At 59.6% G+C, this 44,483-nt stretch carries 46 protein-coding genes, 1 rRNA gene, 1 pseudogene and 1 riboswitch; of the genes and pseudogenes, 7 read left to right on the top strand and 41 right to left on the bottom strand.

Features of this window, described 5'->3' with window-relative positions:
* The 9 genes and pseudogenes from ureC to urtA all read right to left on the bottom strand — a co-directional run.
* Positions 1–432, bottom strand: a pseudogene (ureC, locus tag KVT38_RS27870) (urease subunit alpha); the annotation flags it as partial.
* Positions 425–793 (bottom strand): urease subunit beta, encoded by a 369-nt coding sequence (locus KVT38_RS27875; RefSeq protein WP_217597024.1) that lies wholly within the window; start codon positions 791–793, stop codon positions 425–427. The pseudogene ureC and the gene KVT38_RS27875, both read right to left, overlap by 8 nt.
* A gap of 102 nt (positions 794–895) precedes the next feature.
* A complete protein-coding gene (locus tag KVT38_RS27880) occupies positions 896–1,198 on the bottom strand; it encodes an urease subunit gamma (RefSeq protein ID WP_217597025.1) in 303 nt (100 codons plus the stop codon).
* Positions 1,179–2,159, bottom strand: coding sequence for a HoxN/HupN/NixA family nickel/cobalt transporter (locus tag KVT38_RS27885; RefSeq protein ID WP_217597026.1), 981 nt, complete (start codon positions 2,157–2,159; stop codon positions 1,179–1,181). Before KVT38_RS27885 ends, KVT38_RS27880 begins: the two co-directional genes overlap by 20 nt.
* Positions 2,160–2,176: 17 nt before the next feature.
* Complete coding sequence (gene urtE / locus KVT38_RS27890; RefSeq protein ID WP_217597027.1) at positions 2,177–2,884, bottom strand: urea ABC transporter ATP-binding subunit UrtE; 708 nt, start codon at positions 2,882–2,884, stop codon at positions 2,177–2,179.
* Positions 2,871–3,647: an urea ABC transporter ATP-binding protein UrtD gene (gene urtD / locus KVT38_RS27895; protein WP_217597028.1), complete on the bottom strand. Its 777-nt coding sequence runs from the start codon at positions 3,645–3,647 to the stop codon at positions 2,871–2,873. Before urtD ends, urtE begins: the two co-directional genes overlap by 14 nt.
* Positions 3,598–4,713 carry an urea ABC transporter permease subunit UrtC gene (urtC, locus tag KVT38_RS27900; protein WP_217597029.1) on the bottom strand — a complete coding sequence of 372 codons (1,116 nt, stop codon included), beginning with the start codon at positions 4,711–4,713 and terminating at the stop codon, positions 3,598–3,600. Before urtC ends, urtD begins: the two co-directional genes overlap by 50 nt.
* A gap of 51 nt (positions 4,714–4,764) precedes the next feature.
* The gene (gene urtB / locus KVT38_RS27905) at positions 4,765–5,670 is read right to left on the bottom strand and encodes an urea ABC transporter permease subunit UrtB (RefSeq protein WP_217597030.1); all 906 of its coding nucleotides are present in this window, start codon (positions 5,668–5,670) and stop codon (positions 4,765–4,767) included.
* 110 nt (positions 5,671–5,780) lie between these two features.
* Positions 5,781–7,049: an urea ABC transporter substrate-binding protein gene (gene urtA, locus KVT38_RS27910; protein WP_217597031.1), complete on the bottom strand. Its 1,269-nt coding sequence runs from the start codon at positions 7,047–7,049 to the stop codon at positions 5,781–5,783.
* 423 nt (positions 7,050–7,472) lie between these two features.
* Here urtA and KVT38_RS27915 point away from each other — a divergent pair, with 423 nt between their 5' ends.
* The 4 genes from KVT38_RS27915 (at position 7,473) to KVT38_RS27930 (ending at position 11,470) form a co-directional block, all read left to right on the top strand.
* On the top strand, positions 7,473–9,104 hold the full coding sequence (locus tag KVT38_RS27915) for a plastocyanin/azurin family copper-binding protein (protein WP_217597032.1): 1,632 nt from the start codon (positions 7,473–7,475) through the stop codon (positions 9,102–9,104).
* A 13-nt stretch (positions 9,105–9,117) separates the two neighbouring features.
* A complete protein-coding gene (locus tag KVT38_RS27920) occupies positions 9,118–9,966 on the top strand; it encodes a plastocyanin/azurin family copper-binding protein (RefSeq protein ID WP_217597033.1) in 849 nt (282 codons plus the stop codon).
* A 140-nt stretch (positions 9,967–10,106) separates the two neighbouring features.
* Entirely contained in the window at positions 10,107–10,682 is a 576-nt protein-coding gene (locus tag KVT38_RS27925; protein WP_254639621.1) for an RNA polymerase sigma factor, read from the top strand.
* A 2-nt stretch (positions 10,683–10,684) separates the two neighbouring features.
* Positions 10,685–11,470, top strand: a complete 786-nt coding sequence (locus KVT38_RS27930; protein WP_217597034.1) for an anti-sigma factor — start codon at positions 10,685–10,687, stop codon at positions 11,468–11,470.
* A gap of 613 nt (positions 11,471–12,083) precedes the next feature.
* Here the strand turns inward: KVT38_RS27930 and KVT38_RS27935 are convergent.
* From KVT38_RS27935 to pth, 4 genes are all read right to left on the bottom strand, one after another.
* Positions 12,084–13,256 carry a peptidylprolyl isomerase gene (locus tag KVT38_RS27935; RefSeq protein ID WP_217597035.1) on the bottom strand — a complete coding sequence of 391 codons (1,173 nt, stop codon included), beginning with the start codon at positions 13,254–13,256 and terminating at the stop codon, positions 12,084–12,086.
* The gene (mfd, locus tag KVT38_RS27940) at positions 13,243–16,767 is read right to left on the bottom strand and encodes a transcription-repair coupling factor (protein WP_217597036.1); all 3,525 of its coding nucleotides are present in this window, start codon (positions 16,765–16,767) and stop codon (positions 13,243–13,245) included. Before mfd ends, KVT38_RS27935 begins: the two co-directional genes overlap by 14 nt.
* A 110-nt stretch (positions 16,768–16,877) precedes the next feature.
* Positions 16,878–17,108 carry an anti-sigma-F factor Fin family protein gene (locus KVT38_RS27945; protein ID WP_217597037.1) on the bottom strand — a complete coding sequence of 77 codons (231 nt, stop codon included), beginning with the start codon at positions 17,106–17,108 and terminating at the stop codon, positions 16,878–16,880.
* A gap of 168 nt (positions 17,109–17,276) precedes the next feature.
* Positions 17,277–17,843, bottom strand: coding sequence for an aminoacyl-tRNA hydrolase (gene pth / locus KVT38_RS27950; protein ID WP_217597038.1), 567 nt, complete (start codon positions 17,841–17,843; stop codon positions 17,277–17,279).
* A 110-nt stretch (positions 17,844–17,953) separates the two neighbouring features.
* Here pth and KVT38_RS27955 point away from each other — a divergent pair, with 110 nt between their 5' ends.
* A complete protein-coding gene (locus tag KVT38_RS27955; protein ID WP_306795368.1) occupies positions 17,954–18,157 on the top strand; it encodes a hypothetical protein in 204 nt (67 codons plus the stop codon).
* Between the two features lie 206 nt (positions 18,158–18,363).
* Here KVT38_RS27955 and KVT38_RS27960 read toward each other — a convergent pair whose 3' ends face one another.
* The 16 genes from KVT38_RS27960 to KVT38_RS28035 all read right to left on the bottom strand — a co-directional run bounded on the left by KVT38_RS27960 (position 18,364) and on the right by KVT38_RS28035 (position 33,280).
* On the bottom strand, positions 18,364–19,011 hold the full coding sequence (locus KVT38_RS27960; protein ID WP_217597039.1) for a 50S ribosomal protein L25: 648 nt from the start codon (positions 19,009–19,011) through the stop codon (positions 18,364–18,366).
* Between the two features lie 168 nt (positions 19,012–19,179).
* Positions 19,180–20,136: a ribose-phosphate diphosphokinase gene (locus tag KVT38_RS27965; protein ID WP_217597040.1), complete on the bottom strand. Its 957-nt coding sequence runs from the start codon at positions 20,134–20,136 to the stop codon at positions 19,180–19,182.
* A 106-nt stretch (positions 20,137–20,242) separates the two neighbouring features.
* Entirely contained in the window at positions 20,243–21,655 is a 1,413-nt protein-coding gene (gene glmU / locus KVT38_RS27970) for a bifunctional UDP-N-acetylglucosamine diphosphorylase/glucosamine-1-phosphate N-acetyltransferase GlmU (protein WP_217597041.1), read from the bottom strand.
* A gap of 160 nt (positions 21,656–21,815) precedes the next feature.
* Positions 21,816–22,103 carry a septation regulator SpoVG gene (gene spoVG, locus KVT38_RS27975; protein WP_067781204.1) on the bottom strand — a complete coding sequence of 96 codons (288 nt, stop codon included), beginning with the start codon at positions 22,101–22,103 and terminating at the stop codon, positions 21,816–21,818.
* Positions 22,104–22,318: 215 nt separating this feature from the next.
* Positions 22,319–22,501: a hypothetical protein gene (locus tag KVT38_RS27980; protein WP_217597042.1), complete on the bottom strand. Its 183-nt coding sequence runs from the start codon at positions 22,499–22,501 to the stop codon at positions 22,319–22,321.
* Positions 22,502–22,565: 64 nt separating this feature from the next.
* A complete protein-coding gene (locus KVT38_RS27985) occupies positions 22,566–23,477 on the bottom strand; it encodes a helix-turn-helix transcriptional regulator (protein WP_217597043.1) in 912 nt (303 codons plus the stop codon).
* Positions 23,478–23,667: 190 nt separating this feature from the next.
* Positions 23,668–24,507: a pur operon repressor gene (gene purR / locus KVT38_RS27990; protein WP_217597044.1), complete on the bottom strand. Its 840-nt coding sequence runs from the start codon at positions 24,505–24,507 to the stop codon at positions 23,668–23,670.
* Between the two features lie 125 nt (positions 24,508–24,632).
* Positions 24,633–25,490: a 4-(cytidine 5'-diphospho)-2-C-methyl-D-erythritol kinase gene (gene ispE / locus KVT38_RS27995; protein WP_217597045.1), complete on the bottom strand. Its 858-nt coding sequence runs from the start codon at positions 25,488–25,490 to the stop codon at positions 24,633–24,635.
* 188 nt (positions 25,491–25,678) lie between these two features.
* Positions 25,679–25,864, bottom strand: a complete 186-nt coding sequence (locus KVT38_RS28000) for a small, acid-soluble spore protein, alpha/beta type (RefSeq protein ID WP_217597046.1) — start codon at positions 25,862–25,864, stop codon at positions 25,679–25,681.
* 147 nt (positions 25,865–26,011) lie between these two features.
* On the bottom strand, positions 26,012–26,284 hold the full coding sequence (gene veg, locus KVT38_RS28005) for a biofilm formation stimulator Veg (protein WP_217597047.1): 273 nt from the start codon (positions 26,282–26,284) through the stop codon (positions 26,012–26,014).
* A 152-nt stretch (positions 26,285–26,436) separates the two neighbouring features.
* Positions 26,437–27,321, bottom strand: coding sequence for a sporulation peptidase YabG (gene yabG / locus KVT38_RS28010; RefSeq protein ID WP_217597048.1), 885 nt, complete (start codon positions 27,319–27,321; stop codon positions 26,437–26,439).
* Between the two features lie 127 nt (positions 27,322–27,448).
* Complete coding sequence (rsmA, locus tag KVT38_RS28015) at positions 27,449–28,357, bottom strand: 16S rRNA (adenine(1518)-N(6)/adenine(1519)-N(6))-dimethyltransferase RsmA (RefSeq protein WP_254639623.1); 909 nt, start codon at positions 28,355–28,357, stop codon at positions 27,449–27,451.
* A complete protein-coding gene (locus KVT38_RS28020; protein ID WP_217597064.1) occupies positions 28,354–28,962 on the bottom strand; it encodes a ribonuclease M5 in 609 nt (202 codons plus the stop codon). Before KVT38_RS28020 ends, rsmA begins: the two co-directional genes overlap by 4 nt.
* 327 nt (positions 28,963–29,289) lie before the next feature.
* Positions 29,290–30,441, bottom strand: a complete 1,152-nt coding sequence (locus tag KVT38_RS28025; RefSeq protein ID WP_217597049.1) for a resuscitation-promoting factor — start codon at positions 30,439–30,441, stop codon at positions 29,290–29,292.
* Between the two features lie 313 nt (positions 30,442–30,754).
* Positions 30,755–30,967, bottom strand: a riboswitch (cyclic di-AMP (ydaO/yuaA leader).
* A gap of 153 nt (positions 30,968–31,120) precedes the next feature.
* Positions 31,121–31,918 carry a TatD family hydrolase gene (locus tag KVT38_RS28030; RefSeq protein ID WP_217597050.1) on the bottom strand — a complete coding sequence of 266 codons (798 nt, stop codon included), beginning with the start codon at positions 31,916–31,918 and terminating at the stop codon, positions 31,121–31,123.
* 69 nt (positions 31,919–31,987) lie between these two features.
* Positions 31,988–33,280 (bottom strand): HD domain-containing protein, encoded by a 1,293-nt coding sequence (locus KVT38_RS28035; RefSeq protein WP_217597051.1) that lies wholly within the window; start codon positions 33,278–33,280, stop codon positions 31,988–31,990.
* Positions 33,281–33,598: 318 nt separating this feature from the next.
* Here KVT38_RS28035 and KVT38_RS28040 point away from each other — a divergent pair, with 318 nt between their 5' ends.
* The gene (locus KVT38_RS28040) at positions 33,599–33,847 is read left to right on the top strand and encodes an AbrB/MazE/SpoVT family DNA-binding domain-containing protein (protein ID WP_067781230.1); all 249 of its coding nucleotides are present in this window, start codon (positions 33,599–33,601) and stop codon (positions 33,845–33,847) included.
* Between the two features lie 90 nt (positions 33,848–33,937).
* Here the strand turns inward: KVT38_RS28040 and rsmI are convergent, their stop codons facing one another.
* The 11 genes from rsmI to KVT38_RS28095 all read right to left on the bottom strand — a co-directional run bounded on the left by rsmI (position 33,938) and on the right by KVT38_RS28095 (position 43,318).
* A complete protein-coding gene (rsmI, locus tag KVT38_RS28045) occupies positions 33,938–34,909 on the bottom strand; it encodes a 16S rRNA (cytidine(1402)-2'-O)-methyltransferase (RefSeq protein ID WP_217597052.1) in 972 nt (323 codons plus the stop codon).
* Positions 34,910–34,912: 3 nt separating this feature from the next.
* Positions 34,913–35,725: a tRNA1(Val) (adenine(37)-N6)-methyltransferase gene (locus KVT38_RS28050; protein ID WP_254639624.1), complete on the bottom strand. Its 813-nt coding sequence runs from the start codon at positions 35,723–35,725 to the stop codon at positions 34,913–34,915.
* 221 nt (positions 35,726–35,946) lie between these two features.
* A complete protein-coding gene (locus KVT38_RS28055) occupies positions 35,947–36,330 on the bottom strand; it encodes an initiation-control protein YabA (RefSeq protein WP_483298197.1) in 384 nt (127 codons plus the stop codon).
* 55 nt (positions 36,331–36,385) lie between these two features.
* A complete protein-coding gene (locus tag KVT38_RS28060; RefSeq protein ID WP_217597054.1) occupies positions 36,386–37,186 on the bottom strand; it encodes a PSP1 domain-containing protein in 801 nt (266 codons plus the stop codon).
* Positions 37,187–37,228: 42 nt separating this feature from the next.
* Positions 37,229–38,212 carry a DNA polymerase III subunit delta' gene (gene holB, locus KVT38_RS28065; protein WP_217597055.1) on the bottom strand — a complete coding sequence of 328 codons (984 nt, stop codon included), beginning with the start codon at positions 38,210–38,212 and terminating at the stop codon, positions 37,229–37,231.
* A 56-nt stretch (positions 38,213–38,268) separates the two neighbouring features.
* Complete coding sequence (locus KVT38_RS28070; protein WP_217597056.1) at positions 38,269–38,712, bottom strand: YaaR family protein; 444 nt, start codon at positions 38,710–38,712, stop codon at positions 38,269–38,271.
* A gap of 33 nt (positions 38,713–38,745) precedes the next feature.
* Positions 38,746–39,075 carry a cyclic-di-AMP receptor gene (locus tag KVT38_RS28075; RefSeq protein WP_067781248.1) on the bottom strand — a complete coding sequence of 110 codons (330 nt, stop codon included), beginning with the start codon at positions 39,073–39,075 and terminating at the stop codon, positions 38,746–38,748.
* Between the two features lie 143 nt (positions 39,076–39,218).
* On the bottom strand, positions 39,219–39,857 hold the full coding sequence (gene tmk / locus KVT38_RS28080; protein ID WP_217597057.1) for a dTMP kinase: 639 nt from the start codon (positions 39,855–39,857) through the stop codon (positions 39,219–39,221).
* A 46-nt stretch (positions 39,858–39,903) separates the two neighbouring features.
* Positions 39,904–41,508 (bottom strand): glycan biosynthesis hexose transferase WsfD, encoded by a 1,605-nt coding sequence (wsfD, locus tag KVT38_RS28085; RefSeq protein ID WP_217597058.1) that lies wholly within the window; start codon positions 41,506–41,508, stop codon positions 39,904–39,906.
* Positions 41,505–42,992, bottom strand: a complete 1,488-nt coding sequence (locus KVT38_RS28090; protein WP_254639625.1) for an aminotransferase class I/II-fold pyridoxal phosphate-dependent enzyme — start codon at positions 42,990–42,992, stop codon at positions 41,505–41,507. The genes wsfD and KVT38_RS28090 overlap by 4 nt, the downstream gene beginning before the upstream one ends.
* A gap of 140 nt (positions 42,993–43,132) precedes the next feature.
* Complete coding sequence (locus KVT38_RS28095) at positions 43,133–43,318, bottom strand: sigma factor G inhibitor Gin (protein ID WP_217597059.1); 186 nt, start codon at positions 43,316–43,318, stop codon at positions 43,133–43,135.
* A 157-nt stretch (positions 43,319–43,475) separates the two neighbouring features.
* Between KVT38_RS28095 and KVT38_RS28100 the strand changes: the two genes are divergently transcribed.
* Entirely contained in the window at positions 43,476–44,003 is a 528-nt protein-coding gene (locus tag KVT38_RS28100; RefSeq protein ID WP_217597060.1) for a transposase, read from the top strand.
* 113 nt (positions 44,004–44,116) lie between these two features.
* Here KVT38_RS28100 and rrf read toward each other — a convergent pair.
* Positions 44,117–44,233: ribosomal RNA gene (gene rrf, locus KVT38_RS28105) — 5S ribosomal RNA — on the bottom strand.
* Between the last annotated feature and the right edge of the window lie 250 nt (positions 44,234–44,483).

The raw sequence follows: 44,483 nt of genomic DNA on the forward strand, positions 1-44,483 counted from the left end.
CGGGCAAATAAAATGGACGTGCGCGTCGATGTCGCCCGCCGTCACGATCCTGCCTTCTCCGGCGATGACCTCGGTGCTCGCGCCGACGATCATATCCGGCCGGACGCCGTCCATGATGTCGGGATTGCCGCCCTTGCCGATGCCGACGATCAGCCCGTCCTTGATGCCGATGTCCGCCTTCACGTTGCCCCAGTGATCGATGATGACGGCATTCGTGATGATCGTGTCCAGCACGCCGTCGGCCCGTACGGCATGGGCAGACTGCCCCATCCCGTCCCGGATCACCTTGCCGCCGCCGAACTTGCATTCGTCTCCGTAGACGGTGTAGTCCCGTTCGATCTCCGCCCACAGCTCCGTGTCCGCGAGCCGAACCGCATCGCCGGTCGTCGGCCCGAACATGCCGGCATACGCCTCGCGCGTCATCCTAGCCATTCGCCTTCCCCCACTCCGCAAGCCGCCGGGCCGTCTCCTCGGGCAGCGGTCCATCCGCCGCGAGTCCCTCGGTCAAGCCGTTCAGCCCGTATACAAGCCTTGCGCCGCCCAGCGCGACCAGCTTGACCGGCTTCTCCTCGCCCGGCTCGAAACGCGCCGCGGTGCCCGCGGGAATGTCCAGTCGCATGCCGAACGCCTGCGCCCGATCGAAGCGAAGCTCCCTGTTGACCTCAAAAAAAGGATAGTGCGAGCCGATCTGAACAGGACGGTCGCCCAGGTTGGCTACCAGCAGCTCGACCTGTCTGCGTCCTTCGTTCAGCTCGATGTCTCCTGCGCGTATGCGATATTCGCCCGGTATCATCCCGTCTTCACCTCGTTTGAAATGCCAGAATCCGATTCGACCGCCATCCGGTCGGCCAACCCGCCGACCCGTCTACCCTCCTACCCACCAACCGCCAAGCCGTCAGCCGATCGGCTGATGCACGGTGACTAGCTTCGTCCCGTCCGGGAAGGTCGCTTCGACCTGAACCTCATGGATCATCTGCGGAATGCCCTCCATGACCTGTTCGGCGGTCAGAATCTGTCGCCCATAAGCCATGAGCTCGGCTACGCTCCGCCCGTCGCGCGCGCCCTCCATAATCTCCGACGTGATCAAGGCGACGCTCTCCGGGTAGTTGAGCTTCACGCCCCGCTTCATGCGGTCTCTCGCCAGATTGGCCGCCACCGTGATCAACAGCTTTTCTTTTTCACGCTCCGTCCACTGCATGGGTGCTTCTCATTCCTCTCCTGGCGATTGCGAAGCCGATCCACGTCGCTGCGAAAAGGCCGACCAAGCCGTACCCGAGATAAACGAAGTCGATCCGGTCGGTCCAGGACAGCCATGCCTGCGGCAGCCGGCCTTCAAGCAAATGCGACAGCTGCAGGCAGCCGACGAACAAGGCGGACACGACCGAGATGCCCGTCACGACAAGGTTGTAGGCGAAGCGCTTGCCCGGCGTGACGGACGACCAGCGATAGGCGCGGCTCATCAGCACGCCGTCGAGCGTGTCCAGCAGCGTCATGCCCGAGGCAAAGAGCAGCGGCAGCGACAGAATGCCGATCAGCGAAGCCGATTGGCCGGCGGCGCCCGCGGACAGCGCCAGCAGGCCGGTCTCGGTGGCGGTGTCGAACCCGAGCCCGAACAAAAAGCCCAGCGGGTACATATGCCAGCTGCGGCTGACGAGCCGCAGCACCGGGCGCAGCAGCGCGGCGAGCGGTCCAGACGGACGCGGCGCAGAGTCGGCTGCGCGCCACCCGGACCGGCGGGCGGCAGACAGCGCCTTGAGCAGGACGACGAGATTGATCGCGCCGATCGCGACCAGGAACACGCCGGAGACGGACGTCCCGATCAGCGCGCCGAGCTCGCGCAGCGCGGCATTTTCAAAAATGTAAGTATCCGCCGCGAGGCCGATGGCGAGCACCATCAGCAGGACGACGGAGGAATGTCCGAGCGAAAAATACAAGCCGACGCCGTTCGAATCCGAGCGCGTCGATACGAGCTTGCGGACGGCGTTGTCGATCGCGGCGATATGGTCCGCGTCGAACGCGTGCCGCAGGCCGAAGGAATACGCCAGCAGGCCGAGCCCCCAGAAGACGGGTTCCCGAAGCGACGCATAGATCAGGCCGAAGAGACCAAGCACGTGAAGCAGTATTACGATTCGCCAATAGATGGGGCCGCGCGGCTTCATTCGTCCGCCTCCTCTCTCTAGATCGTCAGGTACCGCATGACGGCCGGATCGTCCAGCTCCTCCTTGCCGCCGGACCAGACGATCGTTCCTTTTTCCATAATGTAAAATACGTCGCCGACGCTGCGCACGAAGTCCAGGCTCTGCTCGATGAGCAGGATCGACGTCCGGCCTTCGTCCGCAATGCCGCGGATGACATCCTGGATCGCCTGAACGATGGAGGGCTGGATGCCCTCCGCCGGCTCGTCGAGCACGAGCAGCTCGGGCTCCGCTGCGAGCGCGCGGGCAAAGGCAAGCTGCTGCTGCTGACCGCCGCTCAGATCGCCGCCGCGGCGTCCGTACATCGACGGCAGCACGGGGAACTTCGCGATGGCCGCCGGGGGAATCTCCTTGGCTCTGCGCCGCTTCGGATCGCGGCTGGCCTCCAGCCCGATGCGCAGATTGTCCAGCACGCTCAGCTGACCGAAAATCTCGCGTCCCTGCGGGACGTAGCCGATGCCCGATCTCGCTCGCTCGCCCGAAGCGGCACGCGTGATGTTCCTGCCTTTAAAGGAGATGTTCCCCCTTCTTGCTCTCAGGACGCCCATAATGCTCTTGGCGAGCGTCGACTTGCCCACGCCGTTGCGGCCCATCAGGCACACCACCTGACCGGGCTCCACCTTCAGGCTCACGTCGCGCAGGATGACGCTCTCTCCGTAGCCCGCCTCAAGCGCCTCAACCGACAGCATGCGCATCCCGCCCTTTGCCCAGATAAACTTCGGCCACCCGGTCGTCGCGCTGAATCTCGTCCATCGTGCCGTCTTTAAGCAGCCGGCCTTCATGCATCACCGTCACCTTGCTCGCGAAGTTGCGCACGAACTCCATGTCGTGCTCCACGACGACGACGGTCCGACGCTTGACGATCTCCTGCAGCAGCTCGCCCGTCTTGTCGGTCTCCCGGTCGGTCATGCCGGCCACTGGCTCGTCGAGCAGCAGAATCTCGGGCTCCTGCATCAGCATCATGCCGATCTCGAGCCATTGCTTCTGGCCGTGGGACAGCAGCCCCGCCCGCGTATGGCGGTGGTCAGCAAGACCGATCAGCGCCAGTTCCTCCTCGATTCGCTCGCGCTCCCGCGCCGTGAGGGAAGCGCGCAGCGTCGCCCATACGCTCCGGTTTTGCGACATCGCGATCTCCAGATTTTCCGTGACCGAGAGGCCGGCGAAAATCGAAGGCGTCTGGAACTTGCGACCGATGCCGAGCTCCGCGATCTTATGCTCTTTGCGCTTCGTAATATCGACCACGCCCGACCGGCTGTGAAACGAGACGGAGCCCGACACCGGCTTCACCTTGCCGCAGATGACGTCGAGCATCGTCGTCTTGCCGGCGCCGTTGGGACCGATCAAGAAACGCAGCTCTCCGGGGTCGAGCGACAAGCTCATCCCTTGCACCGCCTTGAAGCCGTCAAACGCTACGGTTACTTCCTCGCAGGACAGGATGGACGTCCGGCTCATGATGCGCATTCCCCCTCCCCGTTTTTTTACGAACGCTTCCGGCTCCCTTGCGGATCAAACCAACGATGCCTCCCGGCAGGAAGACCGTCACGACGATGAAGAGCGCGCCCAGGAAAATCGTCCAGATCTCCGGGTACGCCTCCGACAGCCCGCTCTTGGCATAGTTCAACGCGAGCGTGCCGATCAAGGCGCCGACCAGCGTGCCGCGTCCCCCGATCGCGACCCACAGGATCATCTCGATGGACGGCACGATCCCCATCATCGACGGAGAGATGATGCCGACGTGGAGCACGAACAGCATGCCTGCAAGCCCCGCCAACGCGCCGGACACGGCGAACGTCGCCATCTGGTACGTCGCCGGATCGTAGCCGAGGAAGCGCACGCGGTTCTCTCCGTCCCGGATTGCGCGCAGCACCTTGCCCATGCGGCTCGTCGTCAGATAGCGGCAGAGCGCATAAGCGGCGATGAGCGCTATGACCGTGGCGAGATACAGGGCGCTTTTCATGCCGTCCGACCGCAGCGGGCTGCCCAGCAGCTCCGTGAACCCGGTCAGCCCGTTTGTCCCGCCGGTGTAGGCCTGCTGGCCGACGAACAGCGTCGTCACGATGATGACCAGCGCCTGCGTCAGAATCGTGAAGTAGACGCCCTTGATCCGATTGCGGAACGTGAAGAAGCCGAGAAACAATGCGAGCAGCGACGGGATGAGAATGCCGAGCAGCACCGCTGCGGGGAAGGACTTGAACGGCTGCCAGAACCATGGCAGACTGGTCAATCCGCTCCAATCCATGAAGTCCGGCAGCCTGCCGCCGCTCGCGGCGAGCTTCAGATGCATGCCCATCGCATAGGCGCCGAGACCGAAGAAGACGCCGTGCCCGAGACTCAGTACGCCCGTATAGCCCCACAGCAGGTCCAGGCCGAGCGCTACGATCGCGAAGGCCAAAAACTTGGCAAGCAGATTCAAGCGAAAATCGCTTAAATAAAGCGGTGCGGCAAACAACGCCGCCGATGCCGCGGCATAGCCGAGCAGCAGCCATAGACGCTTGCGATCCGACCATAACCCTCTCATATCGGCCTCACCTTCTTTGCGTGGAAAGTGGATGTCGCGTTACTCTGTCTGTCAATCCAACTGGCGCGTGCGAACGGCGAACAGTCCCTTCGGCTTCCACTGGAGGAAGGCGACGATGCACAGGAAGACGAATACCTTGCCGAGCGACGCGGTCGACCACCATTCGAACATCGTGTTGAAAACCCCAATGCCGAGCGCGCCGAGCACCGTGCCGATCAGCTTGCCCACGCCGCCGAGCACGACGACCATGAAGGCGTCGACGATATAGTACGTGCCGATATTCGGTCCGATCGGTCCGATCAGCGTCAGCGCGCAGCCGGCGATGCCGGCGATGCCCGAGCCGATCGCGAACGTCATCCCGTCGACGCGGCGCGTCGAGATGCCGAGACAAGCGGCCATCTCCCGGTTTTGCATCACCGCCCGCATGCGCCTGCCCGAATGGCTGCGATTGATGTACACGTACATCGCCGCCAGACAGACCGCCACCAGCGCGAGGATGAACAGCCGCTTGTAAGGCAGGTCAACGCCCTCCATTACATGCAGTCCGCCGTTCAGCCAGGAAGGGCTGTTCACCGCGACGTTGGGCGCCCCGAAGATGGAACGGGCGATCTGCTGGAGGACGAGCCCGACGCCCCATGTCGCCAGGAGACTGTCCAGCGGGCGGCCGTACAGATGACGGATCAGCAGCAGCTCGAGCAAATAGCCGATCGCGAAGGCGACGAGGAAGCTGGCGGCGGGCGCGACGGGGAAGTACGCGTCGGACATGCGCTCTGGCAGCTGCGCCTTGGAGGCGTTCTGCGTCAAATACGCCGCGTAGCTGCCGATCATGGTGAACTCGCCGTGCGCCATATTGATGACGCCCATCAACCCGAAGGTAACGGAGAGCCCGAGCGCGATCAGCAAGAGTATGGAGCTCACGCTTAACCCGTTGAACAGCTGGGTGATCCACATCTCCAAGAAAAATCGCCCCCTCCTTGTATTGAAGGCAGCGGGCGGTCACCCGGAATAGACGTTCGTCTCCGGGTGCCGCTCCGTCGCGCTAATCGCCTCCGATGCGGAAGTTGCTGTTACGAACCGGCGCTCAGATCTTTGGCCCAATCATAGCCCTTGAGATACGGATCTGGCTTCACCGGACTGCCGGAGTTCCACAGCTCCTTGATCATGCCGTCGGGCTGGATCTCGCCGATGCGCACCGTTTTGTAAATATGCTGATTGTCGCCGTCGATGGTCACCTTGCCTTCGGGCGCGTTCCATTCGATGCCCTTCGCAGCCGCCTTGACCTTGTCGACGTCGAAGGAGCCTGCCTTCTCTACCGCCGCAGCCCACAGGTAGACGGCTGTGTAACCCGCCTCCATCGGATCGCTCGTCACGCTGTCCGCGCCGTACTTCGCCTTGAAGTTCTCAACGAACGTCTTGTTCTCCGGCGTGTCGGTCGTCTGATAGTAGTTCCAGGCGACGAGATGGCCGGCCAGGAAGTCCGGACCGATGCCCTTGACCTCTTCTTCCGCGATGCTGACGGACAGCGTCGTCAGATCGGCTGCGGCGATGTTGGCGTCCTTCAACTGCTTGAAGAAGGCGACGTTGCTGTCTCCGTTTAGCGTGTTGTACACGACGTCCGGCTTGGCTTCCTTTATTTTGGCGATGATCGTCGTATAATCCGTGTGTCCGAGGGGCGTGTATTCTTCCGCTACGGTCTCTCCGCCCTTGGCGGCGAGCTGCGCTTTGATGATCTTGTTGGCCGTGCGGGGGAAAACGTAGTCCGAACCGAGGAGGAAAAACTTCTTTTTGCCCTGCTCCAGCAAGTAATCGACCGAAGGCACGATCTGCTGGTTCGTCGTCGCGCCCGTATAGAAGATGTTGGGCGACGATTCAAGTCCTTCGTACTGAACGGGGTACCACAGCAGGCCGTTCAGCTCTTCGAATACGGGCAGCATCGCCTTGCGGCTCGCCGACGTCCACCCGCCGAAGACGGTCGCGACCTTGTCCTCGGACAGCAGCTTGCGCGCTTTTTCCGCGAATGTCGGCCAATCCGACGCGCCGTCTTCCACGATCGGCTCGATTTTTTTGCCTAATACGCCACCTTTTGCGTTAATCTCGTCGATCGCCATCGATTCCGAGTTTTTGACCGTCACCTCGCTGATTGACATCGTCCCGCTGAGAGAGTGCAGAATGCCCACCTTGATGGTGTCTCCGCCGCTCGCGGCTGGAGAGGAGGCCGCGCTCGACGAAGCCGGCGGCGAGGAAGCGCCGTCCTTGTCGTTGTTGCCGCACCCGGCCAGCGCAACGCTTAAGGATACCGCGAGACCTGCGCTTTTTAACCATGTCATTCTTTTCATGAACCCACTCCCTTTTCATGTATATATTTAAAAACCGAACGTTCGGTAATCATTTTCAATTACCGTTCGCGATTCATATTATAGATTCGCATCGAATTTTGTGTCAATATAATTTACATAAAATAAAATTTTCTGGTAAATGTGATTCATATGTAATATATTTAATAAAATTTACTTTGATTAATGGCATATTGTATGACATTAATGAGGGCCATAGTACTCGAATTGAGTATCGTGAAGACAAAATGGAAAAACAAATGATTTTGTCGTTTAATGACGAATGTTCGTATTTAATTTTCTTGAAGAAAATAATAACGTCCGCAAGTCAAGAGGCTTTAACTTGTTTTGCATTTTGTTCAAACCGTCTTCGCCTTCCGTTCGTTACCTCATACAGAACCGGAACGATAAGGAGGAGATGGTTAAATGAACGGATTCGTAAAAACCATTGCAACGCTCGCCATGTGCGCGTCCCTGCTGATGCCAGCCTTGGCTTCGGCGGCAGATGCGTCGGCCCCTACAGTCCAGCCCGGAGGCGCGTCGATCAAGACGGACGGGCAGACGGCCGCGGAGCTCGGCTTGTTGATCGGCGAAGGCAGCGGCGTCACGGCCGACTACTTGGCCAAAGGCACGACGCGCATTCAAGCGGCCATCATCTCGCTGAGGCTGCAAGGGAAGCTTGAAGCGGCCAAAGCGTACACAGACACCGACAGCTTCGCGGACGCCAATCTGGCCGGCGCGAGCAACCGGCCGATCCTGGCCTTCCTGCACGGCCATCCCGAATACGGCTGGACGGGCGAAGGCGCGAACCGCTTCAACCCGCTCGCGCCCGTGAGCTCGCAGCAGCTGTACAAGGTGCTGCTCGAGGCGCTGGGCTACCGTTCAAACGCGGACTTCGCCTACAAGGATACGGAAGCGTTCGCGTCCGGCAAGGGGCTGACCTCGATCGCCGGCACGCCCGCCCTTACGAATGCGCATATGGCCGACGCGCTGGTCGAATCGTTGTCGGCGCCGACCGCGATGGGACACTCGCTCTTCGACATGCTGCAGATGGAAGGCGTGCTCCCGGCAACTGCGGAGATGCCTGCCGGCGAGCGGCTCTCGCTCCGCCGCGACGCCGCCGGCGACGCTTATCTGGCGGACGGGAAAGGTCTGACTTTGTACTTTTTCTCGAACGACGCGGAAAATCTCGACGCTTGCCAAGGTCAGTGCGTGGCCAACTGGCCGCTGCTCACCGCCGAAGAGCTGCAAATTCCGGCCGGCCTGAATCCGGCGGACTTCACGGTCGTCACGCATGCGAGCGGTGTTAAACAATGGATGTACAAAGGCTGGCCGCTCTATCGGTTCGTTAAGGACGTCAAGGCGGGAGACACGCTGGGCGAGGGCGTAGGGGGCGTATGGTTCGAGGCGAAACCCGACTATCGCGTCATGATCGGCAAAAACGCGGAGCTGGGCAGCTACCTGACCGACAGAGAGGGCCGTACGCTTTACTATTTCGACAAAGACACGCCGCAGACCAGCGCCTGTACGGATACCTGCCTGGCCAACTGGCCGGCTTACGATGCGGCTGCCGGCAAAGTACCGTCGACTCTGAATGCGACGGACTTCGGCACGATTATCCGTCCGGACGGCACCAAGCAGGCGGCTTTCAAAGGCTACGCGCTCTATTATTTCGTGAAGGATACGAAGCACGGAGACGTCACCGGCCAAAACGTGAACCAAGTCTGGTTCGTGGTGGACCCGGCCAAGTTTTCCGGCACTACCGCAGGCCAAGCGGCGCCCGCGGCGCCTGCCGAGCAGACCGGCAAGACGTATCATATCGACATCAAGGACTATTCGTTCGGTTCCGGACCGCTCACGGTCGAAGCCGGATCGACGATTATTTTCACGAATTTCGACGATATGAAGCACAACGCGGTGGCGGTGGACGGCAGCTTCGCAGGTCCGCTGCTCGCCAAAGGCGAGTCCTATTCGATTAAGCTGGATAAGCCCGGCACGTACGATTATTACTGCCAGCCGCACAAAGCGTTCATGACCGGCCAAATTATCGTAAAATGAGAGGTGCAGGCGAATGAGAAGCTTACTCGCGACGCTGCTGGTCGCGGCCATGCTGGCGCTGTCCGCTTGCGGCGCTTCATCCGATAAAGCTGCCGAGGCGGATGGCGGACATGCCGAACATTCGGCAAGCGCCGCGATGCAGACGCAGACGGCCCAAGCCTCCGCTTCGGCTGACGGCGATGAGCAGCCGACGGCTAGCGCGCAAGCGACGGCTACGGCAAAGCCGCAAACGCAGTCCGACGCCAGCACGTCTACTGCGGCGGCCGGATCTGCAACTGTGATGCCAAAGCCGACTGCAACATCAAAGTCGACTGCAACACCAAAGCCAACTGCAACGCCAAAGCCGACTGCGACGTCACAAGCGCAGCATACCGGCCGCGACGATGATGGCAGCGGACATAGCGGCGGCAGTGATGACCATGGCGGTCATGGCACGGCGTCCCACAAGCCGTCTCCATCATCGGTCCCTGCCAAGACCGCCAGTCCGCGCCCGTCTTCTGGCACGAAGGCAACCCCGTCGCCGACGCCCAAGCCGTCTCCCTCCGCCTCGGCGCAGGATGACAAGCACGGCGGCAAGGGCGGAAGAGACGACGAGAAGCAGGCCGCGAAGACGTATGTCGTCGAGATCGTCGACTTCAGCTTCGCCGTGGAAAAGCTGGAGATTCATCCGGGGGATTCGGTCACGTTCGTAAACCGCGACAAGATCAAGCATACGGCTACCGCGGACGATGGCTCCTTCGACACGGGCCTGCTCGGCCAGGACGAATCGAAAACGGTTGTTTTCAAGAAAGAAGGGGAATTCGGCTATTATTGCACGCCCCACCCGGGCATGAGGGCGACGATCGTCGTCAAAGCCGATTGAGCGCCCGCGCGCACATATCCGAGCAGGGAGACCGCCAAAGCGGTCCCCCTGCTTTTGCCGTATCGCCCGCCGCGATCGACCGATTGGAGCGCCGCATGCGCGAAGGCGTTCCTCAAGCCGACCTTGGAGGCTGCGTCCCTATGCAGATGCAACATTTGACCGATTATGAATTAATGCTGCTCGTCAAGCTCAAACGACAAGAGGCGCTGTCCGTCCTGTACGACCGCTTCGCGAGCCTGGTCTATTCGTACGCGTTCAGAGCCGTCCGGGATGAGCAAGCCGCGCGGGATATCGTGCAGTCGGTGTTCGTGCGGCTATGGACGACCGACTCCGATTACAGTGAGGAAAAAGGCAAATTCGCGAACTGGCTGATCACGATTACCCGCAACTTGACGGTCGACTGGCTGCGCAAGCAGCGCAGGGAGTCGGCAGGCATCGTCCCCTACACGTCCGAGCAATTGGCGCGAATTCCGGACGACGAAGACGCATCGCCCGAAGCCAGCGTCGAACGCGAATCGCTCAAGGGCCAAATTCGCGTCGCCTACCGGTATTTGACCGGCCCTCAGATCGAGCTGCTGGAGCACTTTTACTGGCAAGGCTTCACGCTGAGGGAGCTGGCCGCCCGGTACGGGGAACCGCTCGGCACCGTGAAGAACAGACTGCATCAGGCTTTGAAAATATTGCGCAGACATCTGGCCTTGGAAGGAGAGCGGTGACGATGCACGACAAGCAAAAGCCGCTGTGCGATCTGTGCCTGTCCGTCATGACCGGCGAATGCAGCGAAGAAGAGCGGCTCGCTTTTGAACGTCATCTTCCTCGCTGCGAAGCCTGCCGGGCCGAATGGAACGATCTGCAGCTCGCATGGGGGGCGCTGTACGCGGACATGGACCATATTGAACCGCCCGAGGATCTGAAGCGCCAAGTGATGAACGCCGCGCTGGAGGCGGACCTGGCTCTCGCCAAAGAAGACAGAAGGAGAGAAGCCGATTCGATCCAAAGCCGGCGGGACAATCGGCGGACGGGAAGAAGCCGCTGGCTCGCGGTCTCAGCCGCCGTCTTGCTGGTTCTGCTGGCAGCCAGCTCCGTCTGGAATTACAAGCTCTCACGAGACAACGAAGCAACCCCGCCGCCGATCGAACGCGCGCTATCGGTGCCCGCCTCCCAAGTGAAGCTCGCCGTGCCGCTCCAATCGCAGGCGCCGGAGGCTTCCGAGGCGTTCGGCATCGCCTGTGTCGTCGACAACGGGAAAAGCCGCCAATTCGTCGTCTACGTCTACGGCGCTTCGCCGACCAGCGGCGAGCAAGCCTACCAGGTCTGGCTGCTCAAGGACGGCGTCCGCAAGAGCGCGGGCACCTTCCGCGTAGCCAACGACGACCAGGGCCTCGGCGTGCTGGCCATGCCGATCGAAGCGGCCAACCTGGACTTCGACAAGATCGGGATCACGCTCGAGCCCGACGACCGCGGCGATCAACCGCGCGGGGAGAAGATGTTCGGCTCCGTCTAACGAGCAGCGCAATCGACACCTAAAAGACCGTCAGGGGAGGCGCCCTGACGGTCCTTTTGTGTCGAGGAGCGCGCAACACAGAGCCCTGCAGCGACACTTTCCTTGCTTACAGCGCGTCCCGGCCCCGTTGCCGTTCCTGTAACGTTGATTTTCTCGCTTACAGCGACGGCTCACTCCTGTAACCGCGCATTCCTCGCTTACAGCGTGCTCCGGCCCCGTCGCCGTTTCTGTAACGTTGCTTTTCTCGCTTACTGACGCGGCTCGTTCCTGTAACCGCGCATTCCTCGCTTACAGCGCGCTTCGGCCCCGTTGCCGTTCCTGTAACGTTGCTTTTCTCGCTTACAGCGACGGCTCGCTCCGCCAACCGCGCTTTCCTCGCTTACAGCGTGCTCCGGCCCCGTTGCCGTTCCTGTAACGTTGCTTTTCTCGCTTACAGCGACAGCTCGCTCCTGTAACCGCGCATATCTCGCTTACAGGACGCCCCAGCCTCGTCGTCGTTCCTGTAACGTTGCTTTTCTCGCTTACAGACGCGGCCCGCTCCAACAACCGCACTTTCCGATAAGCATAAAAAACCCGGCTGCTCGCAGCCGGGTGCTTCCATGCTTTTTCTCTTTTACTTGCTGGATGCGCTGGCCGATGGCGAAGCGCTGGCCGGAGGGGATGCCGGCGCGCTGGACGAAGCCGATGCGGATGCCGATGCGCTCGCCGAAGGCGACGGGGAAGGCTCGGCCGGCAGCGTCACTTTGATGTTCAGCTTATCCGTTTCTTCCTGCACGTACGTCTGCATCTTCGGATTGACGAGCGCCGAGACGATCTCGTCCTTGTCCGTCTGGGACAGCTTGTCGTAGGTCGCGACTTCGCGCGCTTCGACCTTCATTACGTGATAGCCGTATTCGGTCTTCACCGGATCGCCGATGACACCGATCGCCTGCGTATTGGCCGCGTTCTTGAACTCTTCGACCCATTCTTTGGCCTGCTTCTTCTCGTACAATCCGCCGTTGTCCTTGGAGCCGGTGTCGTCGGAGTATTCCTTCGCAAGTGCGGTCCAGTCTCCGCCGTCCTCAAGCTTCTTCTTCACTTCCTGCGCGCGCTTCAACGCATCCGCGTCGGAACGCTCCTTGTTCGTGGCCGGATCCGTGAAGGAGACGAGGATGTGGCGAACCGTATCGACGTTGTAGTCGGCCGGCGCCTTGTCGAACTCGGCCTTGATGTCGGCGTCCTTGATGGTCGCCTTGACTTCGTTTTCCTTGGCGGTGCTGATCTCGCCGCCCGTCGCCAGCGTCACCACGAGGTCGACCATCTCGTCCTCGGTGATGTTGTTGGTCTTCATCGAGTCCTTGATGGACGCGCCGTTCGTCTCGTCCTTCAGCGCCGTGTCGAGCTGCTTCTTGAACTCGTCGGCTTGCGCCTTGCCTGCTTTCTTCTGCTCGTCCGTCGCGCGTTCCGCGAACGCCTTTTGCAGGATGTATTGCTTGACGATCTCTTCCTTGTACTGCGGGATCGACAGGTACATCGCCATCTGCGGGTTGGTCACGTTCATGAACGCTTCGTACTTGCTGAATTCGGCTTGCTTCAGCTCTCCGCCGTCCCAGGTGGCGAGCACGGTGTCCGGATCTATGCTAGCGGTCGGGCTGGCCGAGGCCGAGGATGAAGCCGAAGCGGACGCCGACGCGCCGGAGTTTTCATTTTTGCCTTTGCCGCAAGCGGTTGCCGTCGCGGTCAGCAGAACGAGAGCCGCCAGCAGAAAAGCGAACCGACGGTACGTTCCGCGTTTATTGTACAGCATTTTGCAATTCCTCCTTGGATTTTGTCGCTTCTTTATATTGTAACAGAAACTCTTCGACAAGCGCCAACATTGAATCGTCGTCGAGGCCTTTGACCCGGATGCGCACGAGCGGATGCGGCGTCTGCTGGACGAGCTGCACCCGCCCCTGGTACCGGCTCTCGATCGCCTTGAACTTCTTGGCGTCGAGCTCGGACGCGCGCCGTTCCTCGAACTTGACCGTCAGATCGTCGTTCCGGTTGACGATCGATTCGATGCCGTAAACGCGCGCCAGCGCCTTGATTCGGGCCACGCTCAAGAGGCTCAGTACCGGCTTCGGCGGTTCGCCGAACCGGTCGACCAGCTCGTCGAGCAGATCGCTGACGTCGTCACCCGAAGCCGCAGCGGCCACCTTTTTGTAGATCTCGATCTTCTGAATGCTGTCGTAAATGTATTCCGGCGGCACATAGGCGTCCACGCCGAGGTCGAGCTGCGTGTTGACCGGCGGCGGAGGCGGCGCCTGCTCGCCATGCCACTCGGCTTTGCGCGCGTTGACCTCCTCGGCGAGCATCTGCGAGTAGAGGTCGAAGCCGACGGACGCGATAAAGCCATGCTGCTCCGCGCCGAGCAGGTTGCCCGCGCCGCGGATCGACAGGTCGCGCATCGCGATCTTGAAGCCCGAGCCGAGCTCGGTGAACTCCTTGATCGACTGCAGACGCTTTTCCGCTACCTCGTTCAGTACCTTATCACGCTGGTAGGCGAAGTAGGCGTAGGCGATCCGGTTGGACCGTCCAACGCGGCCGCGCAGCTGGTACAGCTGGGACAGACCCATCTTGTCCGCATCGTGCACGATGAGCGTATTGACGTTCGGGATGTCCACGCCCGTCTCGATGATGCTCGTGCTGACGAGCACGTCGTATTCGCCGTCGAGGAAATCCAGAATCGTCCGCTCGAGCTCCTGCTCGGACATCTGGCCGTGCGCGACCGCGATCTTGGCGTCCGGCACGAGCGCCGGGATCTGCTCGGCCATCTGGTAGATGCCCTGCACCCGGTTGAACAGGAAGTACACCTGCCCGTCCCGCGCCATCTCCCGTTCGATCGCCTCGCGGACGAGCGTCGGGCTGTATTCGACCACGTATGTCTGGACGGGGAAACGGTTCTCCGGCGGCGTCTCGATGACCGACAGATCGCGCACGCCTAGCATGGACATGTGCAGCGTCCGCGGGATCGGGGTCGCGGTCAGCGTCAGTACGTCGACGCTCGTCTTGAGCCGCTTGAGCTTCTCCTTGTGCGACACGCCGAACCGTTGCTCTTCGTCCACGATGAGTAGGCCCAAATCTTTGAAAACGACGTCCTGCGACAGCAGCCGGTGCGTGCCGATCAGCACGTCGACCGTGCCCGCCTTGACGCCCTTGATCGTCTCGGTCTGCTCCTTGCGCGTGCGGAAGCGGCTCAGCACCTTGATATTGAACGGATAGCCGGAGAAGCGCTCCCGGAACGTCTCGTAATGCTGCTGCGCCAAAATCGTCGTCGGCACGAGCACCGCCACCTGCTTGCCCTCGATGGCCGCCTTGAACGCCGCCCGGATCGCGACCTCCGTCTTGCCGTAGCCGACGTCGCCGCAGAGCAGCCGGTCCATCGGCCGCGGCTTGCGCATGTCGGCTTTGATCTCCTCGATCGCGCGCAGCTGGTCCGTCGTCTCGTCGTAAGGGAACATCGCCTCGAACTCTTGCTGGTACGGCGTATCTTCGCTGAAGCCGTAGCCCGGCGTCGCCTGGCGATCCGCGTACAGCTTGATCAGGTCGTCGGCAATATCCTTGACCGAGGAGCGCACCTTGGACTTGACCCGGTTCCACTCCGCGCCTCCTAGCTTGCTCACCTTCGGTTCCTTTTCGTCGGAGCCTACGTACTTCTGAATCAGGTCGAACTGCTCGACCGGAATGGACAGCTTGTCGCCGCCCGCATAGATGACATGCAGATAGTCCTTGTGGATGCCGCCTACCTCAAGCGTGCCGATCCCCATGTACTTGCCGATGCCGTGGTTCTGGTGGACGACGTAGTCGCCGACCTTCAGCTCGGTATAGCTCTTGATGCGCTCGGCGTTGTCCATGCGGCGGTCGACGCGGCGCGCCTTGCGCTGCTTCTGCGTGAACATCTCGCCTTCGGTGATGACGACGAGCTTGACGGAGGGCATCTCGAACCCGCTCTGCAGATTGCCCTCTACGATCTCCGGCGTCTCGATCTGATAGTCGTCGAGCACGCGGCGCATCCGCTCGGCCCGCTCCGCGCTGCCGGCCAACATGACGATATGCGCGCCGCTCTTGCGCCAGCGCTCCATCTCGGCCTTGAGCAGATTCATCTGCCCGTGGAAGCTCTGCATCGAGCGGCAGACGAAGTTCACGATATTCTGCGGCTGCGTATGCGGAATCTGGCGGACGAACAGCGATAGGTACACCGTCTGGAACGTGCGCGGGTACAGCGCCTGCTCCGCCGGCACGGCCAGCGTGAAGCCCGGCAGCGACTTGCCCTGCGACAGCAGATGCGTAGACCATTCGGTCTCGTCCCGCTCGAGCTGGCGCGCGGTCTCGGCAAGCCGGTTCGGCTCGTCCATGATGAGCAGCGTATCCTTGGGCATGTAATCGAACAGCGTCTGTCTCTCGGGGTACAGCAGCGATATATATTTATAGATTTCGGAAAAATACATATTTTGACGCAGATCGTCGATTTCCCGGGTAATCTCGGTCTTCAGGCGCTCCTTAGCTTGACGGTCCGCCATCTTCTCCAGCTGGCGCTCGAGCAGCTCGAAGGCGTGCTGCGCCGCATTTGCGAAGCGCCGCTCGTCGGCGATGATCTCGCGGCAAGGACGCACGGTGTAACTGTCCAGCTTCTCGATCGAGCGCTGGTCCGCCGGATCGAACGTGCGGATCGAATCGATCTCGTCGTCGAACCATTCGACGCGTACGGCGCTCGCGCTCGTCAGCGGGAAGAAGTCCGCGATGCCGCCGCGCACGCTTAAGTGCCCCTTCTGCTCCACGCGGTCCACGCGCTCGTAGCCGAGCCCGATCATGCGCTTCAGGAATTCGTCCATCGGCAGCGTCTCGCCGGCCTTCAGCGTGACGAAGGCGCTTGCCATCGTATCCTTGCTCGGTTGGAAGCGGCGCACGCCGGAGAAGGGCACGACAATAACCCCGCGGAAGCCTTCCGCGAGTTGAAGCAACACATCCATGCGCCTGGCCGACGTCTCCGGACTCGAGATCGCGGTCTCCGCGGCGATCAGCTCGTTGGCCGGGTAGAGGAGCACTTCCTCCGCGGTCAGGCATTCCTGCAGGTCCTCCGCCATCTTCTGCGCGGCGAACATATTGTGCGTGACGACAAGTACGGGTCTCCCAAGCTCCCGAACCGTCGCGGCGATCATGACCTGCCTGGCCGATCCGGACAGCCCCGCCACCAGCTGCTCCCGCATGCTGCCCCGAAGGCCCGCGAGGACGGACTGGAAGTCGGGGTCGGTAGCTAACGTATTCATTAGCGGCTTCATCGCTTTTCCCCTTATACGTACAATCTACGTTCACGTTCATTCAAAAAGAAGCCTGGGCGTAAAGCCGAGGCCTCTTATCATCGGTCGTTTGTCGCAGCGGACGGCGGCGCTTATTGAAGCGGGTTGCTCAGCAGCGCCAGTTCGGGGTGATGGTCGAGCGCCTGGCTGCAGTAATCGCATACCACCTGCACCCGCACATCTCCGTTAGAATGATACGCTATTATACGCTTTCTCTCTTCGGGGGTCAAGAAATGCAAGCCCAGCCTATATTCGGATACGTCGGCCCCCTCGAATCGGCCAAGCGGCGCGCGGCAGTGCCGGCAAACGTAGTTCACAGCCATATGGGTATGCCTCCTGAAGGCGGATTATGCGGCCATGGACATGCCACGAGCCGCGTTCCCTTCAGTATGCCCAATCGCCGGCGATTTTAAGCGATATTGGCTGCCGCATCCTGCAAATGACCGTTTCTCCTCGCATCAGCGCGGCGCTCAAGGCTTTTTTTCACCATGCTACTTGCCATTGTACTTCGCCATCGTCTCGTCGAACGGGTGATCGAGCGCGTATTCGATCGCATCGCATGCATCCGCGATCATCATCCGCAGCGCCTCCTGCTCGCTCTTCGGAAACGCACCGAGCACATAGTCCACGATCTTCATGCCGCCCACGGGACGGGAGATGCCCATGCGCACCCGATTGAACACCTGGGTACCCGTATGCGCAATAATGGACTTAATGCCGTTGTGACCGCCGGCGCTGCCTTGGTAGCGAAGCCGAATCTTGCCCGTCTCCGTGTCAAGATCGTCATAGACGACGATGCCGTCCTCAAGCGGAATCTTATAAAAATCCATCAGCGCCCGCACCGACTCCCCCGACAGGTTCATATAAGTCATCGGCTTCAGCAGCGCCACCTTCCGGCCTTGAACGCGCGCCTCACCGTACATGCCCTTAAGCTTCTTCTGGTGCTCCAGCCGCACGTCCCAGCGGCGCGCCAGCTCGTCGACGACCATGAAGCCCGCATTGTGCCGGGTCGCCGCGTATTCCGGTCCCGGATTGCCAAGACCTACGATCCATCTCATCGGTAGTCCAACTCCGTTTCAACATAATTTTAAGGGCAAGCTGCAACGAATTCGCCTGCCGCGGTGTCATCTAGATTACATAGCACAAACGCCAGGGGTGGTGATGACAAATGATGTACATCAACGGCCAGACCTTGTCCCATGACAGGCACTTCGCGGACCATATCGTAGCGGAGGTGCCCGTGCAGATCTACAGAGACAAGGAGCACAGCGACATCGGGTTCATCGAATATTATGGCAAAGAATTCGTGAAGGTCAACAACAACGTGTATTGCCGCAAGTCGTTTACGTTCATCTCGAGACCCGGATACTGATCGCTCTTCATGCAGAGAGCCGTCCGTCCCAAGGGACAGGCGGCTCTTTGTTTTTAATTTATCCACAACCCATCCACAATCCTGTGTAAAAAGATGTCGGTTCTTGCGCTTGAAATCCCTTATAAAATAAGAAGCGCCGCGGCTATCCACAGCCTGGCGCTTCTTGTTCACATATGTGGATAAGTGTGTGTAACCTTGGGACAAAATTATGCGTCCGTCTCCACGGCTTGCGCGGCATCGTGCTGCTTCGCATTTTCCGTGGCTGCGTCGGCCGAGGCGTCCGCCTCTTCCGCGGAGATGTCCTTCTGCGGCGCGAGTACGGCGATGACCACGGTCTCCTCGTCCTGCAGCGGCTTGACGCCCGCCGGGAACGTGAGCTGGCCGATCGTCAGGTTCTCGCCGAAGCCGAGAGACGAGATGTCCGCCGTGACGGATTCCGGCAGGTCGCGGGCGACGCACTCCACTTCGATCTCGTGAAGCACGACGGTCAGCAAGCCGCCTTCCTTCTCGCCCGGGCTCGTGCCCGTCACTTCGACGCGCACCGGCGCCTTGATCTTCTCGTTGAGGTTGATCTGGTGAAAGTCGACATGCAGCACCTGACCGCTCAGCTTATCCCGCTGCACATCCGTTAACAGGACGGACTGGCTGCCGCTGCCCGGCACTTCGAGCTGAAGCACCGCATGCGCATGTCCGCGCATCAGCGAAGCGATCTCTTTGCCGTCGAGCGCGATGGGGCTCGGGGCCGCCAGCCCTTTGCCATACACGACGCCGGGTACCCGGCCTTGTATTCGTAGCTGCCTGAGCGCGCCCTTCGTGGAGCGCTGGCGCGATTCCGCACGCAATGTCGTCGTCATTCCGATTCCTCCCGATTGCTCAAGATTAGAAGACATGCATTTATTTTACCCGCTGGGAGGAGGGGCTAAACAAAATAGGTACCGTGACGGGACTAACGCAAAGAAGGCCGCGCTATCTCCATGGAGACGGCGCGACCCTCAGGCGGGCGTAGCGGCAATTCAAACGAATCAGGCGTGCGGCTCGAACAGCTTGCTGATGGACTGCTGCTCGTGGATGCGCACGATCGCTTCGCCGAGCAGCGGGGCGACCGACAGCACGCGCATCTTGGTCGAGGCGCCCGGCGTGCGGAGCGGGATCGTGTCGGTCACCGTCACTTCGGTGATCGGCGATGCTTCCAGCCGTTCCATGGCTTGTCCGGACAGCACGGCATGCGTGCAGCAGGCGTAGATCTCGCGTGCCCCCGCTTCCTTGAGCGCCTGGGCCGCCAGGCAAATTGTGCCGGCCGTGTCGATGATGTCGTCGATCAGGATCGCCGTACGTCCGGAGACGTCGCCGATGATGTTCATGACCTCGACGACATTGGGCTCCGGACGGCGCTTGTCGATGATGGCGAGCGGGGCCTGGAGCTCGTCCGCCAGCCGGCGCGCCCGAACGACGCCGCCGTGATCGGGGGAGACGACGACGGGCGCGATCAGTCCCTTGCTCTGGAAGTAATCGCCGAGGATCGGGACGCCGAGCAGATGATCGACCGGGATGTCGAAGGAGCCCTGACTCTGCATGGCGTGCAGATCCATGGCGATGACGCGGTGCGCGCCCGCCGTCTCGATCAGATTGGCAACCAGCTTCGCGGTGATCGGGTCGCGCGAGCGCGCCTTGCGATCCTGGCGTCCGTAGCCGTAGTAAGGGATGACGACGTTGATCGTCTTGGCAGAGGCGCGCTTCAGCGCGTCGACCATGACGAGCAGCTCCATCAGATGCTCGTTGACCGGCCAGGACGTCGATTGGACGACGTACACGTCCGCGCCGCGCACGCTCTCGTTCAGCCGGATGTGGATCTCTCCGTCGCTGAACCGGGTGACCTTCACGTCGCCGAGCGGCACGCTGATATGCCTGGCGATCGCTTCCGCCAGGCGAGGATTCGAGCTGCAGGAAAATAGCTTCAGAGTGTTGTCAGGGTAGCTCATAAGCGCCTCGCTTTCGGTGAGGTCGACGGGCGCCCCGCCCGCGCTGGGGCGCTGGCGGCGCGCGTCGCCGTCCGTTTAAATCTGTCCCCGCCCGCTATTTGCAGGCCTATTCGCCGTCCTTGCGCTTCGCGGCGGCTTCCTTCTTCGACTTGGCCCTTGCGCGAAGCTTATCCGCATAGCCTTCCTTGTTCACCTGGCGCGCGCGCGCGAGCGCGACGCTGCCGCCCGGCACATCGTTCGTGACGGTCGAGCCCGCGACCACGTAAGCGCCGTCGCCGATGGTCACCGTGGCGATCAGGTTGGAATTGCTGCCGATAAAGGCGTCGTCGCCGATGACGGTCTTCGATTTATTATACCCGTCGTAGTTGGCGGTAATCGTGCCGCAGCCGATGTTGGTGCCGCTGCCGACGACCGCGTCGCCCACGTAGCTTAAGTGCGGCACCTTGCTGCCCGCGCCAATCTCGGCGTTCTTGATCTCGACGAAGTCGCCGATCTTGACCTTGTCCGCAAGCTTCGTACCCGGCCGCAGATAGGCGAACGGACCTACGGCGCAGCCCGCGCCGAGCTCCGCCGACTCCGCCACCGACTGGCGGATCGTCGTGCCGTCTCCGACCGTCGTGTCGGTCAGATCTGCCGACGGTCCGATAACGCAGTCTTCGCCGATGACCGTGCCGCCCCGAAGGAACGTGCCCGGGTACAGCACGGTGTCCGCGCCGATCGTCACGCCAGCCTCGATGTAGGTGCCGGCCGGATCCACGATCGTCACGCCGTTCGTCATGTGGCGACGCGCGATGCGCTCCCGCATGAGCCGCTCCGCCTCGGACAGCGCGATGCGGTCGTTGACGCCGATCGACTCGGCCGGGTCCGCCGCGACAGAAGCGGAGATGCGCTCGCCGCGCGCTTGGAGGATGCCGATCACGTCAGTGAGATAGTACTCGCCTTGGGCGTTTTCATTGGTAACGCTGGCGAGCGCCTCGAACAGCTTCAAGTTGTCGAAGCAATAGGTGCCGGTGTTGATCTCCCGGATCGCCGCCTGCTCCGGCGTGCAGTCCTTCTGCTCCACGATGCGGTGTACGCTGCCGTCTTCGCCGCGGACGATGCGTCCGTAGCCGGCAGGCTGCTCAAGCTCGGCGGTCAGAATGGTGGCCGCAGCCCCTTCGGCCGCATGCAGCGCGATCAGCGCCTCCAGCGTCTCCGAACTGACGAGCGGCGTGTCGCCGCACACGACGATCGTCACGCCGTCCGAGTCGCCGATCGCCGGCGCGGCCTGAAGCACCGCATGACCGGTGCCGAGTTGCTGCTGCTGCAGCGCATACTCGACCGAATCGCCCAGCGTCCGCTGAACCGCTTCCGCGCCGTGGCCGACGACGACGACGGCGCGCTCGCAGCCGATGCCGCGCACCGCATCCAGCACATGCTCAACCATCGGCTTGCCGCATACGGGATGCAGCACTTTATATAATTTGGATTTCATCCGTTTGCCTTGTCCGGCAGCCAGAATCACGGCCATTCTCGTCATATCGGGCGAATGCCTCCTTTTCCCGCTTCCCGCGCGCACGGTCTTTTTCACTTGTGATCATAGCTTATTACAAAGCAAATGAAAAGAGAGCCGTCTCCGGCTCTCGCGATGGTACTGCGTATTCTCGGCGTCTATCGTCGCTTAAGCGCGAACACAAGCACTACGCACCTTCGACCAGCACCTCTTCTTCCTCCACGGCGGCGCGCTCGTACTCGGCGAGTACGGCGGATTGGATCTTCTCCCGCGTGCCCGAAGAGATGGGATGAGCGATATCTCGGAATTCTCCGTCGGGCGTACGTTTGCTCGGCATTGCAACGAACATGCCGTTGTTGCCGTCGATCACGCGAATATCATGGACGACGAACTCGTTGTCGATCGTGATAGACGCGATAGCCTTCATTCGCCCCTCGGAATTAACGCGGCGGAGTCTGACATCTGTAATTTGCACTTGTGTTCACCACCTTTGCCCCATCAGAAGACTTGGTGTAATATTCCACAAAATCGCGCGGATTCCTTCTTAAATCTGGTAAAACTAGTCCAATATTTTAAATAATTTTTCAATCCCGGATATGGTCGACATCGTACGCCGCCATAGGCTTTATTTCGACAAAAACTCCGTTTTCCCGCGGCGCCGGGCCATCGGAAAACGGAGTCCCAAATCCTTTAAAGCAGCCTTCCCAGCGCAGCGATCAGCAGGTGAACTCCATCTCGCGAAGCGGCCTTCGCCGAACGCCTTGCAGATTGCCCGGCAGCCCATTTCCAGGCTTCCCGATTCACCACTTCGATCTTGCGCCGATGCTCGCGAACCTGCTCCTCCAGCATGTGGTGATGGTAGATCATCGTCATGGCCATACTCCTCTCACAGGAACGTATGTGCCTATTATAAAAAAAGAAATATGACAGCTGTCTGTCATACTTCTTCATACCGCGCGCGCAAATTCGCAAGCTTGGCGCGCAGTTCTTCCCTGAGCCACTCGGGCTCTTCAATATACGCGCTGCCTCCATAGCCGAGCACCCGCGCGATGAGCCAATCCGAATCGATCGGATTGACGATCCGCACGATCAGCTCTCCGTCCGGCTCAAAGCTTCTTTCCTCCGCATAGAAGCAGTCCAGCGCCGCCGCTACGGCATCGGGCGAGAACCGAATGACCGCCCCCGTCATATCCCGGTCGCGGGGCAGCCCCTCTCCGACGTTCAGCTCCGTCAGCGCATGCTCGCGAAGCACCGGCTCCTGCGTCAGGCTCAAATCCGTTATCCTCGACAGCTTAAAAACCCGATAATCCGCGCGTGTCCGGCAGTAGCCGTGCAAATACCAGGCGTAATATTTGAAGTGCAGCGTCACGGGCTCCACCAAGCGTTCGATACGATCGTTCTTCGCATTGACATAGCGGAAACGGACGACGCGACGCGATATGATCGCCTTGCGCAGCTCGTGCAGCTGCTCGTTGTTCATTCGCCAGCTGCCCAAATCCAGCGTAAGGCTCGGCACCCGCTCGGAGGACTGAACGGTACGCAGCCGATCGAGCGTCCGCTCCGCGCGGGGGTCCCCGAACACGGTCGTCGTGCAATTAAGCAGCGTGATGAGGCTGTTCACGTCATCGGGGCCAAGAAGGCTCCGGTCCATTTTATACGCCTCGATGATGCCGAACCCGCCGTTCGAGCCCTGGTACGAGACGACCGGAATGCCTGCCGCGCAGAGCGCCTCGATATCGCGGTATATCGTCCGCTGCGATACTTGATGCTGCGCGGCGAGCTCCGCCGCCGACACAACCTCCTGATTCAGCAATGCGTATGTAATCGAAAGGAGCCTTTCCAGCTTCATGCCTATCACCGCCAAGGGAACATATGGTCCCCTCATTATACGGCGGATTTGTCATTCAGGCGATGCTTTGTCCCGTAAATAAGCGGATGGTCCTAACGCCGGTCGGCCGGCGAGTCAAAGAACGGCAAAAAACCGCCGGCTTCGTACGCAAAGCCGACGGTCTTCTATGGTACGTAATCGATTCCCCCGTTCAAGCATCTGATCGCGGCTGAAAAAAATTGCCCGGCTGCACCGCGATATGTCTCGTCTTCAAATCGACTTCGGTAAGTCGCGCCAGAGAAATATAATCGTGCAGCAGACGCTCCTCGTTGTCCACCTCGCCAGATTCGACCAGCACGCCGACGCCGGCCACGATCGCCCGGAATTCGCTGAGCAGGTCGACCATGCCCTGGATCGTTCCGCCCGCCTTCATGAAGTCGTCGATGATAAGGACGCGCGACTGCTCCTTGAGCGCGCGGCGCGCGAGCGACATCGTCTGAATGCGCTTGTTCGAGCCGGAGACGTAGTTGATGCTGACGACGGAGCCCTCCGTCACCTTGTGGTCGCGTCTGACGATGACGACGGGAACGTTCAGGTACTGAGACGCGGCGTGCGCGAGCGGAATGCCCTTCGTCTCCACCGTCATGATGACGTCGATGTCGCGGTCCGCGAACGCGGTGGCGAACATGCGGCCGAGATCCTGCAGAAGCCCCGGCTGTCCCAGCAGGTCGGTCATATATAAATATCCGCCGGGCAGCAGACGATCCGGCTGCTCCAGCATGCTGCATACTTCTTCGACCTTGCGGAGCGCCTGGTCCTTGCGGCACTTCGGGATGAAGCGCACCCCGCCGGCTGCGCCGGCCAGCGTATGAAGCTCGCCGATCCCTTCGTCCTCGAACACTTCCTTGATGATCGCAAGATCCTCGCTGATCGAGGACTTCGCGGACTGGTAGCGCTCGGCGAATGCTGTCAGCGATACTAACGTGTGGGGGCGATCCAGCAGATATTGCGTCATTTCTACGAGCCGCGCACTGCGCTTCAACTTTTTCATTTGATCCACCCCGTCCAAAACCGAATAATTTAACGTTATCATAACACTTTTATCCGGTTTTGGGCAAGGTGACAAAAGGCCGATGGCAAGCTTCCTCACACCTGTTGGAGATGGCGACCTTGTCCCTAGGTGAGCATGCGGACGACGTAAACTTCTTTGCAAAAGCCGCGCAGTCCGTTGTAAATACGGGCAAGCTTCGACGCCTTGGACACCAGTCCGAAGACGGTCGGTCCGCTCCCGGACATGAGCACTCCGTCCGCGCCCAGACGCGTCATCACTTCCTTGATCTGCCTCACTTCCGGGTAATGGGACAGCGTTACCTTCTCGAGCACGTTGCCGAGCGCGGCGCACATCCGCTCGAAGGATCCTTCGCGCAGCGCCTCAAGCATGTCCGGCACGGAAGGATGCGTCCCGACCTCGTTCACCCGGAACCGTCCGTACACGTCCGCAGTCGAAACGTTGATGGGCGGCTTGGCCAGCACGACCCAACACTGCGGCGGGCTGTCCAGGCTCTCGAGGCGTTCGCCGCGCCCGGTCGCCAGCGCCGTGCCACCCCGCACGCAAAAGGGCACGTCCGAGCCCAGCTCGGCGCCAAGCGCTTCAAGCTCCGGCACGCCGAGGTTCAGATCCCAGAGCCGATTGAGTCCGCGCAGCGCCGCAGCGGCATCGCTGCTGCCGCCCGCCAGCCCGGCCGCTACGGGGATCTGCTTGTCCAAATAAATATATACGCCCTTTTTGACGCCGTATCGCTGCTTTAGCAGCTTGGCCGCCTGAAAGGCCAAATTTTTCTCGTCAAGCGGGATAAATCCGGCTTGGCTGGCCAGCACGATCTGATCGCGCTGCAGCTCCTCCAGCGTCAGCCGATCGGCGAGATCCACCATCGTCATGACCATTTCCACTTCGTGATAGCCGTCTTCCCGCTTGCGCAGCACGTCGAGCACCAGGTTGATTTTCGCCGGCGCCTTCTCGTATATTTTCGTCATATGCCCACCTGCCAGACCTTCTGCTTCGCCTGATTCCTGTCGCTCCAAAGCTTAACATATTATAACAAACCCCTGCCCGAATTGCGATTTGGGAGACAATGGCGCAAGACATGCAAAAAACCGGGGATGCCCCCGGCGGCTTCTTCGTCACGCGATATGCCGATCCGGCGGCGATCGCCGGCGCCCGATCAGTCCTGCTTGCGCGCCAGCGACTGTTCGGCGAGCTGGATCGCCCGCTTGACCATGTTGCCGGCGTCTTTGGTGCTGATGGCGCCCCAGCCTTCGCGCTCGACCTTGCCGTAGAAGCCCAAGTCCTTGGCGAGCTCAGTCTTGAACGATTCGGTCATCGTCCGTCCTCTGCGCCTGCGGCTCATGCTGACACCTCCCCCTTTTGGCTATGACGACGCTGCGCGGCGAGCTGCGCCGTCGTCACCGGTTAGGGTGTCCCCAAGCCGTCCCGCAAATGCAAAACAGGCAGCCGAGCCTGTAACGGCGCGACTGCCTTAACGATCCCCAAAAGCTCAGTGCTGCAATTCGATGCGGACCTGACCTTGTTCACTGCACAGCATGACTTCGACGGACTCGGTTAGAATGTCGGCATAGCTGTACGAGACACGCTTGAACGCATTCTGCTCCTGATCCAATTTGACGATGAACACCGACGGGTAAATTTCTTCGAGAACTCCCGTGCGTTCGATGGTTTTACGGCGGCCACCGTTGGCGCGGAGCATGATCTTGGATCCGATATGCGGCTCCAAGCTTCGTTTGATATCCAGAAGCGCGTTCTTGGACATGTCCACTACCACCTCTTTCCCTGTAAATTATACCTAAGTACAGGGGAGGTGTCAAGTGGTTAAATATTATATCAGCGGACGAGATTTATTGTCAATAATGTTTTGACAATATCATTTTATTTTTAAGCAAAATGAGTCTGTGGAAATAGGATTCAGCCAAATTCTGCGGCCGGTATCGTCGGGACGATGTTGGTCGGCTTGATGTTCGGAAGTCCGATCCGATATTTTCCCAACGATTCCACGCCGCCGACGCCCCGCATGCCGCTGATCGTGTTGGAGATGACGTCGGGCAGGTCGATCGTCTCCCTGAACGGCGTAAAGGCCGCGCGGACGGCGACGTAGACCGGATCGAGCGCGTGAATCATGATGCGTGCCGGCGAGCTGGCGAAGTTCGCGCCGGCGGACATCAGCGCTTCGAAGTGCGACTGGCAGGCGCCGGCGACGACGATGAGGGAGTCCCTGCTCTTGTCGTAGCTGCGCGCGGTCCGGACCGCCTGAAGGAAGTTGCCCGTGTTTTTATAGCTCGACAGCTGCTCGTAGTCGGTTCTGTTCTTGTAGACGCCGTCGTGACCCGTGATCACGACGATATCGGGCATCACCTTCGGCAGCAGGTCGGCTACCGCCGCGGCCATCTGCGATTCGTGGCAGTGCACGCCTTCGGCGGGAATGCGCAGCTGCCGGTATACGGCCATGCTCTTTTTCAAATAATTGACGTCGCCGTCCAGATGGAGCACCTTGCCCGGCATCTCGAAGTACGGTTTGCGCTGCCCGCCCGGCGCCTCTTCCTTCATTCCCTCCCGGACGTGAGCGCGCTCCTCTTGCATCCGTCTCACCGATTCGCTGGCCTGCACGCGGGCCGTCCGGGGGCCGCGCAGCTCGTCCGGGTTCCGTACCTGCTCGAGGTCTCCGACAGGCGCGTCCGCGAGCAGCCGATAATCCGTTCCCCGCAGCACAGCCGTATTCTGCAGCAAGGCCGCGATTCGGAACAATAAATCGCCGCCGTACGATTTGCGGACGACCAAGTCCCCTAGCTTCATGGGCGAATCACCTCTTCGTCTATCCTATGGAGGCGCAAGCCCGATGGTGCACGACCGATGTATGACCGCAGTGCACGACGCGAACGCAAGCAAGGGTCCCCGCCGCTATGGCAGGGACCCTCGCGTTTTATTCGATCATGCCGGCGGCAGCCAGCGCTTCGGACAGCGTCGCGAACTCCAGGAGCGACAGCGTCTCGCCGCGGCGCTCGGGCTTCACGCCGCACGACTCGAGCAAGCCGGCGAGCTCGCTCTTGCGGTCCTTGCCGACGAGCGCGGCCAGGTTGTTGTGCAGCGTCTTGCGCCGCTGCGTGAAGGCGGCATGCACGACGCGGAAAAATCGCGCCTCGTCGGACACCTCGACCGGCGGCGCTTCTCGCTTGGTGAGCCGGATGACGGCGGAGTCGACGTTCGGCGCGGGGATGAAGGCGCCGGACGGCACGACGCAGACGATGTCGGGCACGCAGTAATACTGGACGGCAATGCTAAGCGTGCCGTAATCCTTGCCTCCGGGCTTCGCCGCCATCCGTTCGGCCACTTCCTTCTGCACCATGACGACGATCCGGTCGAGAGGCAGCTTCTGCTCCAGCAGCGTCATGACGATCGGCGTCGTCACGTAGTACGGCAGGTTCGCGACGACGCTCACCTCGCTGCAGCCGGCGAACCGGTCCGCCCACAGCTTCGCCAGGTCGGTCTTCAGCACGTCGCCGTGTACGACGGATACGTGCGGATAGGGCGAGAGCACCTCTTCAAGGATCGGGATAAGCCGGTTGTCGATCTCGACCGCGGCGACCTTGCCCGCTTCCTGCGCGAGCCGCTCCGTGAGCGCGCCGATGCCCGGCCCGATCTCCAGTGCCCCTTTGTCCTTGTTCAGCGCCGCCGCATCCACGATCTTGTCCAATATATTTTTGTCGATCAGAAAGTTCTGACCCAGACTTTTCTTAAACGTAAACCCGTGCTTGCGGATAATATCCTTCGTCCGCGTCGGCGTCGCGATGTCCATGGCGCCCATAGCCGTTCCGCCGGCTTGCTTCGTCATTCGCCTACTCCCTCTCTCGTCAGCTGCCTCAGCGCATCGGCGAACTCCGCCCGCGTGATGCGGAACATCCCGAGCCGCTTGTAGAACTGCTTGCCGTTGGCATAACCGATGCCCAGCAACTCGCCCATGCGCTCCCTGCGGCTCGCGGCGGCCGGATGCACAATGAGCCCCGCATCGATCAGATCCGTCCAGGCGATCTCCGGCTCGCCCGCACCTGAACCCGACCCCGGCACAGCGGCCGGCTGCGCGATCGCCGCCTCGGCATCCACGTCAGATACGCTGCCGGCAGATGCGCGAACGCGAGCCAGCGCCGCGCGGATCGCCTCGGGGCTCGCGTGCTCGACGCCGATCCCGTCCTTGCCGCGCGCATCCGCCTTCGCCAGGAACGCGTGGCTGCAGCCGGGCACTCTCGCTTCGATGATTTTGCGAATCTTCTCGCCCGGCACGTCGGGATCCGTAAAAATAATGACGCCCCGCCGCTCGCGAGCCAGCTCGATACGGCGTAGCACCTTCTCGTCGATCGCCGAGCCGCCCGTCTCGATCGTATCCGCGTCGACCGCCCTGCGAATCGCCACAGTATCCTCCTTGCCTTCCACGACGATCATCTGCGCTATTCTAGCCAGGCCGATGCCGTTCACCCCGCTCGCTTCCGCATGCTTCCATGCGCGTTCTGCTTTTCGCCGTCTGCTCTACGCCGTTCGTTCTATGCCGCTCGTTTAATACCTTTCGTTCAATATCGTTCCCGCACATTCCGTTCGCGTCGTTCATTATGCTTTATTATAGCCCACATCCCGGAAATGACAAAGGGAAGGGGGATAAGCCCCTTCCCGGAATGCGGCGACCCGACCAGGCCGCCGCCAAAAAAACTTGCCGCTCCGACATAAATCAGACACAAACGCGATAATAGCGGGTAATGATAACTAAGAAGCTGATCAGTCGGCCGACGGTTTGACCGGACCTATCACGTACACGGTATGTCCGCGTTTTTTGCCGAACTTATTCGCATACCTCTCGCTGTCATAGTACACGTCGATTTTTTTGCCGTTGATTGCGCTGCCGGTGTCTTCCGCGCGGCGGAAGCCGATGCCCTCAATGTAGACCCACCAGCCTAAAGGAATAACGTCGGGATCGACGGCGATCGTGCGACCCTCGGATACCCGGGTGCCGGAAGCGGTGATGCCATAGCCGGCGTCGCCGACATCCTTGCCCGTCGAAGCCGGACCCGCCGTATACGCGGTTAACGTGACGCCGGACAGGACGCTTTTTACTTTCACGGATTTGCCGTTCAACTGGAGCGTCTTCGCAGCGCCCTCCTTCTTGTTGAAGGCAAGCGATACGACGGCCGCTTTTTTCTTCGCGCCGACGGCTACGACCTGTTGGACGATCGGCTGATCCAGCGATTTGTAGATCAACTGCTCGTCGACGAGCTTGCCGTCTTCGTAGACGCGTTCGAATTTTTTAACGAGCAGGCCTTGCTTGCCCGTCCGAACGACCTTCGACTTGCCGACGAGCAGGTTCTGGTCCGCGGTCTTGATGACCTTGTAAGCCATCGGATGCTCAGTCGTGACGACCTCGCGCTTGACGCGAACGATCTTCACTTGCAGACCCTCGTTAATCTTCGTCGTGAGGGCCGGTGTCACCTTGTCTTCGGCGGATAGCGTGATGCCTTCGTCTCTGAGCAGGTCGCCGACCGTCTGGACAGTTGTATATTTGGTCTCTTTCTTCCCGTCTGCGACGAGCTGAATGCTCATTGCTCGATCGATGACGACTCGCGTGCCGTCCTCTACCGAGGACGTGAGCGCTGCCGACAACCGATCGTTTGGACCGACCGTGATGCCCGCTTCCTTAAGCAAAGCGGAGACATCGGAAGTACGGGTTTGGATGACGGTAGATTTCCCGCCGTCCACGACGGTCACGCTCTTGGCGGACGCGCCGTGCAGCAGCATGATGAGACAGATGGTAAGAGCAAAGGACAAGATTGCGCTCAAGAGGATCAAACGCAGATGCTCATGCAACCATCGCGCTGCGGTAAGCTTGCCGGTCGGTCGTGGATCATGGGTCCCTTGGAGGGGAATTGCACCCATTTTCTCGTTCCTCCTTCATAGCCTCGCCGTCGACTGTTTTACATGATATTCGTCTGACGCGACTATCCATTTGTGATAACGGCGCCGGAAGCTTCGTGTGGAGCGGCTTGCACACGAGCGAATTTGCGCCGCCTTGCCCAGCTGTATAGGCCTGTCATGCGCCTGCCGATCAATCCCTTGCGCGCTTCCGACGAGCGATTCTGCCTGCGCTTTGCGCCGAATGGGTGAATTCGGGCATAAAAAAAGCCTGCGACAGAGGGCCTGGTCGTGGCTTCCGCTCAACTGGACGAGGGACGATGGGGCGGCACGAGTTTGCCTCTCTCTACTACGCTTGCGAGGTTAGCTGCCGGGTTCGGGCGTCGAGAGTGTGCCCTAAGCGATCAAGCGGTCGGCCGTCAGCCGGACGGCGCCCGTCGTTCGCCATTCACCCCAAGATTGCTCGGCCGCTCGGACATCGGCAAGCGCCGATATCGTCTGCGTCGGGTCCCCCGCTCTCCCTGGTTGGGAGATTAAGCGCACTGGAAAAGGAATGTCATATTCGGACTTCTGGATTAGATAATAACCTGCATGCCCCGAAGGTGTAAAGAACGTGCAAAGAGCGAATTTCAACGTTTTAAGGCAAATAGAAGCCATTTTTCAGGATTTCCAGAGCAAAAGCTAGTTTTATCTTAGAAAATATTTATTTTTCTTCGATTGTTGGCGCTTTTTCTCCGAGTCGGAAACAGACACGCGCATTTCTCTCCGTAATTTCTTCTATTTTTTCCCTAGAAAGGCCTGTGATTTCCGCCGCAGAATCGGCTACGAATTGCACGTAAGACGACTCGTTTCGCTTGCCTCGATAGGGGTGGGGGGTAAGGTATGGAGCGTCGGTTTCGATCAACAATCGATCCAAGGGGACACGCGCCAACACCTCTTTGGGAACGCGCGCATTTTTGAAAGTGACCGGGCCGCCGAAGGAGATATAAAAGTTCATGTCCAGGCATTGTTTGGCCGTCTCCCAGCTGCCGGAGTAGCAGTGCATGATGCCCCCGACCTCGGCCGCGCCTTCTTCGCGAAGGATGCGGACGACATCTTCATGCGCATCCCGGTTGTGGATGACGATCGGCTTGCCGAGCCTTTTCGCCAATTGGATCTGCTCGCGGAACACGACATGCTGGATGTCCTTGGGCGAAGTGTCCCAATAATAGTCGAGACCGATCTCGCCGATCGCCACGACCTTCGGATGGCTGCACAGCGATTCAATCCAGGCGAGGTCCTCCTGCAATCGCATGTCGACGGCGTCCGTCGGGTGCCAGCCTACGGCCGCGTAGATGAAATCGTATTTTTCGGCCAGCGCGATCGTTGTTGGAATCGTCTCCCGGTTAAAGCCGATGTTCACGATGGCGCCGACGCCCGCTTCCCTGGCGCGCGCGATCACTTCTTCCCTGTCGTTGTCGAACTTCGTTGAATCCAGATGAGCGTGCGTATCGAATAACATGTGGCGGCAATACTCCTTTTCGGCGAATCGAATGGTTTGGATGTGCGGTTAAAGGAGAGATACGGGGATTTATAAACCCAGCAGCTCTCGAATCTCGGGCTTCAGGCGATCGATATGAGGGAGCACCAGATCTTCGGGATAGTAGATATAATATTTGCCGGTATGAAGTCCCGCGATCGAACGGACGATATCGCTTTTGAGGGAAATCTCGGTCAACCGGTCTTTGTCGTCCAGCACGAGGACAGGCGTCTTTTCCTTAGGTTCCGGATCCGGAGACCCCGGCTTGTAGACGTCGTACGGCAGGTTCGTCGGCGTGTCCATCTGCAGATGGTAATCGGGATGAAGGCCGATCTCCTCCCACGCTTGACGCAGCTTGGCCTCCAGTGTTTCGTGCGAAACTTCGAGGGGTACATACTTGTACAACCGGCGGTTTAAAAACCGTTTACATAAGTCTGCCAATATGTCGTCCGCTTCATCCGACCATTGGCCGAACGCGGTTTGCACCATCGCTTCGTCGAGCGCCAGATAATCCCGGAGTCCGATCGTGCCGTTCAATAACTGCGCTAGCGGCGGCAGCAGGAACTTGAACGCATAGCCTCCCCGGTACAATTCGCGTGCCCTCATAAAAATTTGCCTCAATACGATATCCGAACTACGCGTCACGGGATGGAAGTAAATCTGCCAATACATTTGATATCTCGACATCAAATAGTCCTCTACGGCATGCATCCCGCTCTCCTTCACTACGATCCGTCCCCGATAAGGACGCAGCACGCGCAAGATCCGATCGAGATCGAACGTGCCGTAGTTCACGCCGGTAAAGTAAGCATCCCTGAGCAAATAATCCATACGGTCCGCATCCATCTGGCTCGACACCAGACTCACGACGATCGGCTTGTCGTAGGTCTTGCAGATGACGGCGGCGACCCGTTGGGGGAAGTCCTCGCTTACTTCCTTTAATACCTGATTGATCTCGGTATCTCCGAGTATGATCGCGCACGACCATTCTTCGTGATCCGTATCGAACACTTGTTCGATAGCGTGTGAAAACGGACCGTGTCCGACATCATGCAGCAAAGAAGCGCATAAACTGACCATTTTTTCCTCTTGCGGCCAGTCCTGGTATCCGTTACGCTCAAATTGACTGATAATTCTTCGCGTGATATCGTATACGCCCAGCGAATGGGAGAACCGACTGTGCTCTGCTCCATGGAAAGTCAGGTACGAAGTGCCCAGCTGGCGTATGCGCCTCAATCGTTGGAACTCGGCGGTGTTGATGAGCTTCCAGATCGTCGCATCCTGCACGTAGATGGACTGGTGAACGGGGTCCTTGAATACTTTTTCCTCCCGAAGACGGTACATGCTCGATCACCTCGTTGGTATGGGCTTCACATTCGACAAACGTTTGTGATTATGTCGAATAGTGTCATCCACTAATTTTAAGGATAATATCCCGTTTTTTACCTCAATTGCGGGTAGAATGGGGCAAATCTGTGGAAGTTAGCGGGTTTTCAGCTAAATTTCAGCTAAAGTTGGCGCTATTTCTGGTTGACTTATTTGGGAATCGTTGGTACGATAGAGTACGGAAAAGAAAGAATTTTGTCGAATGATGGCGAATATGCGGAGATTCTCCGGCAGTTCGTTTAATCCTATTTTACGCGAATGAGGGAGGATTTCCAAATGTTGAAGTCGACGGGTATTGTACGGAAAGTAGATGAACTGGGTCGGGTGGTCATTCCGATCGAGCTGCGCAGAACGTTGGGTATCGGGGAGAAGGATGCGCTGGAAATCTATGTGGACGGCGAGCGCATCATGCTGAAGAAGTACGAACCGGCTTGTATTTTCTGCGGCAACGCGGACAACGTGATTTATTTTAAAGGAAAAATCGTTTGCAGAGAATGCTTGAAGGATTTGCCTGCAACTGTGTGACAAATTAGAGAATTTCGTTTATAATGGAAGAAGCACTTACCAACATCGTTATTTCTAACCTTTTTATATCTCCTTGCACCCCTCCCGGACTTAGTCCGCGGAGGGGTCTTTTTCTTCATCGAGCAGCTTCTGGTAAACCTCTCTGCGGGACAAGCCCAGGTCTCGCGCCGCGAGCCGCATCGCTTCCTTGCGGTTGTCTCCGTTCTGCGCTTCGTATCGGGCGACATGCTGGGTCATCGTGAGCCCCGACCACCAGGCTTCGCCGGCATCTGCAGCCAAAGCGGCGGATGCGTCCGCGCCTTCAATGACCAGGCAGCATTCGCCTAGCGGCGGGTGCGCGTCGATATATTGCAGGCAGGCTTCGGCCGTGCCTCGCACGATTTCCTCGTGTTTTTTCGTCAGCTCGCGCACGATCGCCATCCGCCTGCCCTGCCAACGCTCGGCGACCGCTTCTACGGTTTTTTTGAGCCGATGCGGAGACTCGTACAACAGGAGCGTGGCCTCTTCCCGATCGAGGCGGGAGAGGAAAGCGTCGAGGCCCTTGCGGTCGCGCGGCGGGAATCCGGCGAACAAGAACCGTTCCGTCGGCAGACCGGACACGATGAGCGAGGAGAGCGCGGCGTTCGCGCCGGGGATCGGGACGACCGGTATGCCTGCGGCCGCTGCAGCGGCTGCGAGATCGGCGCCTGGATCCGAGATGGCGGGCATGCCCGCATCGCTGACGAGGGCGATCGTGCTCCCCTCGGCCAGCAGCCTGACCAGCTCCGGCCCGCTCGCCCGCTTGTTGTGCTCATGGTAGCTGACCAGACGCGTCGAGATGTCGAAGTGCGTGAGCAGCTTGCGCGTCTGACGCGTATCTTCGGCGGCGATGATATCGGCTTCCTTCAGCATGCGCACGGCGCGGGACGTCATATCCTCCAGGGTGCCGATCGGCGTCGCGACCAGATAGAGCGTGCCCGGTCCGTCAGGCGCACGAGTGCCGAAGCTTTTCTGCACTTGCGCCTCCAAGCTGCCGGCGAGCGGCTGCTGCGGGCTTGCCTGCTTTTCGCGTTTCTCCTTCATCGTTCAATCCCCCGCCCCTTCGCTCGCATCCGTGCCGTTTAGTTCCTTTTTGCGCCCGTAAAATACGTCCAGCAGCTCCCCCGTGTAGGTGCGGCCTTCTCCTTCATATACAATCAGCGGCGGGAGCAGCCGGAGCTCCGGACGTCCGCCCAGGCTGGCCTCGATCAACACCATGTTCGCTTCCGCATCCGCACGCGAATGTACGAAGCGCATCCGCTTCGGCTCGAGCCGGTACCGCTGCATGGCGGCCATGATCTCCGCCAGCCGGGACGGGCGGTGCACCATGGAGACGCGCCCGCCCTCGCGAACGCTACGTGCCGAAGCCGATACGACATCCTCCAGCGTGCATCCGATCTCGTGGCGGGCGAGCGCCTGATGCAGATTGCCCTTGTGCTCTCCGGAGCCTACGGGCTTGTACGGTGGATTCACCGTGACCGCATCGTAGGCTTCGCCGCCTTGCAGGGCGGGCAGCGTCTTCAGATCCGCTTCCCGAATGGCGATCCGCGACTGCAGCTCGTTGTAGGCGACGCTCCGTCTCGCCATGTCCGCGAGCCGCGGCTGCAGCTCGACCCCTTCGATCGCCGCGTCGGTTCGCGTCGCGAGCAGCAGCGGGATCACGCCGTTTCCCGTGCACAGATCGAGGATTCGCCCTCTCTTCGGAATGCCCGCGAATCTGGCGAGGAGAACGGCGTCCAACGAGAAGCTGAACACCTCTTTGCTCTGTATGATTTTGTACGCGTGCGTCAGGAGGTCGTCCAGCCGTTCGCCTTCCAGCAACGGCGGCTTTCCAAGCACGATGTTATCGTTTTCATTCAACGCTCAACGCACCGTCCCGAAATTTTTTCTTCTATTATATATGCGTCATTTCGTACCACTTTTGTATACCGGTTTTTGACACCGCAGCACGTCTCTAAGCTTACTCGATTTGGGGATGCAATGCCAGCATTCGGAGGGCCGGATAGGTGGCTGAACGAGCGACTGCAAAAAAAAGCCGGCTCCCCCGGATTGGAGAGTCGGCCGTACGTAGTGAAGATCACCTAAGGCTTGCTAAGAAACGAGAGACAGAACAAGCAATCGCCTTCCATCCGCAAATGTCCGTAATAGACATTGCAAATATGGAAGCCCTCATGGTACAGCCGGGCCAGATTGTCGTAGCCTTCGCCAATGGACGACCCGGCCGCGGTCTCGGCTTGCTCCTGCTGACGGGTATCGGCCGGTTCCTCCGATACGTCGACCGCAGGTTCTGCCGCGAATTCAATGTTCTCTCGCTTGAAGATGTTGCGCAGCTGCTGGTTCTCGATGCGCAGCCGCTGGTTTTCCTCGACCAATTCCTTCATCTTGAGCTTCAGCGCGCCGAATTCCGTATGGAGGCCGCCTAGCTTCGCCTCGAGTTCATCCACGCCTAAGTATATATCCTTCATGGGCAAGCTCCACCTTAAAGCCAGGTTGTGTCGGTGACGATAGGTGCTGCTGGAATTACTTTACGACGACTTCTTCGAAAGGAAGCTCTTTGACCTTGCCGACCTCGAACAGCTGCACGTGAACGCTGCGGCTGCCCGCATTGAGCCCGACGACCTTGCCGTCGCCGAACGAGGTGACGACGATCTTGCCGACGGCCGGCATCTCTTCCTTGGCGCTCTCATAGTTGTCGTGCTCGAACTTGAGGCAGCACATGAGGCGGCCGCACAAGCCGGAGATCTTGGTCGGGTTCAGCGACAGATTCTGGTCCTTGGCCATCTTGATCGAGACCGGCTCGAAGTCCCCCAGCCAGGAAGAGCAGCAGAGCACGCGGCCGCAAGGACCGATGCCGCCCAGCATCTTGGCTTCGTCGCGAACCCCGATCTGACGGAGCTCGATACGGGTCCGGAATACGCCGGCCAGGTCCTTCACCAGCTCCCGGAAGTCGACGCGCCCTTCGGCCGTGAAGTAGAAAATGATCTTGTTGCGGTCAAACGTGTATTCGACGTCCACCAGCTTCATGCGGAGCTGATGGTCCTTGATTTTCTGTAATCCGATGGAAAAAGCGTTTTTAGCCGCGTTCCGGTTTTCCTCGACTGCATGCGCATCGCTGTCCGCAGCGACGCGTATAACCCTCTTGAGCGGAAGGACGACGTCGGCTTCGCCGACGGTCTTCGGTCCGATGACGACCGTGCCGTATTCGACGCCCCGCGCAGTCTCGACGATGACATGCTGGTCCTTGGCTACCGGATGTTCGGCAGGGTCAAAGTAATAGACCTTGCCCGCCTTCTTAAAGCGGACGCCGACAACCTCGTACAAAACTACCCCTCCCGTACGCCGCCGCAGACGCTCCGATGCGGTCTAACCCGCCGTCTGCGCGGACGTCACTAGAAATTGCTCGAAAGCAAGCTGCGGCTGCACGTTCGCCTTGATGCGGCGGACGGCGGACAGCGCCGCTTCCATCGACCGGGTCCAGGCATGGACGCTTCGGGTCCAGGCCTGCTTGGAGAGCCACTCCGCTTGATCGGGAAAGACGAGCCTCTCCTCGCGGCCGGTCATGACGTAAATCATATCTCTATACCATAAAGCAAACAGTTGCAGCAAAATGTCGGTATGCTCGGACAGATCCGTCTTAAACACCTGGGTCTGCGCGGTTAGCAGCACGCCAGGGAACCGGGACGGGATCTCCCTGCCTAATTGTATCACTACGTTTCGGATTTCTGCAAACCAATTCTCCGCCGCCAGCGCCCGCGCGGCTTCGTACCCCGCGGACAAATGCACGACCGATTTGGCGATCAGAGGCGGCGTGCCTTCCTGCACGAGCAGCGCCTCCATCGCCTTCGGATCGCCCGGTGTGAACGGCACGAGCTGCGTACGCGATACGATCGTGGGCAGCATCGCCTGCTCGCTCGGCGCGATCAGGATGGCCACGACGGGAGACGGCGGCTCCTCCAGAAACTTGAGCAGGCTGTTGGCCGCCTGGGTCGTCATCGTCTCCGCCGCCTCGATCACGTAAATCTTGCGCTGCGAGCCCGCGCTGCGATACGACAGCTCCCGCTGCAGCTCGCGGATCTGGTCGATCTTCACCGTTTGGCCGTCCGGGACGATCCGGTGAAGATCGGGATGGTTGCCGTGTTCGACCTTGCGGCACGTCAGGCATTCGCCGCAGGCGTCTTCGCCGCCGCGTTCGCATAGCAGCGTCATCGCGAAGGCTTGCGCCATCGCGCTCCTTCCCGATCCTTGCGGACCCGCGAACAAATAAGCGTGAGCGATCTTGCCGCTGCGGAGCATGCCCTGAAGGAGCCTCTTGGCCCGATCCTGGCCCGGTACCGATGCGATCGCCATGACGCTGTACCCTCTCTCGTTGATGGACTGAATTTATAGCAACGGCTTGCGCGCCGTCAGAATACCAGGTTGATCAGAAGTCCCCGAATCTCGCCGACCTTTTGCAGGAGCTCCAGCCGGCCTTCTTCGCTGCCGAGCAGCTCCTCGCCCATGGCGACGAGCATCGAATCGACTTCCTCCAATATTTTGTACCGTTTGCCGCGCCCGCGCCGGTCCCAGCCCTTCGTCTCCTTCAGAGCGATGCCGCGCTTGAGCGTATCTTCAAGGAAGCCCTTGACCATCATCCGGTACAGCTTCAGCTCGCGGACGGTCATCGAACGCATGAGCCGGTCGCCTTGCAGGCGAATGTCCTCCAGCTTGCGCTGCAGCTCCTCCTGGGAGCGTCCCTCTTCGTTCTGCTGCATCAGATCGCCGAAGTTCGGCATCTCGCGCGGACGGGCGTTCGTATCCGCACGTGGAATCTTATTGTTTGGGGGAAAATAACCCGGCTGGATCTTCATCCCGCTTCACATCCCGCCTGATAGTTAGAAGTGTTAGAAATGTTCGAATCGTTCGACCGGAACGACGAAGACGGCTGCGCCGCCCACCTGCACCTCGACCGGAAATGGAATATAGGAGTCGGCTGCGCCGCTGACCGGAGAGACAGGGGTAACCAATTGGTCGCGCACTTTGCAGTTGGCACGGATGACGTCGAGCACCTGCTGCACCCGTTCGTCCTCGATCCCGATCAGGAACGTCGTATTCCCGGCTTTGAGAAAGCCTCCGGTACTAGCGAGCTTCGTCGCGCGGAATCCTTCCTTGATGAGCGCATTGGAGAGCCTGTTGCTATCCTTGTCTTGTGCTACGGCGATGACCAGCTTCATCCATCATTCCTCCCAATTCAATGTAATATGAGCTTCTCTTTATAAAATTTGACGTTGCAGCTTCAAATCCTGCCCCGCGCCGCATTTTTGCAAGCGCTATCTTCGGTTAAGCATGCGTGAAGATGCGCTTTGCCGCTACTATCCTATTCACTGCGATCCAGAAAGCGATCCAGGACGCCGGCAACCGCCGCGAATACGTCCTCGACAGCCGGGTTGGCATCGACCCGCACGATCCGGTCCGGGTAACGCGCCAGCGCCTTCAGATAGCCCTCGCGCACGCGATGGTGAAAGGCCATAGACTCCAGATCCAGACGATTGATCTCCCGGTCGCCGTGCGCGTGAATGCGCTCGATGCCGACTTCGGGATCGACGTCCAGATAGATCGTCAGATCGGGGAAGACGCCTTCGATCGCGAATGCGTTGATCGACATCACCTCGTCGATGCCGAGTCCCCTGGCGAATCCCTGGTAGGCCAGGCTGCTGTCGACAAAGCGATCGCATAAGATCGTCTTACCCTGTTCGAGGGTAGGAACAATCTTCTCTACGAAATGCTGCCTGCGGGCCGCCGCATAAAGGAGCGCCTCCGTGCGGCCGTCCATGGCGGTATTGCCGTTGTCCAGCACGATCGCGCGGATCTGCTCCGCGATGGCGATGCCGCCGGGCTCGCGCGTCGCCACGACCGTCAGGCCCTTCTCGCGCAAGTAATCGAGCATCATCACCGCGATCGTCGATTTTCCCGCGCCTTCGTTGCCTTCTATCGTAATGAAATGGCCTCTCGTCATCCTGCGAATGCTCCGATTCTGTGTACTAGGCAGACTTTCAAAGCGTCTACTCTTCTCTATTATAGCCTGAAACCTTCCCGGGTTGAACGATTATCGTCGAATGCCTGCGATTCCCGCTCTTCGCGGCCAGCGCCCCGATGCCCCACAGCAATCCGTAAACGGCGGCGGCAAGCGCGCTGGCTGCCATAATATCGAAGCATACGTTAAACATAAAGAGGTGCTTGCCGAGATCCGCTTCGCCGTCTCCCATGAGCGACACGGTCACGGCCATCGCGCCCGAAGCCCCGATGACGGCCAGCGTCTCCGCCAGCAGCCTTGCGCCTGGGCGGCCGGCGCTTCTGCTTCTCAACCACCAAGCGGCGAGCAGCGCATAATAGACGACGTAGCACGCGGCAAACCATGCCAGCGTATTCGGCATGTGACGATGCTTCCATTCGCTCCAGGCGCTGAATGCGTACGAAAGCTCGCTGCGCTCCCGTCCCGCGGACTGACTGTAATTTCCCAGGTAATAGGGCCTCACGGACGTCCCGTTCTCCGCCGCCTTCTCCAGCTTGCTCACGAATCGCTCTGGATGCCGTGCGTAGTATAAGGCAATGTCGCGGTGCGACAGCCGGTCCAACACTTCTTTTCGAAGCGTCGGGTCGCTCTGGGGGACAATTGTGTCCTTCTGAAAATAATTCGTGCCCGCCAATCCTGCGTATTTGTCCGGAATGCCCAGCTCGCGCATATCCCGCTTGAGGTCGGGCGTATCCTTGAGCGCGCCGAAGAAGATCGACTGGTACAGGTTGATATGCCTGAGCTGATCCGGCGCCAGCGCCATCATAAGGACGGCCGACAGCGCCAGGATGCCGGCTCCGACTCTTGCGCGCAAACGCCAGCCTTTATCGGGACGGAGCGAGACCATGCGCCAAGCCAGAAGGGCCAATAGGAAGCCGATAGGCGCATTTTGGATTTTGGACGTCGCCAAGGCGACCCCGGCGCCTACGAACAATGCCAGCAGCCATGCTGAAGGCGGGCGAACCGTCTGCTGCGGCTCGTCGTTTGGTTTCTTGGCGCTTTGGAGATTCGGATCGACCCGCGACGCGATCGCGACCGCTGCGCCTAATGCCAGCATCGTAGCGACGAGGGCATAAGGCTCCCCGAAGAAGGATTGATAATAAGCGGTATAGCCGACGTCGCAAAAGATAACGATGCCGATGGCCGCTACAAGGGCAGCAGCCGCACCTGTTAGGTACTTGCCGCGCATTCTCGGTGCATAGCGCACGAGCAGCCATAAAGCCGCGAGCATAAGCACCATATAGCAGAAGCCAAGCACGCGAATATCGAAGGTTTGCGAATCGATGATTCTCCCGATTCCTCCTGCGATGGCCACAAGCAGTACATGCGTGGATACGTAGCCGCCTGAAGTAAAGCCGCCGTAATGGTAAAACTGATGAGCATAGCCGAAGTAACGATCCGCATACGATTCCTGCGCATCCGCATAGGCAATGCCCGCAGCGCCCATGACGCGATTGAAGTCCCCGTTGTCCGCCACGCCGATGACAGGCGGTACGAACAACAGGTACACGATAATAGCCGCTGCAGTGCCTAGGGCGATCCAAGCCGCTATGATACGCGAATCTACTCTTTTGCGGGATGCTTCGTCGTTCATATGTTATCCCCTTCCGTCAGGACTCGAATGGTCGTTAACGTATCGTCCGCCGCTCCCTGGAATCGCGCTCCGGCAGCCGCCAGGCGTTGTAGCGCTTCGATAGTGGCTTCCGATATGGGTTCTCCCGGGTACAAGAGGGGGATGCCCGGCGGATAGGGGATGATCCATTCGCCGCAGATGCGCCCGGCTGCGGCTTCCAGAGGCACGACGGACGTACGTGGCGTTCGTCTCCGGATCGCAACGGGCTCCGAGATGTGATCGTGTGTGATCGAGGTTGGCGAGATTTTCGGGAAAATAGGCGTCTCGACTTTTTCATTGTGAGAGTTGTCCGCCCTTTCGGCATCCAGCTCTTCGGCGATCTGTTTTAACGCTTGCAGCAAGACCGCCGCATCTTCTTTTCTCGTGCCGGGTCCGAGCGCCAACACCGCATGTTTCGCATCGGCCATCTCCGCGACGCAGCCCTGCTCCTCAAGCTTCGCCTGCAGCTCGAATCCGGTCAGTCTCTCGTTTTGATCCTTGATGGATAGCTTCAACGGATCGGCCGCATCGATCGCTTCCATAGACAGTCCGGCAAGCGCTTCTCGTATCTCTCTTGCAACCGCAAGCGCTGGCTCGAACAGAGCGGGCCCTTGCATCTGAATATCTCTCCGAGCCAGATCGAGCGAAGCCAGGAGCGGATAAGACGGACTCGAGCTCTGCACCATGCGAAGCGCCTGGCTTATGGGCGGCCGGTACACAAGATCGCCTTGCATATGGAGCATGGCGCTCATCGTGAGCGAGCTCAACATTTTATGCGTCGATTGAACGACGACATCCGCGCCCGCTTGAAGGGCGCTGCGGGGAAAGGCCGGATGCAGCCCGAAGTGCGCACCGTGCGCTTCATCGACCAATACCGGTATTCTGCCTGCATGTGCAGCTTCAATCAAAGACGCGAGATCTGCGGTCATTCCATAATAGTTGGGACTGCATAAGATAAGGGCTTTAGCCTCCCGATATTTCTCGACCGCTCGTCTGACAGTCTCTAAGCTAGGCGCTATAGCGATACCTGAATGAACATCCGATTCCGGCGTCAAAAAAACACATTGGGCACCCGCAAGCGCAAGGCCATGAATAATGGATTTGTGCACGTTGCGCTGCACCAGCACGAGATCGCCCGGATCGCAAATCCCAAGTATCATGGCCAAATTGCCTGCGGTGCTGCCGCCAACCAGAAAACGCGTCTCCTCCGCGCCAAAGCAAGCCGCCGCCAGATCCTGCGCCAGTGCAATCGCGCCGTTCGGGTCATGGAGATCATCCGTATCCGATAGCTCGGTGACGTCGATGCCCATCAACATGCCGAAGTCAGCCGCTGCTCCCCCCTGTTGTTCGACGACACTACGCTGCTTATGCCCGGGAACATGGAAAGGCGTCAACCCTTTTTGCGCATGGCTGACAAGCATTTCGAATATAGGCGCTTGCTCAGGTTTTACCGATCGCATGGTCATTCATTCCTCTTTGGTATCATAAAATTTTACATAAACACCATTATATCAGATCCAGCGTGTGATCCCCAAAAACACAAAAAAGCGCCGTCACCATCCGGCACTTTTTCGTATTGTGCGCCTCAGCTCATCACAGCCCGCCGTCAGCCTTCCGTATGCACCCACAATTGCTTCAACTGCTGAACAAAGTACGGATAACGTTGGTCTTCGACCGGCGTATTCACCATTTCCGACTCGCACGAATGACAAATGAATGAACGCATAATCCGAATGCCTTCCCGATCGCTTTGTCCGCATACGATGCAGGTTTTGCTATCTTCTTCATGCATGGCATTCCCGCCTTTGTTGGCTTATTACGATTAGTATGCCTCATACTCTATGAAAATATACCTCTTGCTAGCGCGCTGCAGCCAACAATTTAATAATAATCGCATTTCGAGCCGATAGTAACTACAGAAGCTTTAGAGCCGTTCAAGGAGATTCTCTATGAAAATGCCCGAGCCTACGCGCGAGGCCACCATCTATCATTATAAGCTCATACGCAAGATCCCGATGCGACCGGAAACTAAATACAGCTATATGACTACCGCGCTGTTAGGCGCAGGGTTCGTCACGGGCTTCTATGCCTGGAAGGGGCTCGAGTGCATGGCCGTCGGCCTGATCCTCATGATACTTATCCATGCGGTCGTCCTCCGCATCACCCTGCGCCGAGTAGATGCCGCCGCAGGCAAGCGCTGGAGCTTCCGGATCGACTGGCCGTGGATCGGCCCTCTGCCCGTGATGGACACAAGCCTCGGCCTTTTCCGCCGCCTACACTTCCATTTGACGTTGGTCGGTTGCTGCGCCTCCGCGCTGCTCTATCCATGGGCGCATCCGGCTCTTGTCATTTCCCTGGTGTACTGGCATTTCTGGCTGCTCTCGCCCCGTCTCACGTTGCTGATGCGCATGCGCAAGGAGCGCGGCAATGGCGTCATTCGCTTGTCCGATACGGAAGTTTCCTATTATCATATTTAAATGGTGCGGCGGACCATGGGGTCCGCTTTTTTTCTCACATCGCCGCCGTCACCGTTCGCAAAACACAACGAAAAACCACCCTCCGAAGAAGGTGGTTTTTGTTGCTACTCTTAGCCTGGCGACGTCCTACTCTCCCAGGACCCTGCGGTCCAAGTACCATTGGCGCTGGAGGGCTTAACGGTCGTGTTCGAGATGGGTACGCGTGGGACCCCTCCGCCATTGCCACCAGACCTATTGCGCAGCAAAGCGCGCAAACGGTGCAGCCTATTAAAGGCGTAACCTACTGTTTGGCGTGTGCCAATCAGCTTTGCAGCTTACAGAGCTTGCGCCCTGAAAACCGGATGCGAAACGAAGATGCGCTAGAAATTCTCTTGCCTGTGCGGCTTGCCGTGGTTTGCTTCAAAAGCAAACCGTAGGATAAGCCCTCGACCGATTAGTACTCGTCAGCTGCACATGTTGCCATGCTTCCACCCCGAGCCT

Origin of the sequence: Cohnella sp. GbtcB17 (assembly GCF_019091135.1) — a bacterium.
Lineage (GTDB): Bacteria > Bacillota > Bacilli > Paenibacillales > Paenibacillaceae > Cohnella.

Bases quoted from the DNA above. Each gene is read 5' to 3' on its own strand.
- KVT38_RS28090 (WP_254639625.1), bottom strand. From the start codon at position 42,992: ATGACCATGCGATCGGTAAAACCTGAGCAAGCGCCTATATTCGAAATG.
- KVT38_RS27880 (WP_217597025.1), bottom strand. From the start codon at position 1,198: ATGCAGTGGACGGAGCGTGAAAAAGAAAAGCTGTTGATCACGGTGGCG.
- KVT38_RS28030 (WP_217597050.1), bottom strand. From the start codon at position 31,918: ATGTTATTCGATACGCACGCTCATCTGGATTCAACGAAGTTCGACAAC.
- KVT38_RS27960 (WP_217597039.1), bottom strand. From the start codon at position 19,011: ATGACGACGACATTGCGTGCGGAATCGCGCCAGCGCTCCACGAAGGGC.
- KVT38_RS27920 (WP_217597033.1), top strand. From the start codon at position 9,118: ATGAGAAGCTTACTCGCGACGCTGCTGGTCGCGGCCATGCTGGCGCTG.
- KVT38_RS27965 (WP_217597040.1), bottom strand. From the start codon at position 20,136: ATGAGCTACCCTGACAACACTCTGAAGCTATTTTCCTGCAGCTCGAAT.
- wsfD (WP_217597058.1), bottom strand. From the start codon at position 41,508: ATGAACGACGAAGCATCCCGCAAAAGAGTAGATTCGCGTATCATAGCG.
- urtA (WP_217597031.1), bottom strand. From the start codon at position 7,049: ATGAAAAGAATGACATGGTTAAAAAGCGCAGGTCTCGCGGTATCCTTA.
- KVT38_RS28070 (WP_217597056.1), bottom strand. From the start codon at position 38,712: ATGAAGATCCAGCCGGGTTATTTTCCCCCAAACAATAAGATTCCACGT.
- KVT38_RS27885 (WP_217597026.1), bottom strand. From the start codon at position 2,159: ATGAAGCCGCGCGGCCCCATCTATTGGCGAATCGTAATACTGCTTCAC.
- urtD (WP_217597028.1), bottom strand. From the start codon at position 3,647: ATGAGCCGGACGTCCATCCTGTCCTGCGAGGAAGTAACCGTAGCGTTT.
- yabG (WP_217597048.1), bottom strand. From the start codon at position 27,321: ATGAAGCTAGGGGACTTGGTCGTCCGCAAATCGTACGGCGGCGATTTA.
- mfd (WP_217597036.1), bottom strand. From the start codon at position 16,767: ATGAAGCCGCTAATGAATACGTTAGCTACCGACCCCGACTTCCAGTCC.
- KVT38_RS27925 (WP_254639621.1), top strand. From the start codon at position 10,107: ATGCAGATGCAACATTTGACCGATTATGAATTAATGCTGCTCGTCAAG.
- KVT38_RS28040 (WP_067781230.1), top strand. From the start codon at position 33,599: ATGTTGAAGTCGACGGGTATTGTACGGAAAGTAGATGAACTGGGTCGG.
- KVT38_RS27930 (WP_217597034.1), top strand. From the start codon at position 10,685: ATGCACGACAAGCAAAAGCCGCTGTGCGATCTGTGCCTGTCCGTCATG.
- KVT38_RS27955 (WP_306795368.1), top strand. From the start codon at position 17,954: ATGATGTACATCAACGGCCAGACCTTGTCCCATGACAGGCACTTCGCG.
- urtC (WP_217597029.1), bottom strand. From the start codon at position 4,713: ATGAGAGGGTTATGGTCGGATCGCAAGCGTCTATGGCTGCTGCTCGGC.
- pth (WP_217597038.1), bottom strand. From the start codon at position 17,843: ATGAGATGGATCGTAGGTCTTGGCAATCCGGGACCGGAATACGCGGCG.
- KVT38_RS27980 (WP_217597042.1), bottom strand. From the start codon at position 22,501: ATGACGATGATCTACCATCACCACATGCTGGAGGAGCAGGTTCGCGAG.
- urtE (WP_217597027.1), bottom strand. From the start codon at position 2,884: ATGCTGTCGGTTGAGGCGCTTGAGGCGGGCTACGGAGAGAGCGTCATC.
- KVT38_RS27935 (WP_217597035.1), bottom strand. From the start codon at position 13,256: ATGCTGTACAATAAACGCGGAACGTACCGTCGGTTCGCTTTTCTGCTG.
- glmU (WP_217597041.1), bottom strand. From the start codon at position 21,655: ATGACGAGAATGGCCGTGATTCTGGCTGCCGGACAAGGCAAACGGATG.
- KVT38_RS28025 (WP_217597049.1), bottom strand. From the start codon at position 30,441: ATGGGTGCAATTCCCCTCCAAGGGACCCATGATCCACGACCGACCGGC.
- KVT38_RS28100 (WP_217597060.1), top strand. From the start codon at position 43,476: ATGAAAATGCCCGAGCCTACGCGCGAGGCCACCATCTATCATTATAAG.
- holB (WP_217597055.1), bottom strand. From the start codon at position 38,212: ATGGCGATCGCATCGGTACCGGGCCAGGATCGGGCCAAGAGGCTCCTT.
- veg (WP_217597047.1), bottom strand. From the start codon at position 26,284: ATGTCCAAGAACGCGCTTCTGGATATCAAACGAAGCTTGGAGCCGCAT.
- KVT38_RS27985 (WP_217597043.1), bottom strand. From the start codon at position 23,477: ATGAAGCTGGAAAGGCTCCTTTCGATTACATACGCATTGCTGAATCAG.
- KVT38_RS27875 (WP_217597024.1), bottom strand. From the start codon at position 793: ATGATACCGGGCGAATATCGCATACGCGCAGGAGACATCGAGCTGAAC.
- rsmA (WP_254639623.1), bottom strand. From the start codon at position 28,357: ATGACGAAGCAAGCCGGCGGAACGGCTATGGGCGCCATGGACATCGCG.
- KVT38_RS28095 (WP_217597059.1), bottom strand. From the start codon at position 43,318: ATGCATGAAGAAGATAGCAAAACCTGCATCGTATGCGGACAAAGCGAT.
- purR (WP_217597044.1), bottom strand. From the start codon at position 24,507: ATGAAAAAGTTGAAGCGCAGTGCGCGGCTCGTAGAAATGACGCAATAT.
- KVT38_RS28000 (WP_217597046.1), bottom strand. From the start codon at position 25,864: ATGAGCCGCAGGCGCAGAGGACGGACGATGACCGAATCGTTCAAGACT.
- KVT38_RS28020 (WP_217597064.1), bottom strand. From the start codon at position 28,962: ATGATCGTCGTGGAAGGCAAGGAGGATACTGTGGCGATTCGCAGGGCG.
- rsmI (WP_217597052.1), bottom strand. From the start codon at position 34,909: ATGAAGGAGAAACGCGAAAAGCAGGCAAGCCCGCAGCAGCCGCTCGCC.
- ispE (WP_217597045.1), bottom strand. From the start codon at position 25,490: ATGACGAAAATATACGAGAAGGCGCCGGCGAAAATCAACCTGGTGCTC.
- KVT38_RS28035 (WP_217597051.1), bottom strand. From the start codon at position 33,280: ATGTACCGTCTTCGGGAGGAAAAAGTATTCAAGGACCCCGTTCACCAG.
- KVT38_RS28055 (WP_483298197.1), bottom strand. From the start codon at position 36,330: ATGAAGGATATATACTTAGGCGTGGATGAACTCGAGGCGAAGCTAGGC.
- KVT38_RS27945 (WP_217597037.1), bottom strand. From the start codon at position 17,108: ATGGCTGTGAACTACGTTTGCCGGCACTGCCGCGCGCCGCTTGGCCGA.
- KVT38_RS27915 (WP_217597032.1), top strand. From the start codon at position 7,473: ATGAACGGATTCGTAAAAACCATTGCAACGCTCGCCATGTGCGCGTCC.
- KVT38_RS28075 (WP_067781248.1), bottom strand. From the start codon at position 39,075: ATGAAGCTGGTCATCGCCGTAGCACAAGACAAGGATAGCAACAGGCTC.
- tmk (WP_217597057.1), bottom strand. From the start codon at position 39,857: ATGACGAGAGGCCATTTCATTACGATAGAAGGCAACGAAGGCGCGGGA.